We start from the raw sequence: 56436 nt of genomic DNA on the forward strand, positions 1-56436 counted from the left end.
CCTCGTCGGACTGGATACCGATCTTGTTGGCGGTCTTGACGTTCAGCTCATGCGCCTCGTGCGGGATCTTGCCGACCTCCTTGCGCGACACCGCAAAGACCTCGTCGGCGCTCTTCTTGTAGTCGTCCCACAGCTTGGACCACTCGGTGTAGAGCGCCCGCTCCTCCGGCGAGGTGATCATCGGCTCGTAGGTCTGGCGGGCCTTGGCCAGCGTCTCCATCGTGGTGACCGCGATCTTTTCCATCGCGAGCTTTTCTTCCAGCGTCTCGGCCAGCATGTGCTCCCGGACCACGCTGCGATAGGTGATGACGCTCGCCCGCAGCTCGCCCAGCACCCGCACGCTCGGCATCCAGCTCGTGGTGATGTCGACGGTGTTGACGTTCATCGACCGCATCTTCATGACGGCGAGCAGACCCATGCCGGCCATCGCGACCAGCAGGAACGCCACGACACTGATGATCTTGGCGCGAATGGAGATGGTGGCGAGCATAATCGGGTCTCTCTGTGCTGGAGCCGGCGTGCGTCCGGGAATTACGAATCAAACAAAGGGAGCAGCGCCGACATCCCACATCAGAGCACCTGAGCAGACGTTAACTACGACTCCGTACGAGTACGGAAGCCAGAAAGAAATGAACGGGGGGCTAAGAATGCCCTGCGCTCAGCGCATGAGGGCAAGCGCGTCCGAAAAGAACTCGGCTCCACCAAAGTTTCCGGACTTCAGGGCAAGCAACATGTCGCCCGCTCCGGCGCCGACTGCGCGCAGGACTGGCACGCCCGGAGCGATTTCTACTCCTACGAGAAAACCGGGAATCCGCAACCGATCGACGACGGCGCCCGACGTCTCGCCGCCGGCAACGATCAGGCGCCGCACGCCGGCCTGCACGAGGCCTGCGGCGATATCGGCCATGGCCTGCTCGATGGCGTGACCGGCGGCATCGCGGCCGTGACGCGCCTGAACGGCGGCAACGGCTTCCGGCGTCGCGCTCGAGGCGATCAGAACAGGACCGTCTGCCAGTCGCGGCTGCGCCCAGGCGAGCGCGCGCTGCGCTTCGCCCGGACCCGAAACGATCTGCTCGGGATCGAGATGCAACACCGGCATGACACGCTCGGCATTCGCGATCTGCTGAAGCGTCGCCTGCGAGCAGCTTCCGGCGAGACAGGCTGCCGCCCCGCCGACACCAGCGCTCGCTTCGCCGCCCGCCGTGCGCGACCGCACCTTGCCCGTCGACACCAGCGCGCGCGCCAGTCCAAGGCCGATACCGGAGGCGCCGACCGACAGCCGATGTTCGGCGGCGACGAGGCCGATGGTCTCGAGGTCGCGGTCGAAGACGGCGTCGATGATTGCAGCGCCGATGCCTTTGTCGGCAAGCTCGGCCAGCCGCGCCCGCACGTCATCTGCACCGCGCGTGACGGTGGCGAGGTCGACCAGGCCGATCTGCGTCCTGCTCTGGCGCGCCAGCACGCGCACCAGGTTGGAATCGTGCATCGGATTGAGCGGATGATCCTTCAGCGGACTTTCATTCAGCGGCACGGCGCCGACGAAGAGATTGCCCTGGTAGACGGTGCGGCCGGTCTCCGGGAAGGCCGGCGTCACCAGCACGATCGCTTCGCCGCAATCGGCGCGCAACGCGTCCATCACCGGGCCAATGTTGCCGGCATCGGTGGAATCGAAGGTCGAGCAGATCTTGAACAGCACGTGGCTGGCCCCGCGGCCGCTCAGCCATGCCTCGGCTGCACGCGAGCGTGACACGGCAAGGCCGGCCTCGATCGATCGGCTCTTCAGCGACACCACGACGGCATCGACCTCGGGCAGCGCGAGATCGTCCGCAGGCACGCCGATGGTCTGTACGGTGCGCAGGCCTGCGCGCGTCAGCGTATTGGCGAGATCGGAAGCACCGGTGTAGTCGTCGGCGATACAGCCCAACGCAAGTGTCACGGCTTCACTCCAGCATAAGGCTTGAACCAGGCGAGACCATCGGTGGTCTTGCCGCGCGGATTGTATTCGCAGCCGACGAAACCGGCATAGCCGAGGCGATCGAGCTCGGCGAACAGGAAGGGATAGTTCAGCTCCTCGCCATCGGGCTCGTTGCGCGAGGGGATGCTGGCGATCTGGATATGGCCGATGATCGGCATCATCTCGCGCAGGCGCATGGTGACGTCGCCATGGATGATCTGGCAGTGATAGATGTCGAACTGGAGCTTCAGGTTCGGAAGCCTCAGCTCCTGGACCAGATCGCGCGCGAAGCCGAAATCGTTGAGGAAGTAGCCGGGCACGTTGCGTGCATTGATTGGCTCGATCACGATATCGATGCCGTGCGGCGCGAAGAACTCCGCCGCCCACGCCACCGACTTGTAGAAGGCCTCGATCGCGACGCGCTCGCCGCGGTTGGCGATGCCGGCCATCAGGTGCAGACGCTTGACACCGGTCTCCTTGGCGTAAGGCAGCGCCGTCTCCAGGCTGGCCTTGAGATCGGAGAAGCGCGCCGGCAACGCGGCAAATCCCTTCTCGCCGGCATTCCAGTCGCCCGGCGGCAGGTTGAACAGCGCCTGGGTCAGGCCGTTGCGCTTGAGCCGCTCGCCGACGGCTTCCGCCGGATGCTCGTAGGGAAAGAGAAACTCGACGGCGGTGAAGCCGGCTTGCGCGGCGGCATCGAAGCGATCGAGGAACGGCACCTCGGTGAACATCATCGAGAGGTTGGCGGCGAAACGGGGCATCGGAATCCTCTCAGTTCACTTGTCGCCGGGCAGCTTGACGCCGGTGACCTGCGCATACATCCGCGCGACCGACGCGTCGTCATCGCGGCCCATGCCGGCAGCTGACGTCATCAGGAACATCTGGAGCGCGGCGGCCGAGACCGGCACCGGGAATCTGGCGCTGCGCGCCATGTCCTGGATGATGCCGAGGTCCTTGACGAAGATCTCCACCGCGCTGCGCGGCGTGTAGTCGCCGTCGAGCACGTGCGGCATGCGGTTCTCGAACATCCAGGAATTGCCGGCGGAGGCCGTGATCACCTCATAGACCTTGCGGATGTCGAGGCCCTGCTTGGCCGCGAACGCCATCGCTTCGCTGGCGGCCGCGATGTGCACGCCGGCGAGCAGCTGGTTGATCATCTTGAACGCCGCGCCCTGCCCCGCGGCGTCGCCGAGCTCGTAGAGTTTTGCGGCCATCGCATCGAGCGCGGGCCGGGCTTTGGCGAAGGCGGCGGCGCTGCCGGAGGCGAGGATCGTCAGCTCGCCCTGCGCGGCGCGCTGCGCACCGCCGGAGATCGGCGCATCCAGATAATGCCGACCGGTTGCCTCCAACTGTCTTGCGAGGCGGCGCGCCACATCCGGATCCATGGTGGCGGAAGACACGAACACGCTACCCTTCGGCATGGTCTCTGCGGTGCCGTCCTTGCCGAACAGGATCGCCTCGGTCTGCGCGGCGTTGACGACGACGCTGACGACGATATCGGCGTCCCTGGCCGCTTCGGCCGGGGTTTTGGCGCCTGCGCCGCCATCCTTCACGAAGCGCGCAACTGCGTCCGCCGAGACGTCGCAGCCGGTGACGGCGTGGCCCCTGCGCTTGAGCGAGGTCGCCATGCCAAACCCCATCGAGCCGAGCCCGATGACGGCAATGCGCTGATCTTGTGGTGTGGAGGCGGACATGCAACTGACCCTTGCGAACGTTTCCCGGACGGCCCGCCTTTGCGGCGGCTCGGCGAACCGATATCACGGCTTGGCCGCGCTGCCAAAGCGTGAGACAAGCAGGCATGACGGCCATGAGCAACGAGACGCGGCTGCGTGAGGATATCTGCCGGTTCGGGCGGTCCCTGTTCGAGCGCGGGCTGACGCCGGGCTCCTCCGGCAATATCAGCGTCAGGCTGGACGATGGCGGCTGGCTGGTGACGCCGACCAACGCTTCGCTCGGCTTCCTCGACCCGGCGCGGCTGTCGCGGCTGGACGGCCAGGGCCGGCTGGTTTCAGGCGATGCCCCGACCAAGGAAGTTCCGCTGCACACCGCGCTCTACGACACGCGCGGTGCTGCGCGCGCGATCGTGCACCTGCACTCCACCCATTCGGTCGCGCTCTCGATGCTGCCCGAGATCGACCCGCGCGCCGCGCTGCCGCCGATGACGGCCTATTACCTGATGAAATGCGGCGCCACCGCGCTCGTGCCCTATTACCGCCCCGGCGATCCCGCGGTCGCCGATGCGATCAAGGGACTGGCGGGGAAATATTCATCCGTGCTGCTCGCCAATCACGGCCCGGTGGTTGCCGGCGACACGCTGGAGGCCGCGGTGTTCGCGACCGAGGAACTGGAGGAGACGGCGAAGCTCTACCTGCTGCTGCGCGGGATGAACCCGCGGTACCTGTCGCCGGAGCAGGTCAAGGATCTGGTGAAGGTGTTCGGGGTTACACTGCCGGAACACGGGCACGAGCATTAGTGTCGGGCACCGCGTCATTGCGAGCGCAGCGAAGCAATCCAGGGTCTTTCCGCTGCGGCAGTACCGTAGGGTGGGCAAAGCGAAGCGTGCCCACCAACTATGCTTCCACGAGAGCGGTGGGCACGGCGCTTGCGCGCCTTTGCCCACCCTATCAAATTTCTCCGTGGCTACAGCCCGAGATACGCCTTCCTCACGTCCGGATTGCCCTTGATCTCCGCCGACGGGCCCTGCATCAGCACACGGCCGGTTTGCAGGATGTAGGCGCGGTCGGCGATCTCCAGGCATTCGGCCATGCGCTGCTCCACGATCAGCACGGTCATGCCGGCGTCGCGGATGCGCTTCACCGCCTGGAAGATCTCGTCGACCAGTTTCGGCATGATGCCCTGCGAGGGCTCGTCCAGCATCAACAGCCGCGGGCGCGTCATCAGCGCGCGGCCGATCGCGAGCATCTGCTGCTCGCCGCCGCTTAGCGTCTCGGCGCGCTGCTCGAGGCGCTCGGACAGGCGCGGAAACAGCTGGAAGACGAGATCGAGCGGTTCTTCGCGGTTCGCCTCGCCGCGATAGAGATAGCTGCCGAGGCGGAGATTGTCGCGCACGGACAGGCGCGGGAACAGGCGGCGGTTCTCCGGCACATAGGCGATGCCGGTCGCCGTGATGTGATGCTGCGCCATGCCGTCGAGGCGCTTGCCGTCGAACGTCACCGTGCCCGAGCGTGGGCGCTCCGCACCGGCAATGGATTTGAGCAGCGTCGACTTGCCCGCGCCGTTGGCGCCGGCGACGCAGACGATCTCGCCCTTCTGGACTTCGATCGAGACCGCGGAGATCGCGACCAGGCCCTGATAGGCGGTCGTGACTTCATGCACCGACAGCATGACGATCTCCCAGATATGCGCTGATCACCTTGGGATCGCGGACGACGTCCGCGGGCTTGCCCTCGACCAGCACCTTGCCGAGGTCGAGCACGATGGCGCGGTCGACCAGCGGCATCACGATCTCCATGACATGCTCGACCATCAGCACGGTGATGCCGGCATCGCGCACCTTGCGCACCAGCGCGACGCCGGTCTGTGCCTCGGTCGGCGTGAGACCGGTAAGGACTTCGTCGAGCAGAAGCAGTTTCGGCTCGGTCGCAAGCGCGCGGGCGACTTCGAGGCGGCGCTTCTCGGCCGGCACGAGGTCGCTCGCGAGCACGTCGGCGCGCGCGGCAAGGCCGGTGAACTCCAGCACCTGATGCGCCTTGCGGCGCGCCTCGCGCATCACCGTGTTGCGCACCAGCGCGCCGACGATGACGTTGTCGACCACCGTCATGGTCTCGAAGCTCTTGACCACCTGGAAGGTGCGCCCCACCCCGCGCTGGCAGCGCTCGGCCGCCGGCATATGGGTGACGTCCTCGCCGTCGAACCAGATCGATCCCTGTGTCGGCGGCAAGACGCCGGCGATGAGATTGAACAGCGTCGACTTGCCGGCGCCGTTGGGGCCGATCAGGCCGACGATCTCGCCGCGGCCGACCGAGATCGAGACATCGCTGTTGGCGACGAGGCCGCCAAAGCGCTGCCAGACGCCGCGGGTTTCAAGGAGCGCGGTCATCGCGTAACTCCTTTTGCTCTTGAGCGGGAGAACAGGCTGACGAGCCCCTGCGGCAAAGCCAGCGAGATCAGCACGATCAGCGTGCCATAGACGATGAGATCGACGCCGCGGCCGGAGCCGCCGATATAGGAGCGTGTCAGCTCCGTCATCGGGATCAGGATAGCAGCGCCGAGCACGGGCCCCCAGAGGGTGCCGATGCCGCCGAGCACGGCCGGCAGCGCCATCAGCAGCGAGAACTGGAAGCCCATCACGCTTTCAGGATCGATATAGGCGAGGAACTGCGCATAGAAGGCGCCGCCGATCGCGACGAGGAAGGCGGAAACGGCAGCGGCACCCATCTTGGAGTTGAACACGACGACGCCGAGGCTCTCGGCCGCCTCCGGATTGTCCTTCACGGCGCGCCACCAGAAACCCCATTTGGAATCTTCGAGCCACCAGGTGACGAACCAGGCGAGGCAGCACAGCGCCAGCGCGAAATAGAAGTATGGCAGCTTGGTGCGCAGGAACTGGAATTTCAGCCAGCTGTCGCCGCGGATCGGAATGGTGATGCCCATCGCAGCGCCCGCCCATTCCCAGTTCTGGAACAGGAGCAGCCCGATCTCGGCAATGACGATGGTCGCGATCACGAAGTAATGGCCGCGCAGGCGGAAGAAGGGATAGCCCAGTCCCATCGCGATCAAGGCCGCAATCACACCGCCGCCGAGCATGCCGAACCAGGGCAGCACGCCGAACTTGGTGAACAGGAGCTCGGTGGTGTAGGCGCCGATGCCGAAATAGAGCGCGTGTCCCAGCGAGATCTGTCCGCAATAGCCGGACAGGATGTTCCAACTCTGCGACAGCGCCGCGTACATCAGGGTCAGGATCAGGATGTTCTGGACGTAGACGTCCTTGATGAACAGCGGTGCCAGCGCCGCGAGGGCGGCCAGCACCGCGGCAATGATGAGGTCGCGGCGGCGCCGCGCGGCAAAATTCTTGTCCATCACATCGACCCGAACAGGCCGCGCGGCCGGATGAAGACGACCAGCAGGTAGACGGCGTAGATGCCGACCGACTTCAGCGACGGCGGCAGCACCAGGGCGGTGACCGCCTCGACGAGGCCGACGATGATGCCGCCGGCAAAGGCACCGAACACGCTGCCGAAGCCGCCGAGCGCCACCGTGACATAGGCGATCAGGGCGAAGGACGCGCCGACGTCGGGATAGATGTAGAAGAACACCGCCATGATCGCGCCGGCGAGACCGACCAGCGCGGCGCCAAGGCCCCAGCCCAGCGCGAACACGCGGTTCTTGTCGATGCCGACGAGGGCGACCGCGCCGGGATCTTCACGCGTCGCCTCCAGCGCGCGGCCGAAATCGGTGCGGTGGATGAAGAAGTAGAGGCCGGCGAAGGCGAGGATCGAGACCAGCGCGCCGATCAGCTGCGGCTCCGGCAGGAAGATGCCGGCGACCGAGATGGTCTTGCCGCCGAGCCAGGACTGCGGAATGCTGCGATAGTCCGGCGTGAAGAAGAACTGCGCGAGGCCGCGCATGACTATCGCCAGACCAAAGGTCGAGAAGATTTGCACCATGCCGGCATTGGCCTTGGCCCGCATGGCGAAGCGTACAATCAGCAGGTAGACCACCGCTCCGAACACGAACAGTGCCGCGGCGACCAGCGGCGCCGACAGCAGGGGGTCGATGGCGAAGAACGCGAACAGGAAGAAGCTCGCATACATCGCGATCATCAGGAACTCGCCATGGGCGAAGTTCACGACGTCCATCAGGCCGAAGATCAGCGCGAGGCCGACCGCAATCAATCCGTAGAGCAGGCCCATGAGAAGACCGCTCGCGAGACTCTGGATAATGGCTTGGGCTGTCACTGCATCGTCCCCCACACTCCGCCCTCATCCTGAGGAGCGCGCCGAAGCGCGCGTCTCGAAGGATGGCCCGCCCTCGTCCTTCGAGACGCGGGCTACGCCCGCTCCTCAGGATGAGGGCGGGAACTACTGTCTCAGTCCCGCTTTCAAATCACTTCATCGGCCAGATCGCCTCGGCGATCGCGGCCTGCGGCGGGAAGATGGTGACGAACTTGCCGCCGACATATTGCAGCAGCACCGGGTCGGCGTCGTTGTTCTGGCCCATCTCGTCGAACTTGACGCGCTTCCAGGGCATGATGGTCTGCTCGCCCGGGATATCGGTCGCCGCCAGCGCATCGCGGATCTTCTCGCCATCGGTCGACTTGGCGCGGCTGATCGCGTCGGCAAGGATGATCAGGCCCATGAACTGGCGCGAGGTGAGATCGTTGAAGTCCTTGCCCGAGCGCGCCTTGAACATGTCGTTGATCTTGCCGACCATCGGGCGCTTCTGCGCGAGGTCGAGCGAGAAGGTTCCGCGCGAGATCACGCCTTCGAGCTTGTCGCCGACGGCGTCGTACAGCGCCTTCTCGGAGAAGCCCGCATCCTGCGCCACGATCGCGTTCGGCTTGTAGCCGAGCTCGGCCATGGTCTTGACCAGCAGGATGCCGTCGGTGGTGTAGCTCGAGGGCATGAGCACATTGGCATTGGCGGTCTTGAGCTGCTGCACCTCGGCCGAGAGCGAGGGCGAGTTGGCGCGGTACTTGATGTCGGTGACGATCTTGTAGCCGCGTTCGCCGGCGATCTTGGCCTGGGCGTTGCCGGAATCGGTGCCGAAGATGGTGTCCTCGTGGAACAGCGACAGCGTCTCGATCTTGGTGCCCTTCTTCTTCATGGCATCGAAGAAGTCGAACATCGCGGCCGAGTACATCTCGTCATGCGGCGCGGCGCGGAAATAATACTTCAGGCCGCGGCGATGCAGGCTCGGCGAGGAGTTGTCGGCGGAGACGAACGGGATCTGGTAGCGTTCGCAGATCTGGCTGACGGTAACGGCCACCGCGCTCTGATAGGTGCCGATGATGGCCGCGACCTTCTCCTGCGTGATCAGGCGCTCCGCCTCGGCGCGGCCCTTCTGCGGATCGGCCTGGTGGTCGGCGAACACGAGGCGGACCTTGGCGCCGCCGAGGCCCGGCAGGCCCTCGCCCTTGGCCAGCGGCAGGTCGAAATCAGTATCCTTGTTGATGACCTCGAGCGCGGTCTCATAGGCCTTCTGCGCATCGACGCCCTGCTGCGCGCTGCCACCGGAGAACGGATAGATGACGCCGATCACGACTTCGGAGGTCTGTGCGCGCGCTGCCAGCGGCACCAGCGCAGCAGTGGCGGTGGCCCCCAACAACACGTCGCGGCGAGTGATCGTCATGGCAAAGTCCCCTGTTACTGAATTTCGGCTGATCGAATGAAGCGATTGATGGATGCAGTAAAGCCCGAACAAGCAGCAGACGCTGCCTCCTAAATCACGGCCATGGTCCTGTTCTTGAGATCCGTCACCAGCATCAGGCCGGGCGAATGCGTGATCGCGAACGGCAGCCTGGCGGCGTTGATCACCGATTGCGGCGTCACCCCGCATGCCCAGAACACCGGGATCTCGTCATCGGCGAACGGCACCGGATCGCCGTAGTCGGGCTTGGCAATGTCCTTGATGCCGATCAGATGCGGATGGCCGAGGTGCACGGGCGCGCCGTGCACGGCGGGAAAGCGCGAGGTGATCTGCACCGCGCGGATCGCATCCGCCGGCTTGAACGGACGCATCGACACCACCATGGGACCGGCGAACGGACCGGCCTCGCTGCAGGCGATGTTGGTGCGGTACATCGGCACGCGCACGCTCTGCTCGATGTGGCGGATCGGCATGCCCTCGTCGAGCAGCGCCTCTTCGAACGAGAAGGAACAGCCGAGCACGAAGGTGACGAGATCGTCGCGCCAATAGCTCTTCACGTCGGTCGGCTCATCCACGACTTCGCCGTCGCGCCAGACGCGATAGCGCGGCACGTCGGTGCGGATGTCGAGATCGGCGCCCAGCGAAGGGATGTGCGGGCTGCCGACGTCGGACATGCCGATGATCGGACACGGCTTCGGATTGAGCTGACAGAAGCGGTGAAAGGCGCTGGCATATTCCGCCGGCAGGATCGCCAGATTGCCCTGGACGAAGCCGGGGGCGACGCCGGCGGTGGAGGCGACCAGCCCCGCGCGGTAGGCGAGCCGGGCCTTGCGGCTCGGGAGGGTGTCGGGCGTTTCAGTTTGCTGCGCTGCCACCAAAACAGTCATGGGATCGACCTGCCTATAAACTCGACAAAGACAAGCCAACACCAAGCGTGCTATAAAGTCTAATCGTCGTTTCTAATCAATATCGATAAATTTGATTTATCGATTGGGAAAATCCTTCCAATGCTGGACTTCAGGTCGATTGAAACCTTCCTCTGGGTTGTGAAGCTCGGCAGCTTTCGCGGCGCCGCCCAACGGCTCAATACGACCCAGCCGGCGATCTCCCAGCGCATTGCGCAGCTCGAGCGCGAGATGGGCGTGAAGCTTCTCAACCGCGATCATCGTGTGGCCTCGCCGACGCCGAGCGGCCGGCAGATGATGGTCTATGCGGAGAAGCTGATCGGCCTGCGCGCCCAGATGATGGCGGAGATCGGCGACCGTTCGGCGATGCGCGGCGTGATGCGGCTCGGCGTTGCCGAAACCATCGTGCACACCTGGCTGCCGCGGCTGGTGAAGAGCGTGAACGAGGTCTATCCGAACCTGTCGCTGGAGATCGAGGTCGACATCACGCCTAACCTCACCGCACGCCTGCTCGCGCAGGAGATCGAGCTCGCGTTCGTGGTGGGGCCGCTGTCGGCCTCCGGCGTGCACAATCGTGTGCTTGCCGATTATCCAATCGGCTTTCTCGCGAGCCCCTCGCTCGGCCTCGGCAAGGGCCCGGTGACGCCGGCCGAGCTCGCGCGGTTTCCGATCATCACCTTCCCGCGCAAGACCAAGCCTTACGAGGTCGTGCGCGAAGTGTTCGACCGGCCGGAGCTGCCGCCGATCCGCCTGCATGCGTCCGCTTCGCTGGCGACCGTCATCCACATGGCGGTCGAGGGGCTCGGCATCGCCGTGATCCCCGACGCCATCGTCGAGAACGAGCTCGCCGACGGCCGGCTGCAACTGCTCGACACCGATCTCGCCATCGCGCCGCTGACCTTCACCGCGAGCTGGCTCGCCTCGCCCGATGTCGTCGCCGTGGAGCGCGTCGCCGAGCTTGCACGGCAGATTGCGCAGAGCAGCCTCGCGGTTGACGCGCCCGCGCTGGCGGGTCATTGAAAAAGGCGCCGGACAACCTTCAACGTCATTCCGGGGCGATGCGACAGCATCGAACCCGGAATGACAGCCAAGATGGACTGACCGCATGAGCCGAGCCGCCACCAACCTGCAAATCGATTCCGCCCGCCTCTGGGGCTCCATCCACGAGACCGCGCAGTTCGGCGCAACAGCCAAGGGCGGTGTGCGGCGGCTGACGCTGAGCGCGGAAGACAAGCAGGTGCGCGACTGGTTCCGCAAGGCGTGTGAGGAAGCCGGGCTCGAGGTGCACACTGATGCGCTCGGCTCACAATTCGGCCTGCGCAAGGGGCGCGACATGTCGAAGCCGCCCGTCGGCATCGGCTCGCATCTCGACACCCAGCCGACCGGCGGCAAGTATGACGGCATTCTCGGGACGCTCGGCGCACTCGAGGTGATCCGCACGTTGAACGATGCCGGCATCGAGACCGAGGCGCCGATCTGCGTCGTCAACTGGACCAACGAGGAAGGCTCGCGCTTCGCCCCGGCGATGATGGCGTCCGCGGCTTACGTCGGCGACTTCACCACCGACGACATTTTGTCGCGCAAGGACGCCGAGGGCACGACCGTCGGCCAGGCGCTCGACAGCATCGGCTATCGCGGCGACAAGCCGGTCGGCTTCCAGAAGCTCGGCTGCTTCGTCGAATTGCACATCGAGCAGGGCCCGATCCTGGAGGCCGAAGGCAAGACCATCGGCGTGGTCGATTCCGGCCAGGGCGTGCTGTGGTATGACGGCAAGATTTCCGGTTTCGAGAGCCATGCAGGCTCGACGCCGATGCCGCTGCGGCGCGACGCGCTGGCGACGCTGTCGGAGATCGTACTGGCGATGGAATCCATCGCGAAAAAGCTCGGGCCAAACGCGGTCGGCACCATCGGCGAAGCCGTGATCGCCAATCCCTCGCGCAACGTCATTCCCGGCGAGATCGCCTTCACCATGGATTGCCGCAGCGCGGATGGTGCCATCATGGATGCACTCGATCGCGACTTGCGCGCCGCGATTGCCGAGATCGCCGAGCGCCGCAAGGTCGACGTCAAGGTCGACCTGGTCTGGCGCAAGCCGCCGACGCATTTCGACCCGAAGCTGATCGCCGCGGTCGAAAACGCGGCGAAGACGCTCGGCTATTCCTCCCGCCGCATCACCTCCGGCGCCGGCCACGACGCCTGCAACCTCAACACGGTCATGCCGGCGGCGATGGTGTTCGTGCCCTGCAAGGACGGCATCAGCCACAACGAGCTGGAGGACGCGACGCAGCCCGACTGTGCCGCAGGCACCAACGTTCTCATGCATACCGTGCTGGCGATCGCCGGCGTCGCATCCTGATCGGAGAGAGCCATGCGCGGAGTTTTCGTCGACGCCAACGAAGCCTTGGCCGTGATCATGGAGCGGCTGGAGAAGCCCGGCGATCCCAAGGTGCGGATCCATCGCGATCCCGACATCAAGCCCGAGCAATATCCTGAGATCCTCGACGGCGCCGAGATCGCGATCGTCGACCACACCGCGCTGCCGACCGACGTGGCGAAGAAGTGCGCAGGGCTGAAGCACGTCGTGTTCCTCGGCACCGGCGCGCGCAGCTACATGAATCCGGAAGAGCTCGCGGAGCTCGGCATCTCCGTGCACCTGATCAAGGGCTATGGCGATACCGCGGTCGCGGAATCCGCGATTGCGCTGATGTGGGCCTCGGCCCGCGTCATCGCGATGATGGACCGCGAGATGCGCGGCGGCAACTGGCTGCGCGAGGACGGCATGCAGCTCACCGGCAAGACGCTCGGCCTGATCGGCTTCGGCGGCATCGCGGCCGAGGTCGCGCGCATCGCATCCGGCAGCGGCATGAAGGTGATCGCCTGGAATCGCTCGCCAAAGAGCCATCCGGGCGTCGCGTTCGCTGAACTCGACGACGTCCTGGCCAGAAGCGACGTGGTGTCGCTGCATCTGCTGCTCAACGACGAGACCCGTGGCATGATCACCCGCGAGAAGATCGCGAAGATGAAGCCCGGCGTCGTCTTCATCAACACCGCGCGCGCCGCGATCGTCGACGAAGCCGCGATGATCGACGCGCTGAAGTCCGGGCACATCCGCCATGCCGGCCTCGACGTCTTCAACATCGAGCCGCTACCCGGCGACCATCCGCTCACAAGACTGCCGAACGTGACGCTGTCGGCGCATTCCGCCTTCCGTACGCCCGAGGCGAGCGAAAACCTGATTGGCGCGGCGTGGGAGCACTGCCGCCGGATCGTGAAGGGATAAGAGCAACAACAATGGCCGAATACCGCACCATCAAGGCACAGAAGCTCACCGACGTCATCTACGCGATCGCCAAGGCCGGCGGCTCCACCGATCGCGAAGCCGAGCTGGTCTCAACCAATCTCGTCGAAGCGAATCTGAAAGGCCACGACTCGCACGGCGTCGGCATGATCCCACGCTATGCCGAGGCGGTCAGCGAAGGCGGCCTCGCGGTGAACCAGCACGTCAAGATCGTGATGGACACCGGCCCCCTGCTCACGCTCGACGGCCTCACCGGCTACGGCCAGGTGATGGGCCATGAGGCGATGGAGCTGGGCGCCGAGCGCGCCAAGCGCAACGGCGTCTGCGTGGTCGGTCTTTCCAACTCGCATCATATCGGCCGCATCGGCCACTGGGCCGAGCAGTGCATCGACCACGGGCTGGTGTCGATCCATTTCGTCAACGTGATCTCGCGCCCGATCGTGGCGCCCTGGGGCGGCAGCGACGCGCGCCACGGCACCAACCCGTTCTGCGTCGGCATCCCGCGCAAGGGCAAGGAGCCGATCGTGCTCGACTTCGCCACCAGCAAGATCGCGCAGGGCAAGACCCGCGTCGCGCACAACAAGGGCGTCGAGCTCGAACCCGGCACCATCATCGACAACGAGGGCAAGCCGACGACGAACCCGCGCTACACCGTGATCGCACCGCACGGTGCGATCCTGCCGTTCGGCGAGCACAAGGGCTCGGGTCTGGCGCTGGTGTGCGAGATCCTTGGCGGCGCGCTCTCCGGCGGCGAGGTCGTCAAGGGCCCGGCCGACGGCAAGCGGCGCGTCCTCAACGGCATGCTTTCGATCATCATCGACCCCAACAAGCTCGGCACCGGCGAGAACCTTGCGCGCGAGGTCGAGAGCTTCGTTGCCTGGCACACCGGCTCACCGCCCGCCCCCGGCGTCGACAAGGTGAAGATCGCCGGCGACCCCGAGCGCGAGACCAAGACGAAGCGTTTGGCCGAAGGCATTCCAATCGATCCGAACACCTGGCAGGAAATCCTGGATGCCGGCAAGCGGTTCGGGCTGGATCAGGCTGCGATCGAGAAGATCGTGAGCTGATCTGAAACGAGGCGCTTCTCCCGGAATAGTCCGGCCTCATGCACAATTGCGCATGGGGGCATGGACCACAGCGAAACGTCGCCGCGCCCTCTGGAAGGATTTGAACCGGCCCGCGTTTTCTAACGACAACGCGGTATCCCGGCGCGCATCCCCCGAGGTTCACATGCTCTCCCGTCTTGCAAAGCTCGTGTCCGGCTCCAGCAAGTCGTCACATCCAGCCGACCTCTACCAGCAACGGCTCGCCATCTACGAGCGCGAGCTTGGCGAGCCCGAGCACACATTCACGGACGGCACGGAGCGACGCATCGACATCCATGCCTTTGGTCGTGATTTCGTGCCGGAGTGCCAAGAGGGTTCTGACGAAGGCTATGTGCTTCTGACCAACGGCATGAGCGAGCAGCGGATGCCGGGGGCACATGGGGACGCGAAGCCGCGTGCGGAGCTGATGTGGTACGTCCGCGAGCCAACGCCGGAGATTTGCGCCAATCTGCGCTGGCTTGCCAATCTTCCGTTCATCGACACGACCTGGTTCGGCTTCGGTCACCGCGTCGCGTTGCCGATACCGCCGGTCGCCGGCACGGAATTCCAGACGTTTCTGTTTCTCACGCCGATCATCGAACCCGACAAGCGGATCGCCGAGGCACTGGAGATTGCGGACGATCCGGTGGAGATTCTAACCGTGCACCTGATCTCGCATCAGGAGCTCGCGCTGATCAAGTCCGAGAGTCTCGATCCGTTTCTCGATCTGCTCGACGAGAACGACTATCCGCCGATCTTCGATCCGGCGCGGAGGTCTTACGTGTAAGGCGCGCCTAAAACACGCTACCGTCCGGGTGTCCGGCCCTTCAATCAAACGAGGCGGGGTGCGAGATCCCGACGGTCGAGAAGACCTCCCATAAGTCTCGCAACGCCCGCCTCGACCCCACAATACGCGAGGCACCCAGACTTACGACCCATAACCACAGGACGTGGTTTGGCGAAGACTCGCGGTTGCCAGCTCGGGCAGCAACCTCTCCCTGGGGTTATGGGTCCCTGCTTTCGCAGGGACGACGAGAGAGTTTGTTGCGACGCTTGAGCTAACTCTCGCTAACGCTCTTCTTCAATCCACCATCTCCGCGACCGCCTTGCCGCAGGCCGTCGTATCGGCATTGCCGCCGAGGTCTTTCGTGCGCAGCGTGCGCTCGGCCAGCGTGCGCTCGATCGCGTCGACGATCGACTTGCCGGCTTCCTTCTCGCCGAGATGCTCGAACATCATGGCGCCCGACCAGATCATGCCGATCGGGTTGGCGATGCCCTGCCCCGCGATGTCGGGCGCCGAGCCGTGCACCGGCTCGAACACCGAAGGGAAATCACCCTCCGGATTGATGTTCCCCGACGGCGCGATGCCGATGGTGCCGGTGCAGGCCGGGCCGAGGTCGGAAAGGATGTCGCCGAACAGGTTCGAGCCCACCACGACGTCGAACCAATCCGGATGCAGCACGAAGTTCGCGGTCAGGATGTCGATGTGGTACTTGTCCCACTTCACGCCGGGAAACTTCTTCGCCATCGCCTCCACGCGCTCGTCCCAATAGGGCATGGTGATGGAGATGCCGTTGGACTTCGTCGCCGAGGTCAGGTGCTTCTTCGGCCGCGACTGGGCGAGCTCGAAGGCGAACTTCAGGATGCGGTCGACACCGGTGCGGGTCATCACCGTCTGCTGCGTGACGAACTCGCGGTCGGTGTCCGGGAACATGCGGCCGCCGACGGAGGAATATTCACCTTCCGTGTTCTCGCGCACCACCCAGAAATCGATGTCCCCGGGCTTGCGGTTCGCCAGCGGCGACGGCACGCCGGGCATCAGTCGCACCGGGCGCAGGTTCACGTACTGGTCGAACTCCCTGCGGAATTTGATCAGCGAGCCCCACAGCGAGACATGATCCGGAATTTTGGCCGGCCAGCCGACCGCACCGAAATAGATCGCATCGTGCTTGCCGATCTTCTCCTTCCAGTCGTCAGGCATCATCTGGCCGTGCTTCTCGTAATAATCCCAGGACGAGAAGTCGAAATGGTCGAAATGCAGGGACACCCCGTGCTTCTTCGCCGCCGTCTCCAGGACGCGCAGGCCCTCGGGCATCACTTCCTTGCCGATGCCGTCGCCGGGGATGACCGCGATCCGGTATTGCTTCTTGCTCATCGAGAACGTCCTTGGTTGGTCGGGCTGCCGCCGCCTTTTTTTGGTCGGACTGCAATGGACCAAACTCGGCGGCAGCGCAACGCTGCACTGCAATGTTGACCATGGCGCGGCCAAGCGCCTACTGATTTGATCCTGTTCCCATCCTGCGAGTAGCTTTCATGGATCTGCATCTGCGTGGCAAGCGCGTCCTGATCACGGGCGGCTCCAAGGGCATCGGCGCGGCCGCCGCCGAAGCATTTGCCGAGGAAGGCTGCCATCTCCTGCTCGCCGCGCGCAGCGGCGACCAGCTCAAGGCGCTGGCCGATCGCTTGCGCTCGGCGCACCAGGTCGATGCCGCGACGAGCGTGGTCGACCTGCGCAAGGCCGAGGATGTGGCGCGGCTCGCCAGGGAAGCCGCCGACATCGACGTGCTCGTCAACAATGCCGGCGACATTCCGGGCGGCTCGATCGACAAGATCGACGAGGCAACCTGGCGCCACGCCTGGGAATTGAAGGTGTTCGGCTACATCAACCTCACGCGGCAGATCTACGCGCAGATGAGGGCCAGAGGCGGCGGCGTGATCGTCAACGACATTGGGGCTGCCGGCGAGAAGTTCGACGCCAATTACATCTGCGGCAGCGCCGGGAATGCCGCGCTGATGGCCTTCACACGCGCGCTCGGCGGCAAGAGCCTCGCCGACAACATCCGTGTCGTCGGCATCAATCCCGGCCCCGTCGGCACCGATCGCCACGTCACCCTGCTCAAGACGCGGGCAAGGCACCAGTTCGGCGACGAGAGCCGCTACAAGGAGTTCCAGAAGAGCCTGCCGCTCGGCCGCCCTGCGCATGCGCGCGAGATCGGTGACCTCATGGCGTTCCTGGCGTCGGATCGCTCGGGCTATACGTCCGGCGTGATCTATACGGTCGACGGCGGCATCAGCGCGGGGTGGGGTTAGCCGACACGTGTCGCAGCCCCCACGCCGTCATTGCGAGCGCAGCGAAACAATCCAGACGGTCTCCACGGCGGGCATTTCTGGATTGCTTCGCTCCGCTCGCAATGACGGAGCCCAGAATAAGCATAGGAGTAAAACAATTGTCACAAGACCTGATCCGCGAAACCGCGTGTACCGTCGTCGACAAATTGCGGTCGGGCGATGTCTCGCCGCTCGAGCTTCTGGACGTGCTGGAAAAGCGCATCAATGAGGTCGACGGCAAGGTCAACGCGCTGCCGACGCTGTGTTTCGACCGCGCACGGGATAACGCCAAGGCCCTGATGCAGAAGCCGGCCGGCGCGCGCGGTCTGCTCGCGGGCCTGCCGGTGCCGATCAAGGACCTGACCGATGTTGCGGGCGTGCTGAACACCCAGGGCTCGCCGATCTACAAGGACAACATCCCGGCAAAGTCCGACCTCATGGTCGAGAACCTCGAGGCCAACGGCGCAGTCGTCTACGCCAAGTCCAACACGCCGGAATTCGGCGCCGGCGCCAACACCTTCAACGAAGTGTTCGGCGCCACGCTCAATCCCTGGGACACGTCCAAATCGGCCGCGGGCTCCTCGGGCGGCGCTGCCGTGGCGCTCGCCACCGGCATGGCCTGGCTCGCGCAGGGCTCCGACATGGGCGGCAGCCTGCGCAGCCCGGCAGCCTTCTGCGGCGTCGTCGGCATGCGTCCGAGCATCGGCCGCGTGGCGCACACGCCGAAAGCGGGCATCGACCGCAATCTCGGCGTCCTGGGCCCGATGGCGCGCAACGTCGAGGATCTCGCACTGCTGCTGGATGCCATGAGTGGCGACTATGCCGCTGATCCGCTGTCGCTGCCGGCGCCTCTGACCTCATTCCTGTCAGCCGCACAGTCCGGCAAGAAGCCGAGGCGCATCGCCTATTCGCCCGATCTCGGCATCACGCCGGTCGATCCTGAAGTCAAGGCGATCACGCGCAAGGCCGCTGAACGCTTTGCCGAGGCCGGTGCCAGCGTCGAGGAGGCGCATCCGGACTGGCGCGAGGCGCATGAGTGCTTCCACGTGCTGCGCGCTTTCGATTTCGCGATCAGCAAGGCGCAACTTCTCCGGAGCAAGCGTGAGCTGCTCAAGCCCGAGGTGATCTGGAACATCGAGGAAGGCCTCAAGCTCACCGTCGAGCAGCTCGAGCGCGCCGAGGCCCAGCGCGTCGGCATGACCGCGCGTGCGGTCGAGTTCTTCAGGACCTACGATCTGTTGCTGGTACCAACCACAATCGTACCGCCCTTCCCGATCGAGCATCGCTATGTCGCCGAATGCGCGGGCAAGCGATTTGACAATTACGTCGAATGGCTCGGCATCGTCTACGCCATCACGCTCGCCTGCTGCCCGTCGCTGTCGCTGCCCTGCGGCTTCACCGCGTCGGGCCTGCCGGTCGGCGTGCAGGTCGTCGGCGCACCGCGCAGCGATGCACAGGTGATCGCGGGGGCGAAGGTGCTGGAGGATATTCTCGGCCTGAGCGGGACAACGCCGATCGACCCGAAGGTGAAGGCATAAAGTGGAGCCGCCCCGGCGGGGACTTCACTCGTCCGCCGGTGCCGGCATCCTCGCCGTAGCCGTCCTTGCGCGGCCGGTCACCGGGGCTTCGGCACCCCGGGGCAGATCCTAATCATTCGCCTTCGGGCCGCCGTGGTACTGATGCGCATCGTATCCTGCGTCCTCCGCCATAGCCGCGTAGGCCATGGAGCCCGGATGGACCTGCGACATCCCGACGGCGGATTCCGAAGTCACATATGGATGGTGCACCACCTCGCGGGCAGCGGCGGCGGAGCAAAGCGCGACCAGAATGGCCGACGCGGCGAGGACAGATTTCATCATGACTCGACGAGCCTCTTGTTGAGTGCCACCAGCAAACTTGAGGTGGCTTTCGCAACATAGGATTCCCAGTCGGAGTCCCGGCTCGCGTTATAGGCACGGCATAAACGTCTCGTATTCCCCGGGTTACCTCGCGGCGGTGTGAGCCTCCAGACTCCGGCTATAGCGCGACATCGCGAAGCAGAAGGCGAAATAGATCGCGGCGACGAAGAGGTAGACCTCGACGGAGAACTGCTGCCAGGCCGGATCGATGATCGCCGTCTTCGCCGTCGTCAGCAGGTCGAAGATGCCGATGATCAGGACCAGGCTGGTGTCCTTGAAGAAGGCGATGAAGGTGTTGACCAGCGGCGGGATGACGTGCCGGATCGCCTGCGGCAGGATGATCAGGCGGTTCTTGCGCCAGTACGACAGCCCCAGCGCGTCGGCCGCCTCATATTGACCGCGCGGCACGGCCTGAAGGCCACCGCGGATGACTTCGGCAAGATAGGCGCCCGCGAACAGGATGATCGCGATCTGCGCACGCAGCAGCTTGTCGATGTTGAAGCCACTGGGCATGAACAGCGGAAACATCACGCTCGCCATGAACAGCAGGCTGACCAGCGGCACGCCGCGGATCAGCTCGACATAGAGCACGCTGAGCGAGCGGATCGCCGGCAGCTTCGAGCGCCGGCCGAGCGCGACGAGGATGCCCAGCGGGAAGCCGAAGGCGAGACCAAACGTTGCCAGGATCAGCGTCACCGGCAAGCCGCCCCAACGATCCTGCGAGACGAAGGACAGCCCCAGCACCCCACCCCACATCAGCGCGCTGATCAGCGCGAGCGCACCGATCCAGAGATAGACCAACTCACGTCGCCATAGAGCGCGGCGGGTCGAGAGATAGAACAGCGCGATGAACAACAGCACCGACAGCGCCGGCCGCCACTGCTCATCGAACGGATAGGTGCCGAACAGGATGAAGCGGTACTTTTCGGGAATGATCGCCCAGCAGGCACCGAGGCCACGCACGGCGCGGCAGGCGCTGGAATCGTTTGCGGGCGTGAGCCAGACCGCATTGGCAATGCCCCACTGCACGAAGCTGAAAATGCCCTTGGCGAGCACCGCCAGCAGCACGACCGTGAGAATGCCATTCGGGATGGAAGAGAACAGATTGGTCCGCAGCCAGCGCACTATCGGGTTGCCCATCTGCGGGCGGCGGGCAGCGCGCGGCGCGTCAGGAATATCGGTAATCGCCGTCATCCTCAGCGCTCCACCAGCGCGATGCGCGCATTGTACCAGTTCATGAACAAGCTGATGCCGAGGCTGATGGTCAGGAACACCGCCATGATCAGCGCGATCGCCTCGATCGCCTGCCCGGTCTGGTTCAACGTGGTGTTGGCGACCGAGACCACGTCCTGGTAGCCGATCGCGACCGCGAGCGAGGAGTTCTTGGTCAGGTTCAAATATTGGCTCGTCATTGGCGGCACGATCACCCGCAGCGCCTGCGGCAGGATGATCTGCCGCAGCATGAAGCTGCGACGCAGGCCGAGTGCATTGGCGGCGTCCCACTGGCCGCGCGGCACCGACTGGATGCCGCTGCGCACGATCTCGGCAATGAACGCCGAGGTGTAGGTGACGAGCGCGATCAGCAGCGCGAAATATTCCGGCGCCAGCGTCAGCCCGCCGACGAAGTTGAAGCCGCGCAGCTCGGGCCATTCGATGGTCCAGGACACGCCGAGCAGCACCGACACCAGCGCCGGCAGCGCAATCACAAGCGCAACCGCAAACGGCCACGCCGGCCGCGGCTTGCCGTCGCGCATCTGCTGCGCGACCAGCCACCGCCGGACGACATAGAACGCGGCGCAGCCCAGCGCTGCCGTACCGAGCACCCAGAGCTGCGGCGAGCCCACCGGGATCGCCGGCAGGATCAGGCCGCGATTGGAGAGGAACACCCCCTCGACCGGCCGCCACGCGGCGCGCGCGGCCGGCAGAGCCTGCATCAGCACGTACCAGAACAGGAGCTGGAGCAGCAGCGGGACGTCGCGAAGCGTTTCGACATAGACGGCGGCGAGCCGCGACAGCAGCCAGTTGGCCGACAGCCGCGAGATGCCGATCACCGTGCCCAAAATCGTCGCGAGCACGATGCCGATCACGGCGACGCGCAAGGTGTTGGCGACGCCGACCACGAAGGCCCAGAAATAGGTGTCTCTCGGACTATAGGCGAGCAGGCTGTCGGCGATGGGCATGCCGGCCTCGCGGCCGAGGAAGGCAAAGCCGGTCGTGATGCGGCGGGCCGAGAGGTTGGTGACGGTGTTGGACCAGAGGAAGGCAACGACAGCAACCGCGATGCCGACCACCAGGACCTGCCACAACAAGCCGTTCAGCTCGCGGCGTCCCCATGCGCCGAAGAGGCGGCGGCGCGGCGGCGGTCTCGGAGTATCTGAGGTCACAGCACAAAAATCCTTCTCGACAGGCAGCGATTTCCGGCGGCGCACGTCAACTGTTGCACCGATATCAATTTCATGCAACAAATGTTTCATGGTCGAGCCCGCGAAATCCTCGCCGCTGAGCGAACTGCGCATTGCATTGCCATCGCTCCCGATGCGGTTGCAGGAGGTCGGGCGCTTCGTCGCCGCCAATGACTACGACGCCACCACCCGTTCGATGCGCGATCTCGCGGCGGAGGCCGGCGCCGATCCAGCCGCGTTCACGCGGCTAGCAAAGGCGATCGGCTATTCCGGCTGGGAGGAATTGCGCGCGGCGCTGACCGAGGCGCGGCGGCCGTCGCAGACCGCGCCCTTCTCCGGCCGCGCAAAATGCCGTCGCCACGGACCGAACGCCGATGTCGCGCTCATCACCGACAAGCTCGAGGCCGAGGCTGCCGGGCTCCCGCGGATCCCGGCGCAACCGATTGCGGAAGCCGCCCGCGCGCTGCACGACGCCAAGCGGATCTGGATCGCAGGCTATCGAAGCTGCCGCAGCGTCGCGGAACTGCTGAACTACGAGCTGCGGCTGTTCCGCCCCGAACAGGTGCAGATCGTCGGCGCGTCCGGTCCCGACGACCTCGATCTCGGCGCATTCCGGCCCGGGGAAGCCGTCATCGTCATCGGCTTCCTGCCCTACACGCATGCCAGCGTCCGCGTCGCGCAGGCCGCCTATCATGCCGGCGCGACGCTGATCGCCATCGCCGATAGCGTCACGGCGCCAATGGCGGAGGGCGCCGACCACGTGCTGCTGTTCGAAGCAGCCTCCTCCCCCGGTTTCTTCCCGAGTCTCACCGGCGCCATCGCGATCGCGCAGTCGCTCGCGGCGGTGACGTTCGCGCTCGGCGGCACGGCCGCGAAGAAGCGGCTGGAGAATACCGAGGCGCGACTGGCTGCGGTCTCCACCTATGTCTCAGAGAAAGGTTGACCCATGAGCACCCGCACCAGCCGCGTGCTGCATCGTTCGTTGCGCGAGACGCCGTCCAGGGCGATCGGCGGCGAAGGCGTCTATCTCTTCGCCGAGGACGGGCGGCGTATCATCGATGCCTCCGGCGGCGCGGCGGTCTCCTGCCTCGGCCACCAGCACCCGCGCGTGATCGCTGCGATGACAAAGCAGGCCGCGACGCTCGCCTACGCGCACACCGCGTTCTTCTCCTCCGAGCCGGCCGAGGCGCTGGCCGAAACGCTGGTCGGGCACGAGCCCGGCGGTCTCGCCTACGCCTATTTCGTCAGCGGCGGATCCGAGGCCATCGAGGCCAGCATCAAGCTCGCCCGGCAATATTTCATCGAGCGCGGCGAACCGCGGCGGCAACATTTCATCGCGCGGCGGCAAAGCTATCACGGCAATACGCTCGGCGCGCTGGCCGCCGGCGGCAATGCCTGGCGTCGCGCGCCCTATGCGCCGCTGCTCTCCGCGGCGTTCAGCCACGTGACGCCGGCCTTCGCCTATCACGAGAAGCGCGAGGGCGAATCGGACGCACAGTTCGTCGCCCGCCTCGCCGCCGAACTCGAAGCCGAGTTCCAGCGGCTTGGCCCCGACACCGTCGCGGCGTTCCTCGCCGAGCCCGTCGTCGGCGCCACCGCCGGCGCCGTGACCGCGCCGGACGGCTACTTCCGGGCGGTCCGCGAGATCTGCGACCGGCACGGGGCGCTGCTGATCCTCGACGAGGTCATGTCTGGCATGGGCCGCACCGGCACCACGCATGCCTGGGAGCAGGAAGGCATCGCCCCCGACATCCAGGCGATCGCGAAGGGTCTCGGTGGCGGCTATCAGCCGATCGGCGCGATGCTGGCGAGCGGCAGGATCATCGACACCATCCGCTCAGGCTCGGGCGCCTTCCAGCACGGCCACACTTATCTGGCGCATCCCCTCGCCTGCGCGGCCGCGCTCGCGGTGCAGAACGTGATCCGCGAGGATGGCCTGCTTGAGCAGGTCAGGGAGCGCGGGCGGCAACTCGAACAACGGCTGACCGAACGCTTCGGCAATCACCGCCATGTCGGCGATATCAGGGGCCGCGGCCTGTTCTGGGCCATCGAGTTCGTCGCCGATCGCGCCAGCCGCACCTCGTTCGATCCCGCGCTCAAGCTGAACCAGAAGATCAAGGCGGAGGCGTTCGCCAACGGGCTCGGCTGCTATCCCGGCGGCGGCACCGTGGATGGCGGGCGCGGCGACCATGTGCTGCTGGCGCCGCCCTATATCGCGTCCGCGGACGAGATCGACCTGATCGTCGACAAGCTCGGCACGGCCGTCGACAACGTGTTGCGTAGTGTCAATCACTGAGGGGAGAGTAGCATGATGAGGAAAGTGGTTATCGCGGCGGGCGTGCTCGCGGCATCGACGGCGGTCGTGTCGGCGGCGACGCTCGACACGGTCAAGAGCCGCGGCACGCTGGTGTGCGGCGTCAGCGCCGGCTTTGCCGGCTTCTCGGCGCCGGACTCGCAAGGCAATTACAAGGGCCTCGACGTCGACTATTGCCGCGCGCTCGCGGCCGGCGTGCTTGGTGATCCCAACAAGGTGCGTTACGTCTCGCTGACCGCGCAGAACCGCTTCACCGCGCTGCAATCGGGCGAGATCGACGTGCTCTACCGCAACTCGACGCAGACATACTTGCGCGGCGTGACGCTGGGCCTCCGCCAGGGGCCGATCAACTTCTACGACGGCCAGGGTTTTGTCGTGAAGAAGGACCTCGGCGTGAAGGAGCTCAAGGATTTGAAGGGCGCCACCGTCTGCGTGGCGCAGGGCACCACGCACGAGGTCACGCTCGGCGACTACGGCCGTGCCAATGGCATCGACTGGAAGCCGCTGGTGTTCGACCGCGTCGACACCATGTACCAGACCTTCTTCGGCGGCCGCTGCGATGCCATGACCCAGGACGCCTCCGCGCTCGCCGGTGCGGTAACGACTGCCGCGCCGAACCCGGCCGATTACGTCGTGCTGCCGCAGACCATCAGCAAGGAACCGCTCGGCCCCTTCACCCGCAATGGCGATGAGGTCTGGAGCGACATCATCACCTGGCTGCATTACGGCCTGATCGAGGCCGAGGAGCTCGGCGTCACCCAAGCCAATGTCGACGAGATGACGAAGTCGCAGACGCCCGCGATCCAGCGGCTGCTGGGTGCCTCCGGCGATCTCGGCTCGCGGCTCGGGCTCGACAACAAATGGCTGGTCACGGCGATCAAGGCCACCGGCAATTACGGCGAGATCTATGAGCGCAATGTCGGCAAGGCGAGCCCGCTCAAGCTCGATCGTGGCCTCAACGGCCTCTGGAGCAAGGGCGGCTTGATGTACGCCATTCCGTTCAAGTAAGAGTTCACCTCTCCCCGCTCGCGGGGAGAGGCCGGATTGCGCAGCGATCCGGGCGAGGGGGATTCTCCGCGCGTCCAACTCTCACCTCTTACGCAGATAGAGCCCCTCACCCCATCCCTCTCCCCGTAAGAACGGGGAGAGGAGAAAAAGACGATCTCCCATGCGCATCGCCCTGATCCACGCCCTCAAGCATTCCATCGCGCCGATCGAGGCCGCGTTCGCAACGACGTGGCCGGAGGCGCGGCTGATGAACCTGCTCGACGACAGCCTGTCGGCAGATTTGGCGCGCGACGGCGCGCTCACCGATGCCATGACCGAGCGGTTCCTCGCACTGGGCGATTACGCCGCAGCAACGGGGGCGGACGGGATCCTGTTCACCTGTTCGGCTTTCGGCCCCTGCATCGAAGCCGTCGCGCAGGCGCATGCGCCGATGCCGGTGCTCAAGCCGAACGAAGCCATGATCGAACGTGCGGTGACAATGGGCAGGCGCATCGGCCTGCTCTCGACCTTCCCGCCGACCCTGGCCTCGATGCCGGCGGAGTTTCCGGCGTCCGTCCAAATCGTGCCGAAGCTCGCCGAAGGTGCACTGGCGGCACTCGACCGCGGCGACCGCGCCACGCACGACCGGCTGATTGCGGAAGCTTCGCGCGATCTGCGCGATTGCGACGTCATCGCACTCGCACAATTCAGCATCGCCGCGACTGCGCCGTTGGTTGCGGAAGCCACCGGCCGCCCAGTCGTGACCACACCGGACAGCGCGGTCGACAAGCTGATGAGGTTGTTGAAGGCGAAGGCTTAGGCGCCGTTCTTTTCTCGACGCCGGGCATCCTTGATCGCGGCGGCCAGAGCGGCCTTGGTTTCGCCCACGAAATCCTCGACCAGCTCCTCGCGCGTGGCATGCGCCGCCTCGCCGGTGAACAGGCCCTGCTCGGCCAGCATCACCACGCCATGCACCGCCGCCCAGATCTTGAGCGCTTGCCGCTCGCGCAAATAGCCGACCGCCGGAGCCTCCAGGGCCTCGATCACCAGCGAAAAGGTCTCGCGCGTGGCCTCGTGCAGCTCGCTGCCTTTGGCTGCGCAGGACACGGTGCGCGAGGCGAACATCAGCCGGTAGACACCGTTGCGACGCAGACCGAAGTCGAGCGTGGCCAGCGCGAGCCGCGACAGCTTCGATTGCTTCGACGGCCTTGCCATCGCCGCCCGCAGAATTGCGCTGAGCTGCCGGAACGCCTCCGCCGTCACCGCCGCCAGCAAGGCCTCGCGGTCGGCAAAATGCCGGTATGGCGCCGGCTGCGAGACGCCGAGCTGCTTTGCCAAACCCTTGATGCTGATCGCCTCGGCGCCGCCCCGCTCCGCTTCGCGCAGCGCGGCCTTGATCAGGGCGTCGCGGAGATCGCCGTGGTGGTAGGTCTTCTCGGGCTTGCGAGCGAGTTGTGAACGCATCTTGAAGCCAAGCCTATAAGTTTGCGCTTGACAGGGGAAGCCTGCCGCGAATGTAATAGGATATAACTTAGACAAATCCCAGATGAGGAAACGCGCCGTCTTCGGCGGCTGCGCACACGACCGAGGAAGCCGCAATGGCAGAGCGCCTGAAGGTTCACGTCGATCCCGACAAATGCCAGGGCCACGCCCGCTGCAAGGCGCTCGCGCCGGAGCTGTTCGAGCTCGACGAATACGGCAACGCCCATGAAGCCGGAGACGGCACCGTCCCGCCGGGTCTGGAAGACAAGGCCTGGCTTGCCAAGTCCAATTGTCCGGAAATCGCAATCGATGTGACCGAGGAGTAGCGCGCTTTTCCCGCGCGTTGTGCGTGCTTTCAGCGAACACGAGCCCCGAGGGATTTTCCGAGATGTCTGACGTCAGCCAGCCCGCCGCTCATCCGCCCGTGACCGACTGGGTCCATGATTTCGACCACACCGATCCGCAATGGACGGACGATCCCTTCCCGATCTGGGACGAGCTGCGCGCGGCGAGCCCGGTCGTGCATACCAAGCGCTTTCTCGGCTGCTACCTGCCGACAACCTATGAGGCGGTGCGCGAGATCGCCAACGATACCGAGCATTTCTCCTCACGCCGCATCATCGTCCGCGACGTGCGTCCCGAGGTCGCCAGGAATGCAGCCCCGCCGATCACCTCCGATCCGCCCGTGCACAAGCCGGCCAAGCAGTTGCTGCTGCCGCCGTTCACGCCGGACGCGATGAAGAAGCTCGAGCCGCGGGTCCGCGCCATCTGCAACGAGCTGATCGACGGCTTCATCGCCGAAAAGAGCGTGGACGCTGCGGCGCGCTACACCAAGCACATTCCAGTGCGCGCGATCGCGCACATGCTCGGCATTCCCGAAGGCGACAGCGACCTCTTCGTCAACTGGATCCACATGATCCTGGAGCTCGGCATCAAGGACGAGAGCAAGCTGCTCCAGGCCGCCCAGGAGATGAGCGCCTATTTCAGCGCTCATATCGAGGCCCGCAAGACGAAGCCGACCAATGACCTGATCTCCTATCTGATGAATGCCAGGGACAAGGAGGGCAATCCGCTCGAGGACTCCCACGTGCTGGGCTCGCTGCGTCTGCTCCTGATCGCCGGCATCGACACCACCTGGAGCGCGATCGGCTCCTCGCTTTGGCATCTTGCGAAAACGCCGGCCGATCGCGAGCGGCTGATCGCCGAGCCCGGGCTGATCCCGACTGCGGTGGAAGAGCTGCTGCGCGCCTATTCGCCAGTGACGATGGCCCGCGAAGTGGTCAAGGAAACGACGATCTCGGGCTGCCCGGTGAAGGCGGGCAACATGGTGTTATTGTCCTTCCCGGCCGCGAACCGCGACCCCAGGATGTTTCCGGACGCTGACAAAGTCGTGATCGACCGGCGCGAAAATCGCCACGCCGCCTTCGGCCTCGGTATTCACCGCTGCGTCGGTTCCAACCTTGCACGCATGGAGATGCAGGTTGCGCTGGAGGAATGGCTGAAGCGGATTCCGGATTTCGCCCTCGATCCGGCCGGCACGGTGACGTGGTCACAAGGCACGGTGAGAGGTCCCCGCCAGTTGCCATTTCTGTTGGGAAAGGCGATGTAGGCCCCTCCAAACAGCAATACGGAGAGGCCGGACGTGACTGAGCAAGCAATCCGAACGGCCTCCGACCGCATCGACATCGCCGACGCCGAGCGGCGGATCAAGGCGATCTTCATCGGCTCAATCGGCAATCTCGTCGAGTGGTACGACTTCTACGCCTACACGGCGTTCGCGCTCTATTTCGCTCCCGCCTTCTTCCCCGGCGACGACCCCGTCGTGCAGCAACTGAATGTCGCCGTCGTATTCGCGGCGACCTTCCTGATGCGCCCCTTGGGCGGCTGGTTCTTCGGCTATCTCGCCGACCATTTCGGCCGCCGCATCTCGTTGACCCTGTCCGTCGTCTTCATGTGCTTCGGCTCGCTGATCATCGCGCTGACGCCGACCTATGCCACGATCGGCTTCGCCGCGCCGGTGATCCTGGCGCTCGCCCGCGTCATCGAAGGCCTGAGCCTCGGCGGCGAATATGGCGCCAGCGCCACCTATCTCAGCGAAGTCGCGGATCCCAAGCACCGCGGCTTCTACTCCAGCTTCCAATACGTGACGCTGATCGGCGGCCAGCTCACCGCGATCATCGTGCTGCTGCTCCTGCAAAAGGTCTTCCTCTCGCCGGACGAGTTGAAGGCCTGGGGCTGGCGCATCCCCTTCGCGATCGGCGCGGCGCTCGCGATCTTCGCCGCGGTGATGCGGCGCGGCCTGCACGAGACCGAGGCGTTCGAGGAGGCCAAGAAGGTGGTGAAGCCGACCGGATCGATCACCAACCTCTTGCGCTACCCGCGCGAGCTGTTGCTGGTGGTCGGCCTCACCGCCGGCGGCACTGCGGCGTTCTACACCTTCACCACCTACATGCAGACCTTCGTGAAACTCTCGGTCGGGCTGACCGAGGACCAGACCACTTTCGTGATCTTCGGCACGTTGATCTTCGCGACCATCCTCCAGCCGATCTATGGCGCGATCTCCGACAGGATCGGCCGCAAGCCGCTCCTGATCTTCTTCGGTGTCGCCGGCACGCTCGCGACCGTGCCGCTGTTGATGACGCTGAAGGAGACCAAATCGCCCTTCATGGCATTCATCTTGATCTGTGCCGCCTGGCTGTTTGTGGCCGGCTACACCTCGATCAACGCGGTGGTCAAGGCCGAGCTGTTCCCGACCAATGTCCGCGCCCTCGGCGTCGGCCTGCCCTACGCCATCACGGTCTCGATCTTCGGCGGCACGGCGCCGGCGATCGCGCTCTATTTCAAGAGCATCGGGCACGAGGAGTGGTTCTACTTCTATCTTGCGGGCATCATCTGCCTGTCGCTGCTCATCTATGCTACCATGCGCGACACCAAGCACGCCTCCGCAATGCATCGGCACGAGTAGACCATGGCCGACGAGACGCCATCCGACAGCAAGTTGACGCGCACCAAGGAAAAATGGGCGCGCGAGGGCCGCTTCCTCACCGGCAAGGTCACACGCCCGGAGGACCAGCGGCTGCCGCCCGGCCAGCACCTCACCAAGGACTGGCCTGTGCTCGATCTCGGCGTCGTGCCGCCGGTTTCGCGCGAGCGCTGGCGGCTCGATGTCTATGGCGCGGTCGAAACGCCCGTGTTCTGGACCTTTGCCGAATTCACGGCGCAGAGGCAGGCGCAGTTCACATCCGATATCCACTGCGTGACGACCTGGTCCCGCTACGACAACGAGTGGGAAGGGCTTGCGACGCGCGAGCTGCTCGCGGCCTGCCAGCCGCGCGAGGACGCGCGCTTCGTGGTGCTGCATTCCTATGACGGCTACACCACCAACCTCGCGCTGGAAGACTTTGCCGCCGAAGACGCCCTGCTCGCCCATAGCTGGTCGGGCAAGCCGCTGACCGAGGAACATGGCGGTCCCGTGCGTCTCGTCGTGCCGCATCTGTATTTCTGGAAGAGCGCCAAATGGCTCCAGGCCATCGAATTCCTGACCGAGGATGCGCCAGGCTTCTGGGAAGTCCGCGGCTACCACAACCGCGGCGATCCCTGGGCCGAGCAGCGCTATTCGAGCGACTAGGTTCAACCAAGAACGGGGGAAGCCCATGCCGACGGAACGCTTTCAATTCACCGGCGAAGGCGGCCATCAGCTTTCAGCCGCGCTCGAACTGCCGGACGGCGAGCCCGCGGCTTTCGCGCTGTTCGCGCACTGCTTCACCTGCGGCAAGGACACGCTGGCGGCCAAGCGCATCTCGGTTGCGCTCGCCGCCAAGGGCATTGCGGTGCTGCGCTTTGACTTCACCGGGCTCGGCTCCAGCGAAGGCGACTTCGCCAATTCGACGTTTTCCTCCAACGTCGCCGATCTCGTGCGCGCCGCCGATCATCTGCGCAAAGTCCGCAGGGCGCCGTCGATCCTGATCGGCCACAGCCTCGGCGGCGCGGCGATCCTGGCCGCAGCGGGACAAATCCCCGAAGCCAAGGCCGTCGTGACCATCGCGGCGCCGTCCGATCCGGCCCACGTCACCGGCCTCTTCAAGGAGCATATCGACAACATCCGCGCGCAGGGCGAGGTCGAAGTCTCGCTCGCGGGACGGCCGTTCCGGATCAAACGCGAGTTCCTCGACGACATCGTCGAGCACGAGCTGATGAAAGACGTCACCGGCCTGCACAAGGCGCTGCTGGTGATGCATTCGCCGGTCGACGACACCGTCGGCATCGACAATGCGACCAGGATCTTCGTTGCGGCGAGGCACCCCAAGAGCTTCGTTTCGCTCGACCACGCCGATCATCTCCTGAGCAAGCCCGCCGATGCGCTCTACGCGGCCGACGTGATCGTCGCCTGGACGAGCCGCTACATCGAGGTTGCGAAGCCCGCGAAAGCCATGGATCTTCCTGAGGAGCCACGCAAGGTGGTGGTGCAGGAGACCCGCACGAGCAAGTTCAACCAGATCATCACGGTCGGCCCGCATCATCTCGTGGCGGACGAGCCGGTGGCTGCCGGCGGCGAGGATGCCGGCCCAGGGCCCTATGATTTCCTGCTCGCCGGCCTCGGGGCCTGCACCTCCATGACCATGCGCCTCTATGCCGACCGCAAGTCCCTTCCGCTCGACCGCGTCACCGTCACGCTGAAACATTCCAAGATTTATGCCAAGGATTGCGCCGAGTGCGAGACACGCGAGGGCATGCTCGACCAGATCGAGCGCGACATCGCGATGGACGGCGTGCTCGATGCCGAGCAGCGCAAGAAGCTGATGGAGATCGCCGACAAATGCCCGGTGCACCGGACGCTGACCTCCGAGATCCGCATCGTGACGAAGGCCGTGAAGTAGCGCCCTTGCACTAGAAGCAGGTTGCCATCGTCCGCACCGCCGCACTGATCTCGCTCTCGCGCCAGGCTGCAAAGCCGAGCAGCAGTCCGTGGTCGCGCGGCCGCCCGAGCGACAGGCTGGACAAGGCCCGCGTCTCGACGCCCGTCGCGACCAACCGTTTGACCATCGCTTGATCGGCACGACTGCGCGTCAGGCGGGCGACGAGCTGGATGCCGCCCGAAGGCACCTCCACCGAGAGCATCCCGCCCAGATGCCGCTCCAGTTCTTCGGCGAGGGGATCGCGACGCGCGTGATAGAGCCGCCGCATCCTGCGCAGATGGGCCAGGAAATGCCCGTCGGCGATGAATTCGGCCAGCCCGTCCTGGACGTGGCTGGCGGCGATCAAGCCCATGTGTCGCTGCGCGATCTCCAGGGTGCTGGCCAGCGCAAGCGGCGCGACGAGATAGCCGAGCCGGATATCCGACGTCATCGCCTTCGAGAAGGTGCCGACATAGAACACGCGGCCGTGTGCATCGATCCCCTGCAAGGCCGGTACCGGCCGGCTGTCATAGTGGAATTCACCGTCGTAATCGTCCTCGACGATCCAGGTCTTGCCGGGCCGGCTCAGCCCGAGAAACTCGGTGCGCCGGGCCAGCGACATCAACCGCCCGGTTGGATGCTGATGCGACGGAGTCATGAAGATGAGCGTCGGAGCCGCGAGGCCCGGCATCCGCTGCATGCCCTGCTCGTCGAGAATCATTCCCGTCACGCGCGCGCCGGACGCGCGGAAGGCGGCCGCGGCGCCGGGATAGCCGGGATCCTCGACCCAGACCTCGTCGCCGGGTGCGACAACGGTCGCTGCAATCAAGGTCAACGCCGCCTGCGCACTCGGCAGGATCATGATCTGGTCTGCCGTGGCGCGGACGCCCCGGCTGGTCGCCAGATAATGCACCAGCACCTCGCGCAGCCGCGCCCGATTGACGACACCGAGCTCGCGCTTGCCCGCCCGCACGGCACTGCGGCGCAGGCATCGGGCCCAGATTTCGTTCGGAAACTCCCGCGCATCGCCGTGCCCCGGGCGCAACGGTTTCAATGGCGCCTGATACGACATTGGCCAGTCGGCCTGCTTGAGACTCGAAGCCCAGGGTGAGAGGCGCAGCTTGCCGGAGCGCGCGCCGGACGCGACGGCGCCTTTGATGCGTTCGCCGCCGTCGACCGTCACCACCGGCCGGCGGCCGTGCGACGCCGCGAGATATCCTTCGGCTGCGAGCTGCTCGAACGCATAAGTGACGGTGTTGCGCGAAACGCCGAGATCGCTCGCAAGCCGTCGGCTCGATGGCAGCGTGCGGCCCTTGCCGAGGCGGCCGGTCGCGATCAGGCTTCGGAGCTGGCTCGTCAGCTGCGCCACCAGCCCCTGCTCGTCGGCTCGTTTCAGGTCTATCAGCGCGGAAATCATGCTTTCCGAAACTGGCACCTTCTTCCTTTCCGATCTGGCACTTTTTCTAGTGCCAGCCCGGATGCTATCCGCCGCACTGGACGGCTTCAAGGACCTCCGAGATGAACTCACTGTCACCCCGCGCGGCCATCGGCCTGTTCCTCATCGTCGTGCTGGCCTGGGGCGTGAACTGGTCGGTGACGAAGCAGCTCGTGCAGTTCCTTTCGCCACTGTGGACTTCGGCAATCCGAAGCTGGATCGCGCTGGCTGGATTGTTCGTGATCCTCGGGCTTAGCAACAATCTGGTGATTCCGGAGCGGCGCGACATCCCGGTGGTCCTGAGCGTGGCGCTGCTGCACATGACGGTGTTTTCGGTCCTGGTTGCGGCCGGTGTGCGCTTCCTGCCCGCGAGCAAGGCCATCGTGCTCGGCTACACCACGCCGCTCTGGGTCGCACTCGCCGCCCCTCTGCTCGGAAAGGACACGCTGACCGCGCCAAAGCTCGCAGGTGCTCTGCTTGGATTGATCGGCCTTGCCGTTATCCTGAATCCGGCCTCGATCAACTGGACCAATGCCAACGCCCTGCTCGGCGCCGGCATGGTCATCCTGGCCGCGATCTCCTGGGCCGCGAACATCATCTGCATCCGCGCACATCGGTGGATCGCATCCCCGCTCCAACTGCTGATCTGGCAGGTGCTCGTGGCAACGATCGTGCTCTCGGTGGGAGCGACAATCGCGGACGGCCTCCCGCACGCGGAGTGGTCGTGGCGACTCGTATTGCTGTTCCTTTATTCGGGGCTGGTCGGAACGGCGCTGGCCTATTGGGCGATGTCGATGGTCAACAAGAGCATCTCGGCCCTGACCACCTCCCTCGGCACCACCGGGACACCGCTCGTCGGCATCGCCAGTGCTGCGATCCTGCTGGGCGAGCCCATCGACATGAGTCTTGCGATTGCGGCCGCACTCATCGTCACCGGCATCGGCCTTGCGACGCTGGGCGACCGGCTGCTGCGCGGTCAGGCCACCGCGAGGGGCTGAACGCGCAAGCTTCCGCGCAGGCCTGCCGTCGTGCCGATCAGGATGCCGGCGACCGCGACGAACGAGCCCAGCGCCAGCGTCGACACGCCGGTGAGGCCCTGCCCGATCGAGCAGCCGAACGCCATCACGCCGCCGATCCCCATCAGCGCCGCGCCGGTGCCCGAGCGCAGCATGTGGCGCGGCGAGGAATAGCTTTCAAGCTTGAAGCGGCGCGTTGCAATTGCCGTCACCAGGCTGCCGGCGAAAACGCCGGCAACCGTCGCGCTGCCGAAGTTGGGCGTCAGGCCGGTCGAGAGCATGGCGTATTGCAGCGCGTCCGCGATCGGCGCGACGAAGGTGAGCGAGGTCACCGGCACCGGATTGAAGTCGTCGGCGCCGAGATAGCCGGTGACGAACCAGCCGCCGGCCACGAGAAGACCGACGAGAACGCCGGCGGCGATCTGGCCCGGCGAGCGGCGGAACGCCGGATGCGCGAACGCGAACAGGATCAGGGCGACGACGATCGCGGCGGCAGCAAGCGCACGCGAAACCGATTCCGCGGCACCGAACGTTGCCAGCAGCGACGGCAGCGAATTCGCGTTGACGGTCGTTTGCGACGCCTGGACCAGCGCAATGCGGGCCGGCGCGACCAGGCCCTTGAGCGTCATCTGCGCAGCAATCGCGAGCACGATCACGACGACGAAGGAGCGGAGATTGCCGCGGCCGAGCAGCACCAGCGCCCGCGAGCCGCAGCCGTTCGACAGCACCATGCCGTAGCCGAACAGCAGGCCGCCCAGGAACAGCACCGGCACCGAAAAGGTCTGTTGCAGATAAATGGACTTGCCCAGATCGACCGTGCCGCTTCCCGCCAGGAATTGGCTGACGGCGATCGCAACCGCCATCGCCAACGCATAGGTCCGCACCAGCCGCCCGTCCCCCTGTGCGAGCCAGCCGCGCATGCTGCTCATCAGGCAAAAGCCGCTGAGCAGGCCGACGGCGCCGTAGATCAGGCCAATGACGAGGCCGGCAAGGATGACGAGCTGGGTCGATTCCATCGGTTGTCTCAGGTCTTTCGCCAATCTCCGTCATTGCGAGCGCAGCGAAGCAATCCAGGCTGCCCGCCGCGGATACATTCTGGATTGCTTCGCTGCGCTCGCAATGACGGCGCGTTACGGCTTCAGAATCACTCTATCGCGAGACGAGCCGGCGACGGCGACATACGCCTCCTTCGCGCGCTCGAGCGGATAGATCGCACTTGCCTTGATCGGAAACGGTTTCAGGAGCCCACTGGCAAAGCCGGGACCAAGGTCGCGCAGCACCGCGCCTGTTGCGGCCGAGGACAGGCCGAGCGTGTCGATGCCGACATAGGTGTGCTGGCCGCGGTAGAATTCCAGAATGTTGAACTGCACGATGCGATCGATCGCGGCGATCAGGATCTGGCGACCGCGCAACGCAAGCGACTTGTGCGCCGCCTGAAAATAGGGATCGCCGACCGTGTTGAAGACGATGTCGGCGCCCTTGCCACCGGTCAATTCGCGCACGCGCGTCGCGACGTCGATCGCGGAGGCGTCGATCACCGCGATCGGTCCGCTGGCATGCCCCTCATAGGCTTCCGCCTTGCGCACGACGCCGATCACGCGCGCGCCCTGCCAGGTCGCGATCTGCACGGCGGCCTGACCGACCTTGCCGTTGACGCCGAACACCAACACGGTCTCGCCGCTCTTCGGCACGCCGGCACGGCGAAAGCCTTCCATGGCGGTGACGAAGGGAACGCCAATGCCGGCGGCCTCTTCCCACGACACAGTCCCGGGTTTCTCCACGACCGCATCGACCTCGACGACGAGATGGCTCGCATGGGTCCCGTCGCGGCGGATGCCGAGATCGCCGGAAGAGCCGAACACCTCGTGGCCGACCGTGCCGGCCGGCCCGTCGATCACCACGCCCGCATAGTCGCGGCCGGGGGTGCGCGGGAACACGGCATAGGGCATCAGCCCCGTCGCGGCCTTGACGTCGGACGGATTGACGGCGGCGGCCTTCACCTCGACCAACAGATCGTTCGGACCGCGCGTGAGGCTATGATGCTCGACGATCGGCGCAAGCGCGGCGGCATTTTCGGCCTTGGCGTTGAGGCGCACGCAACGCGCCTCGACGGTTCTGGTATCGGCTGGCGACATCAAAAGACCCACGATTTCTCGCGGGCCTTGTCGCCTTTGGGGCCGGTCAAGTCAATCCTTCGGCCGCTTGTCGTAGAGACGCTTGGCCTTGCCCAGCGAGCGTTCCAGCGTGGCGGGCGCGACCACTTGGACCTTGGAGCTGATGCCGATCGTGTTCTTGATGTGGGTCGAGATCCGGTCGGCATGATCGACGAGCCCCCTTCCGTCCCAGCTCTCGGGCCGTGCCTCGGCGATGATGGTCAGCTCGTCCATGCGGCCTTCGCGGGTCAGCTCCAGGATGAAGTGCCCCCCGCACCAGTCGGTGGCGAGCAGCACCTCCTCGATCTGGGTCGGGAACAAATTGACCCCGCGCAGGATGATCATGTCGTCGGAGCGGCCCGTCACCTTCTCCATGCGCCGCATGCCCGGCCGCGCCGTGCCCGGCAGCAGTCGCGTCAGGTCGCGGGTGCGATAGCGGATCACCGGGAACGCTTCCTTGGTGAGCGAGGTGAAGACCAGCTCACCCTTCTCGCCGTCGGGCAGCGCCACGCCGGTCTCGGGATCGATCACTTCCGGATAGAAGTGATCCTCCCAGATGTGCAGGCCGTCCTTGGTCTCGATGCATTCCTGCGCGACGCCGGGGCCGATCACCTCCGAGAGGCCATAGATGTCGGTCGCATCCATGTCGAAGGCATCCTCGATCTCGCCGCGCATCGCGTTGGTCCAGGGCTCGGCGCCGAAGATGCCGACCTTGAGCGAGCACTGGCGCGGATCGAGCCTCTGGCGCTTGAACTCGTCGAGGATCGCCAGCATGTAGCTCGGCGTCACCGTGATGATGTCGGGCCGGAAATCGTTGATGAGTTGCACCTGCCGTTCGGTCATGCCGCCGGAGATCGGCACCACCGTGCAGCCGAGCTTTTCTGCGCCATAGTGCACGCCCAAACCACCGGTAAACAGGCCGTAGCCGTAGGCATTGTGGATGATCATGCCGGTGCGGCCGCCGGCCGCGCGGATCGAGCGCGCCATCACGTCGGACCACGTGTCGATGTCGCGCTGGGTATACCCCACCACGATCGGCTTGCCCGTCGTCCCGGAGGACGCATGCACGCGCACCAGTTTTTCGCGCGGCACGGCGAACATGTTGAAGGGATAGTTGTCGCGCAGGTCCGTCTTCACGGTGAACGGAAATTTCGCGAGATCGGAGAGCTCGCGAAAATCGGACGGATGCACGCCGGCTTTGTCGAAGGCCTTGCGATAGTGCGCGACGTTGTCGTAGGCGTGCTTCAGCGACCAGCCCAGACGTTGCTTTTGCAGCGCCATGATCTCGTCGCGCGACGCGCGCTCCTGCGCGTCCATGTCAGCACTATAAGCGCTGCCACCTTCCTTGCGTCTCGTCAGAGCCATCCTCGATTCCCCACATCATTGGTCTGTTCTTTTTATTGCTGCGTTTATTGATCTTGTGCCGGCAGCCACGTGCCGGGAATGACACGCGAATGCCCGCGGAATTCCGCGATAACGATGTCACCGGCCGTCACGCTCACGTCGTAGATGCCGGAGCGGCCGTTGCGGGTCACTTCGCGCGCCTTCGCAACCAGGAGGTCGCCGAGTTTGCCCGGCTTGATGAAGGTGATCTGGCCCTGCGCCGCGACGACACGCTCGTTGTGCGAGTTGCAGGCGAAAGCGAACGCGGAATCGGCGAGCGTAAAGATGAAGCCGCCATGGGCAATGCGCTGACCGTTGACCATGTCCGGCCGCACCGTCATCGCAAGCGTCGCAAAGCCCGGACCGATCTCGACGATCTCCATGCCGAGACCTTTTGAGGCATCGTCTTCCGCCCACATCGCGTCGGCACAGGCGCGGGCGATATCCTCGGGCGACAGGGCGGCCTTGACGTTCACGCGCTTCTCCCGGCCAGCTGTTTGCTCATGATGTTCTGCTGCTTGGCTCACACTGTCAAATAATGCGACGCATTTGCATTGCCGGGTTCTGATCCGCCCGTTCAGACATGGTCGTAATCGACCACGACCCGCTCCGACGACGGCTTCGCCTGGCAGGTCAGGACGAAGCCGGCCTTCAGCTCCCAGGGTTCCAGCGAATAGTTGATGTCCATCGGCGCCTCGCCCTCGACCAGCTTGGCGCGGCAGGTCGAGCACATGCCGCCCTTGCAGGCGAAGGGCAGATCGACGCCGGCACGCAGTGCCGCATCGAGGATCGCTTCATCCGCGGCGACCGGCACCTCGCGCCGCTTGCCGTCGATGATCAGCGACGCGATCGCCTTCGGTGGCGCATCGGGCGCAACAGCCTTCTTCGGCCGCGGCTTGCCGCCGAATTCGGAGACGAAGCGCTCCACGTGAATGCGCTCCTCCGCGATGCCGAGATCGCGGCAAGTCACCTCGATCTCCTCGCTCATGCCTGATGGACCACAGATGAAGACGTGATCGACGCTTCCCGCCGGCACCAGCGAGCGCAACAGCACCCTCACCTTGTCGCCGTCGAGCCGGCCATGCAGGATCGGGATGTCCTGCTCCTCGCCGGAGATGACGTGGAAGATCGAGAGGCGATCGATGAAGCGATCCTTGAGCTCCTCGAGCGCCTCGAGGAACATGATGTTGTCGGTCGCACGGTTGCCGTAAAACAGGAAGAAGCGGCTGTCCGGCTCACGTGCGAGCACGCCCTTCACGATCGACAGGATCGGCGTGATGCCGGAGCCGGCGGCAAAGCCGACATGGACGCGCCCGCAATCGGCCGGCGGCACCACGCCAAAGCGCCCGGTCGGCGTCATCACGTCGAGCTCGTCGCCGCATTTCAGCTCGTCCGCCGCCCAATTCGAAAACGCGCCGCCGTCCACCTTTTTCACCGCGATGCGGATCTCGCCGTCGTTGGGCCCGGAGCAGATCGAATAGGAGCGTCGCACCTCCTCACCATCCAGCGTGGTGCGGAGCGTCAGGTACTGGCCGGGGGTGAAGGCATAGTCGCCGGCGAGTTCGCCCGGGATGGTGAAGGTCATCGAGACGGCGTCGGACGCCTCGCGACGGAGGTCGCTGACGGCCAGGCGATGGAAGCGAGGTGCGGCTGCGGACATTACGGGCACCCTGAATTTGAACCACAGCTGTCATTGCGAGGAGCTCGCGACAAAATTGCGAAGCAATTTTGCGCAGATGCGACCAAGCAATCCAGACTGCCCCTGCGGAGACAGCCTGGATTGCTTCGCTGCGCTCGCAATGACGACGGGGTTGGCATCGTGCTCATCTCAATGACACTTGAAGTAGTCAAACGGTTCGCGGCAGGCCTTGCAGCGCCACAGCGCCTTGCAGGAGGTCGAGCCGAATTCGGACAACAGCTCGGTCTTGTCAGAGCCGCATTGCGGGCAAGCGACGGCCTGCCCGCCGAACAGCGCGCGGCGCGAGCTTGCGGCTTGCGGCGGCACGATGCCGTAGGCGCGCAGCTTCTGGCGGCCCTCCTCGCTCATCCAGTCGGTGGTCCAGGCCGGCGACAGCACCGTGCGCACCTTCGGACGATGGAATCCAGCGCGCTCCAGGGCGACCTCGATTTCGAGCGCGATCATGTTCATGGCGGGACAGCCCGAATAAGTCGGGGTGATCGCGACCTCGACATGATCGCCGTCGAATACGACGTCGCGCAGCACGCCGAGATCGGCGATGGTCAGCACCGGAATTTCGGGGTCGACCACGCTGGCCGCGGCATCCCACGCGCGTTGGCGCAACTCGCTATCGTGCTCGAGCACCGTCACCATGTCAGCCCCGGGAAGGTACGCTGCATCGACTGCAACTCGGACAGGAGATGGCCGAGATGCTCGCTGTGGCGGCCGGCGCGGCCGCCCTGCTGCATCCAGTCGTTCTGCGGCAGCTCGAGCGTTGCTTCGCTGATGACATCGGAGAGCGTCGTCAGCCAGCGGCCGCGCAAGGTCCCGGGATCGATGGCGATACCGGCATGAATCAGGGCGCACTCGCCGTCGTCGACGGCGAACATCTCGCCGGTGAAGGCCCAGAGGTGGTCGATCGCAGTCTGCGCCCGCACGTGGCTCTCGTCCGTGCCGTCGCCGAGCCGGATGATCCATTCCGAGGCATGGCGCAGATGATAGGCGCTCTCCTTCTCGGACTTGGCGGCAATCGCCGCGAGCGTCGCGTCGCGCGAGGTCATCATCGCGCGCCAATAGAGGTCGGCGAAGGCGGAATAGAAGAACTGGCGAACGAGCGTTTGGGCGAAATCGCCATTCGGCTGCTCGACCAGCAGCAGATTGCGGTACTGCCTGACGTCGCGCAGGTAGGCGAGCTTGTCCTCGTCATTATCCTTGCCCTCGACCGCGGCGGCGTAGGTGTAGAGCTCCCGCGCCTGGCCGATGAGATCGAGCGCGATATTGGACAGCGCCATATCCTCTTCCAGCATCGGCGCATGCCCGCACCATTCCGACAGCCTGTGACCGAGGATTAGGGCATCGTCGGCGCGGCGCAGCGTGTAGAGCACCATCGGCGTTTCGGAGACCTGGATGTTGGCGACGGGCATCGGTCCTATCCATCTATCCACTTGTTCCGACCTCATCCTGAGGAGGCGCGAAGCGCCGTCTCGAAGGATGGGCCATGAGTCACGGGCCTTCATGGTTCGAGACGCCGCTTCGCGGCTCCTCACCATGAGGAGAGAGAGCGCTACATGTGCCCTACTTCTTCCGGCACCTCGTAAAACGTCGGGTGCCGATAGATCTTCGATTCCGCCGGTTCGAACATCATACCCTTATCTGCGGGATCGCTTGCAGTGATCGCGGTGGACGGCACGACCCAGATCGACAGGCCCTCGCCGCGGCGGGTATAGATGTCACGGGCGGCCTGCAGCGCCATGGTGGCGTCGCTCGCGTGCAGCGAACCGACATGCTTGTGCGCGAGCCCGTTGCGGCTGCGAATGAAGACTTCCCACAGCGGCGTGTTCGGCGTGGCCATCGTGATCTCCTATTCGGCGGCTTGCGCCGTCTGGCGATGCGCGCGCTTTGCGGCATAGGCGGCAGCCGCCTCGCGCACCCAGGTCCCCTCCTCGTGCGCCTTGCGGCGCGCGGCCATGCGGTCGCGATTGCACGGGCCGTTCCCGGCGAGCACCTGCTTGAATTCGGTCCAGTCGATCTCGCTGTAGCGCCAATGCCCGTCGGCATCCTGCGTCATGCCGGGATCGGGAATCGTCAGCCCGAGATATTGCGCCTGCGGCACGGTGGCATCGACGAACTTCTGGCGCAGCTCGTCATTGGAGAAACGCTTGATCTTCCACTTCGTCGAGGTGTCGCTGTGCTGGCTCGTCGCGTCCGGCGGGCCGAACATCATCAGCACCGGCCACCACCAGCGGTTCAGCGCGTCCTGCGCCATCGCCTTCTGCTCGTCGGAGCCGCGACACAGCGTCAGCATGATTTCGTAGCCCTGGCGCTGGTGGAACGACTCCTCCTTGCAGACGCGGATCATCGCGCGCGCATAGGGGCCATAGGAGCAGCGGCACAGCGGGATCTGGTTCATGATCGCGGCGCCGTCGACCAGCCAGCCGATGGTGCCGATGTCGGCCCAGGTCAGCGTCGGGTAGTTGAAGATCGAGGAATACTTGGCCTTGCCCGCGAGCATCGCGTCGACCAGTTCTTCACGCGATGTGCCGAGCGTCTCGGCCGCGGCGTAGAGATAGAGCCCGTGGCCGCACTCGTCCTGCACCTTGGCAAGCAGCGCCGCCTTGCGGCGCAAGGTCGGCGCGCGCGTGATCCAGTTGCCCTCGGGCAACATGCCGACGATCTCGGAATGGGCGTGCTGGGAGATCTGCCGGGTGAGCGTCTTGCGATAGGCCGCCGGCATCCAGTCGTTCGGCTCGATCCGCTCCTCGGCGTCGATGCGGGCCTGGAACTGCGCAGCCCTGGCCGCATCCTCGAGACCGCGGTCGTCGGCCTCGGCCGTGTTCAGCGCCTGGGTATACATGCGCGTCCTCCCGTTTTATTGGGAGGCAATATATAACAGAAATTACTTCATGCAAGATATTTCTGTAACATATAAATCAGGTGCCAAACCGCCGCTCGAGGAGCTTCCGCGCCGGCGGCAGCGGCCCCTTCTCGTTGGTTCCATGGCCGTCAAGCCATTGTTCCGACGGAGCCAGCAGGGAGCGATAGATCTCGCCGCAGAGCTCACGTGCGGCCCTGCCCGGCCAATCCGCCGGCAGCAGGCTCTCGGGCAGCAGCGGATCGCGCAGTACCACGCGGCGGTAGTGGTGGATCAGCAGGATGCGTGCGGTGAAGGCATCGGCCTCGGACAAATCCGAGCCACGCGCAATCGCTGCGCGAAGCGGCTCGAACGTCTTCATGAATTTCAGATAGGCGTCCGCGGTGCGGTGCAGCGGCCAGCTTGCACTGAGCAGACGGCGACCGCTGTCATCCTCGGCCGAGACTTCGAGACGGATCGCGCCTGAGGCTTCGTCTGGCACCGGCACGCCTGATGGTGCGACCCAGACGCCCGGCAACGGACTGCCGAAGCCGGCATTGCGAAGCGCTTCGCGCGAGACGTCGCGATCCTCGCCATTGCCGATCAGCAGCAGCTCGAAGCGCCCGGTCCAGTCGGATGGCGGCGGATCGTAGATGTGACGTGTCGCAGCCTCAAAGGTCTGGCGGCCCTTGTCGGCCAGGCGATAGAAGCTGTTGCGGCCCACCTTTTCGCGCGTCAGCCAGCCGTCTGCGGCGAGCCGCGACATTGCGGTGCGCACGACACCGCTGTCGATGTCGAGGCTTTCGAAGAACTCCAGCAGCGTGCCGAGCCACACCACACCGCCGCGCGGCACGATGGCGTCGCCGAACACGGTGATGACGATGGAGCCGGTGCGCGACGGCTCGCGCTTGAGCTGGTCGATGATGCGGGACAACGGATGCGCCATGCGCGAGGCATAGCGCGTTTGGTGTGGCTGCGACAATGGACGGGAACGACGTGAAGCGGACACGCTCGCACTTCTCCCTCTCCCCGTTCTTACGGGGAGAGGGTCGGGGTGAGGGGCCGCTTCAGCAATGGCGGTAACAGAAGGACTTGCGGAGAATCCCCCTGACCCGCCACGCCCCGGACGATGCTTCGCATCGCTCGGCGCGTGTCGGCCTTTCCCCGCAGGCGGGGAGAGGGAAGAAAGAGATCACCGATGCGGATCGGGATACACCACGCTGCGCCAGCCGCTGCGGTCGAACGGCCGCCACTGGCCTTCCTTCTGCGCGAGGCGGTCGGCCACCGCATAGACGACGGCGGGGTGATGACCCATGCCGCAATGGCTGCTTTCGACCTCGATGCTTTCGGTCTGCGCGCCCACCTTCTCCATGCAGCCCTGCCAGGCGCAGACGCCGTCGGTGCGGCTGAAGACGGCAGTGGTCGGCACCGGCGGCGGCACGGCGAGCTCGCCGCCGAAGCGTGGATCGACCTCGTCGGCCTTGCGGCCGCTCGCCCATTCATAGACGCGCCAGGCATTGGTCGAACGCGGATCGCCGGCAAAGGGGCTGCCGAGCGTAATCACCTGGCGCACGCGATCCGGCATCATCTTGGCGAGCTGACGTGCGTAGAGACCGCCGAGACTCCAACCGACCAGGCTGATCTTGCGGCCATGCGTGTCGTTCAGCTCCTGAACCAGATCGACCATTCCATCCTGTACGCCTGGACGCAGGCCATAGTTGCGGCCCTGGCGCCAGCCGCTCACCGCATAACCTTTGCCGGTCAGAAACGCGCGCAGCGCGCGTGTGGACGCGTCCGAGGCCACAAGGCCGGGCAGCACCAGCACCGGATGCCCGTCGCCGCGCGGCGCGAGGCTCAGCAGCGGCAGCGCGCCGAGGAATGCGCCGAACTCGTGGATCGCGCGCCCTTCCAGAAACATCAGAGTACGGGACGGCGGACGCAGCGTCTGGGCAGTAGCGGTCATCAATGTTTTCCCTGGGAAGTGCCGGCACGCGGCCGGCAGATGGGCATGAATTCCAATACGCCGGCTTCTCGAACGTTCCGCAGCGCAACATGAATCAGCTAAGCGGCCGGTTCCCGACATTCAAGCGGGACAGACGCGAGGTCACAATAGGCCCGCGCGTTAATGCTAACGGCCGTGACGCAAAAGTCACAGCAACCGGAGCACGAACTCTACGGAGTAGAGCACTAGTCCAGCGAGACCGCCGATCAGCGAGCCGTTGAAGCGGATGTATTGCAGGTCGCGCCCTATGTTGATTTCGATCAGCGAAATCAGCTGCGCCATATCCCAGGCCTTGACCTGGTCGGAGATGAAGGTGGAGACGCCGCTCTTCTGATCGGCGACGAAGCTGCGCAGCACCGTCACCAGGCCCTTGTTGATCTCACCGCGCAGCTCGACATCGCCCGCGAGCGCCTCGCCCGCGGCGACGAACATGCCGGCGAGATGATGTTGGAGCACCTGCGTTTCGCCGCTTGCGCTGCGCTCGATGAAGGAGCGCGTGTTGGCGCAGACCGTGCGGGCGAGATCGGCGAGCTCGGGCCGGGCCAGGAGATCGCGCTTCAGCCCGTCGATGCGGTCGATATAAGCCTGGTCGGTGCCGAGCCGATCGACGAAGCTCAGCACCATGCGGTCGAACTCGCCGCGGAACGGATGCTTGGGATCGCTGCGCACCTCGTTGAAGAAAGCGGTGGCGGACGCGACAATCTTGTTCACCAGAAACTTGTCGGCGCGATAGAGCCTGAGCAAGGTGGGCAATTCCGCGCGCACCTTCTCGCGGATCATCGCCATCGTCTCCTGCTGGTTCAACGTCTCGTGCATCACGCGCAGGAGATCGTCGAACAGGATCTGATGCCGTCCCTCCGCGACGAAGCCGCGCAGCGTGCCGGCGGCGAGCGGCGCAAGATCGATCGCCTGGAGCTGCGAGGACATACGGCGGATGATGAAGGTCATCAGGCCCGAGCTTTCCGTCGCCGAGAACGCCTCAGGCAACAGGCGCAGCGCGAAGCGGGCAAGATCATCGCTTCGCTTGCGGTCGCGCAGCCAGTCGGCGACGAAGGAGCCGAAATCGATCTCCTTCAGCTTGGCCTCCACGGGACCCGCCTCGAGGAAATGAACCTGGATGAACTCGCCGAGTTTGTCGGCGATGCGGGCCTGATTGCTCTGGATGATCGCGGTGTGCGGGATCGGCAGGCCGAGCGGCCGCTTGAACAGGGCAACGACGGCATACCAGTCGGCGAGCCCGCCGATGGTCGCGGCTTCCGCAAAGGCCGCGATGAAGCCGAACGCGGGATGCACAGGGAGAAGCCATTTCGCGACGACGAACAGAGCAAGCGTCGAGGCGAGCACCAGCGTCGCAAGCGCTTTGACGCGACGCAGCTCGGCTGCGCGTTCGGCATCGCCCGGGGTGTCGAAGGAAAAGGTGGACTGAGAGCGCATTGTGAATTGGAGACTACGTCATTCCGGGGCGATGCGAAGCATCGAACCCGGAATCTCGAGATTCCGGGTTCGCCCTTCGGGCGCCCCGGAATGACGAACTGTGATGACACCAGCGGCGCAAAAACAAAGGCCCGCCGAAGCGGGCCCCAAATTTCAGTTTATCTACTCAGGGCGCCTAGATCAGGCGGTCTTGGTGTAGACCTTGGCGAAATTGTCCTGAGCGGACTTCGCACCGTTGGCGGCGAGCTTGCCGAAATAGTCGGCGGTCGCCTTGGCGCGCGAGACGAACACTTCGCCACGCGAACGGAGCAGGCTCGACTGGATCTCGACGGCCTCGCTGATCGACTTGGCGGACGCGAGCTTGTCGATGCCCGAGAAGAACGCCTCGGCGTCCTCGTAGATCGCCTGCTGGATGTTGCGGCTGATCTTGCCGGCCTCGGTGACGGACTCGGTCACCGCGTTCTCGACGGCGGCGGTCACGCGCTCGGAGCCAGCGAACACCTCGGCAGCACGGTCCTTGGCAGTGTTGGCAGTCTTCTTGACGAACTCGCGGGCGGCCTCGGGAACTTCCAGGTTCTGGATGTTCTTGAAAGCGTCCTTGAAGCCCTCGAAAGCGGTGTTCGTTTCAGTGGTCATGGGGTTCTCTCCATCCTCATTGGGTTGAGCTATGGGCTCACCCCGTCCGCATTGGCCCGGGGCACGGCCTATGTCGCATAGTTAATTGTGCGATGCAACAATCATATTGCACTGCGATATCACGAAATCGTGAAAAGCCCTAACGGCAGGCACCGTGCTGCCTCCGTAGCCCCGGGACGAATTAGGTTCGCATCGGGCGGACTTCGCCTCAGTGCTGGACGGCCCCCGGCAGGCCGTAGGCCTCCATTTGGGCCTGGACCTGCGCGATATTGTGCCCGAGCACGACGATATCGTGGGTCTTGCCGTCGATATCCCGGACGTGATCGCGCAGCAGCGCCTCTGCCTTGAAGCCGAGGCCTTCGAACAGGGCGATCGCCGCCTGCTGGTCGACCGTCATCTGGACCGAGAGCTTTTCCAGGCCAGCGCCGAGCGCCAGCGCAAAGGTCTCCTGCGACAGTGCCCGCCCCACGCCCTTCCCGCGGACGTCGGACGAGACCACCATGCGGATCTCGCCGACATGGGGCGACCAGGAATGCGGGTCGCGCACCAGGGTGCCGCAGCCGACGACCTTGCCGTTGCTGACCGCGAGCAAGCTCGTGATCGCGCCGCGCTCGATCTCCTTGACCCAGGCGGAGAGCACCTTCGGCTCGCTGATGTTGCGCGGCAGGAACAACAGGTCGTGGGTCGGAAGGCCCTTGCCGAAGGCGAGCACCGCGGCCTCGTCCGCGGGCGACATCAGGCGGATCTCGATATCGCCGGCGTCCGTCTTGACGTGACGCGGATAGGAACGCTGCTCGCTCATGTCGATCTCTTTCCCAGCCAGGAGTCCAGTTTCGGCCACAGCCGCTTCACCGCGTTGGCACCGGCGACGAGGGAGACGTGACCGCCCTTCAGCATCACCTCTTCCTTGTCCTCGGATCCGATCTTCGCGATCAGGTGCTTGGCGGCGTCATAAGGCACGATGTGATCATGCTCGGCGACCGCATGCAGGATCGGTACCTTGATATTCTCCAGCTTCGCCGCGCGGCCGCCGACCGACATGGTGTCGTTGAACAGCTTGTTGTCCCACATCAGGTCCTTGGTGATGGCGCGGAAATACTCGCCTGCGAGCGGCAGCGTGTCGGTCGCCCAACGATCGAACATGCGATAGGATTTGACGAACTCGTCGTTCCAGATGTTCTCCCAGAGCTGGATCTGGCTCACCGTGCGCGAGGCCGGGCGCAGCATCTCGAACGAGGACAGGATCATCTCCGGCGGCACGTTGCCGACACTGTCGACGAGGCGGTCGACGTCGAAATAGCGGCGGTCGGAGAAATTCGAGAACAGCTTCATCTCGCGGAAGTCGATCGGCGTGGTGAAGCAGATCAGATTCTTCATCGGCCCGTCCTTGTGGATCGAGCCGTAGAGCAGCGACAGCACGCCGCCGAAACAATAGCCGATGACGGACACGTCCTGCTCGCCGGAATCGGCTTGCACGCGGCGGACGCAGTCCGGGATGAAATCGAGGACGTAGTCCTCCATCCGCAGGCTCTTCTCCTCCGGCCGCGGTGCAGTCCAGTCCAGCATGTAGACGTCGTAGCCGCGCCTCAGCAGGAACTCGATGAAGCTCTGGCCGGGCACGAGGTCGAGGATGTAGCCGCGATTGGTGGTTGCCATCACGATCAAGATCGGCACGCGGTAGATCTCGTCCGACATCGGACGGTAGTGATAGAGGCTCATGGTGCCGCGCGAATGCAGCACGTCTTTCGGCGTCGAGCCAAGCGTGGGACCGGAGGTCGAGAAATATTCGACCCCCTTGATGCCGCGCATGATGGCGCGCTGCACCTCGGACTGGATGCGCTCGGGGATGGATACGAAATCGAGTCCCGTCGGCGCATTCATGTCCGCTCTCCGCCTTCGGAGGGCGGACGCTTCGTCCGCGGCGGCCGCGGCGTCGTGTCGAAGCCTTGCGATGTTCCAGAACCCGCCGCCATCTGGCTCAACATCGACTTGATCTCGTGGACCTGGGCTTCGATCGACTGGAGCCGTTCCGCAAGGCCCGTGACCTGCTCCCGGCTCGGCAGGTTCATCGCGACGAGATATTTCTCCATGACCTCGCCGAGCTGCTTCTGAGCACCTGCAGCAACTCCGCCAGCACGGTTCATCGCCTGTGAAAACTCGGGCGACGACATGGCCTGGTTGGCGAAGGAGTTGAACCCCTTCTCCATCTCGCCCATCATCTGCTGCCACATGGCGACGGGGTCGTGGGTCTTGTCGGTCATCGGCGTCCTCCGGATGTCGAGAGCTGCGATGCCCTTCTTTTTCCGTCATACCACACCGTTGCGAGGAGCCGGTCAACCGGCAAGCGGCCCGGTGCCGCGCACCCGGCTTCTTTGCCGCGGGAAACCGTGCAATACAGCATTGGTCAGCAGCAAGGGATCGCAACCGTGACCACCCATCAGCCGCCCCAGACCGTTCGCGCCAACGGCATCGACATCTGCTACGAGATCTTCGGCAACGACAACGCCGAGCCGCTGCTGCTGATCATGGGGCTCGGAGCGCAGATGATCCATTGGGACGATGCGTTCTGCGAGCAGCTCGCCGCTCGCGGCTTTCGCGTGATCCGCTTCGACAATCGCGACATCGGCAAGTCGAGCCACCTCACCGGCGGCAAGCGCCTGACGCCGCTCGAACTGTTGAAGCTGCGCTTCCTCAAAATTCCGGTGGCCGCAACCTACAAGCTGATCGACATGGCCAAGGACACGGTCGGCCTGATGGATGCGCTCGGCATCAAGTCGGCGCACCTGGTCGGGGCCTCCATGGGCGGCATGATCGCGCAGGAGGTGACGCTGTCGTTTCCCGAGCGCGTGCGTTCGCTGACCTCGATCATGTCGACCACGGGCAACCCGCGCGTGCCGCCGCCGACACGCGAGGCCGCCGCGATGCTGATGGCGCCGCCGCCGCGCAGCAAGGAGGAGTTCATCGTCCGCTACGGCCAGACCTGGAAGCTCTTGCGCGCCGGGTCCTTTCCGGAAGAGGAAGCGCTCGATCCCGGCCGCGCCGAACGCGTCTTCGCGCGCGGGCTCAATCCGGCCGGTGTCGGCCGGCAGCTCCGCGCCGTGCTCGCCTCCGGCAGCCGCAAGGAGCGGTTGCAAGGCGTGAAGACGCCGACGCTGGTGATCCACGGCACGGTCGATCCCCTGGTGCGCCCCGAAGGCGGCAAGGACACGGCAGTATCAATTCCAGGCGCCAAGCTGCTGATGATCGAGGGCATGGGGCATGCGCTGCCGATGCGCTTCTGGCCGGAGATCATCAGCGCCATTGACAAGCACGCACATGGCGCAGCGGCGCAGGCGGCGTAGACCGACGCAGATAGTCTCCTCTCGGTGACCATGTGAGCTGCCGGTTACTCTCTTAACGCGAACCGGCGCGAGAGCTATACAAGCCTGCCTCAATCGCAAGAAAAGGCTACGGCCTCCTGGAGCTCACATGCATCTCATCATCCGATCGGCCGCAATGGTCGTCGCTTCAGCTCTCATGCTGTCCCTCGCAAGCGGCACCGCGATTGCCGCCAGCGCGCAAGAAGAAGCCAATCGCAAGACCGTGCTGGCCTTCTACGAGAAAGGGCTCAACCAGAAGGACGCCGATGCTGCGCTCGCCTATGTCGGCGACCGCTACGTCCAGCACAATCCAAATGCTGCCGATGGTCCAGACGGTTTCCGGAAGTTCATCGGATTCCTCCGCGAAAAATTTCCGAACTCGCACAGCGAGATCAAGCGCAGCTTCGTGGACGGCGACTTCGTCATACTGCACGTCCACTCCGTTCACGAGCCCGGCAACAAGGGGCGCGCGATCGTCGATATCTTCAAGCTGGAAAACGGCAAGATCGTCGAACATTGGGACGTCGTTCAGGACATCCCCGAGAATCCTGCGAACAGCAACACGATGTTCTAGCTCGGATGGTGGGCACGGCGCGCGCTCTTCGCGCGCCGTACCCACCATCCATCCGCATCGACGATGGAAATGGTGGGCACGCTTCGCTTTGCCCACCCTACGATTCCGTCCCGGATTGCGCTGCGCTCCATCCGGGCTACGAGGGCTCGACGGCTTAGCTCTTCTTCGCCATCCAGATCACATGGCGTGCGCCGCCGCCTCTGCCGGTGGCGCGGACGTTGATCTCGTTGACGTCGAAGCCGGCGCTGCCAAGGCGCTTGGTGAATGCGGGATTGGGTCCCGACGACCAGACGGCGAGCACGCCGCCCGGCCGGAGCACCGTCTTCGCCGCTTTCAGCCCACTTGCATTGTAGAGCGCGTCATTGCCCTTCCGGGTCAGCCCTTCCGGCCCGTTGTCGACATCGAGGAGGACAGCGTCGAAGGCCGATCGTTGCGCCCGGATGATTTTGGCGACGTCGGTTTCCCGGATGCTCACACGGGGATCGTCGAGACTGTCGCGAAAGACCTCAGCCATTGGGCCTCGCGCCCAGGCCACCACGGCAGGGACCAGCTCGGCCACCACGATCTCCGCCTTGCTTCCGAGCACGGCGAGCGCCGCGCGCAGCGTAAAACCCATGCCCAGCCCGCCGATGAGGACGACGGGCTTTGCGACCGTCTCGATCTGCTTCGCCGCAAGCGTCGCCAGCGCGGCTTCGGAACCCGACAGGCGGCTGTTCATCAGCTCGTTGGTGCCGAGCATGATGGAGAACTCCTTGCCGCGGCGCATCAGGCGGAGCTCCTCGTGGGAGCCGGGGATTTTGGCGGTATCGATCTTTTCCCAGGGAATCATGGGAGAGCTTTAGCACGATTACTTCGTAGCCCGGATGGAGCGAAGCGTAATCCGGGGCTGTTTCTCCGCTGAGAGACCGCCCCGGATTTCGCTGCGCTCCATCCGGGCTACAAGCACCTACCCACCCGCCCAGACGTCGAGCACATATCGATTCTTCGTACCCATCTCCTCGATCCAGCGTGCAGCCGCGGCGGCATCGCTGCCGCTCTTCTCGCGGTGGATGGCGACCAGCGCGGCCTTCACATCCGGCTCCATCTTGCTGCCATCGCCGCAGACATAGATGATGGCGCCCTGCTCGATCAGCGGCCAGACCTTGTCTTTCTGCGCGGCGATCACGTGCTGCACATAGGTCTTCGGCCCATCCGCGCGCGAGAACGCGGTGAAGAGCTCGGCGATGCCGCTTGCCGCCAACGTTTTTAGTTCATCGGCATAGAGAAAATCCTGATCGGGATGGCGGCAGCCGAAGAACAGCATCGCCGGCCCGAGCGCGGCCCCCTTCGCCTTGCGTTCGGCGCGCTCCTGGAGGAAGCCGCGGAACGGCGCCAATCCCGTGCCCGGCCCGATCATGATGATCGGCGCGGATGTATCATCCGGCAGCCGGAAGCCGGCCTTGGTCTCGCGCACGGTGGCATAGATCGTATCGCCCGAACGCCGATTGGCGAGGTAGTTCGAGCAGATGCCCTTGTAGGTGCCGCGCCCCGAGGCCGCCGGCCCCTCGACCACACCGACCGTGACGCTGCAACGCGCCTGGTCGACCGACGGCGAGGACGAGATCGAATAATAACGTGGTGCCAGCAGCGAGAGCATTTCCAGATAGGCATGGAACGGCAGCTCGCAGGCCGGATGTTCGAGCAGCAGGTCGAACACCGATTTGCGCCTCGCCAGGATCTCAGTGCGGTAACGCTCCAACTGCTCGGCTTCCTCGCCAACGAAGGCCTGCAGCTTCGGCTTGGTGACGGGGCAGCGGGTGTGCTCCGCCATGATCTGGATCTGCTTGCGCGTCGCCACCTGCTGCAACTCGACGAATTCGCTGAGCAGGCGGCCGACCGACACGGCCTCGCCGACCGGCAATTGCGCGCGGCGGCCCTCGGCGACCTGAAGCCTGATCTGGTCCGCCGGCAGGAAGCCGAAGCGGCGGGCCACCGAATCCACCAGCGTCGGATCGTTGCGCGGGACGACGCTCAAATGATCGCCGACGCGGTAGGTGATGTTGGACGGCAGCTGCACCTCGATATGGCGCGTCGAGCGCTCCGACGGATTGGACCCGGTCTTGTTCTGAAGCTCGTCGTTGATCAGCACCTTCATCGCCACCGCACCGCCCTGCGCAACGATGGTGTTGACGGCAGTCACCGCCACCGGCTCGATCGCGTAGAGCGGATCGTCCTCCGCGGTGCGGGTGAAATTCCAGTCGATGCCGAACTCCTTGGTCGCAACCTGGGCGGCGGCGGGGAACCATTTCTGGAACTGGCCGTCGAGATCGCTGCGCGCATCGCCTTCGCCGCGCGGATAGACCGCACGCGCACCATGCTTGGACAATTGCTCGTCGATGAAGCGCGGCACCGATTGATAGGTCGCCGCCCAGTCGCTGTTGCCACAGCCGAACACGGCGTAGCGCACATTGGCAAAGGCATCCTTCGGCAGGTCCTCGCCAAGCCATTTGACGAACTGCGTGGCGTTGTCCGGCGGTGCGCCGTTGTAGGAGGCGCAGATGATGAGCACGCCGCCCTCCTGCGGCAGCTTGCCGACGTAATCGTCGAGCGGTCCGAGATGCACGGCAAAGCCGTTGATCTCGGCGAGATCGGCCATGCGCGTCGCGAGCTCCTCGGCGGTGCCAAGATTGGAGCCGTACAGCACCAGCATCGGCGTGTTGTGGCCGGGCCGCGTGGTCGGCTGGCGCGGCGCTTTCGGCGCCGAAACCGTCGCCGCGACGGGACCGCCATAGGCGCCGCGCTCGCGGTCGGCGCGCGGACGCACCTTGATCTTGAAGCCTTCCGGCTTCATCGTCAGGGTTTCCTTCAGGTGCATCTGATAGCGCTGGTGGTCGATCAGCTTGAAGCGCTGCAGGATCATACCGAGCGCGAGGGCGGCCTCGTGCATGGCGAAGCCGCGTCCGATGCAGGCACGCTGGCCGTTGCCGAACGGCTTCCAGGCGTTGATCGGCCGCTTGGCCTCCGCCTCGCGGCTGAAATTCTCGGGATCGAACGCGTCCGGGTTCGGGCCCCAGACCGAGGGATCGCGATGCAGCGCGGTCACGAGGATCGTGACGAACGTGCCCTTCCTGAGCTTGTACTTGCCGCCGCCGATGGTCTCGTCATTGAGCGGCGAGATGCCATAGGCCGGCGCCGGCGGCCACAGCCGCAGCGCCTCTTTCAGGATCTGCGTGATGTAGGTGAGCTGCGTCACCTGCTGGTAGGTCGGCTTGGCATTGACATCGGGCCCGAAGACGCGGTCCACCTCATCATAGGCCTTCTTGAGGACATCCGGATGCTTGAGCAGAGCATAGAGCGTGTAGGACAACAGGCCGCTGGTGGTCTCGTGGCCCGCAATCAGGAACGTGTTGATCTGGTAGCGGATGTTGATGTCGTCGAGCTGCTCGCCGGTGGAACGGTCGACGCCGGTCATCATCGCGGCGAGCATGTCCTTCTTGTCGTCGATCCCTTCCGCGCTCTTGCGGCGCTCGGCGATGATCTCGTCGACCATCTTGTTCATGAAGGCGACGTCTTCGGCCAGGGTCTTGCGGCGCTTCTGCATCCAGAGCTGCTCGAACGGCAGGCCGCGCGTCATCATGATGGTTTCGAGCGAGCGCACCAGCGACTCCACGAAGGGATGGTAGTCGCGGCGGTAGAACGAATTGAAGCGGTAGTCGAAGCCGCACAGGCCGATCGTGTCCAGCGTCAGCGCGGTCATGTCGTGGACGACGTCGATCTCGTCGTCGGCGTTGAGCCGCTCCCATTTTTGGACGAGTTGCTCGGCGATATCGACCATGCTCGAATGATAGGATTGCATGGCGCGGTTGCCGAAGGGCTGGAGCAGGATGTTGTGCGCCTTGCTCCAGTTCGGCTCCCTGGTGTCGGCCGTGAACAGACCGTCGCCGCCGACTGCGCGCACGCGCCGCAGCGCGCCGCGCACCGTCTTGTCGAACCGCTTCTCGTCAGAGAGCTCATCGACGAGATCGTGGCCGGAGACGACGACGATTGGCGAGCCCATCATGTCGAGCCAGAAGATCGGACCGAGCTCCTTGGCGAGCCGCGTCAGGTGCTGAACGGGGGCGGCCGAGTCCAGCGACAACATGTTGCCGACCACCGGCTTGGTCGGCGGATGCGGAATCGGGTCCAGACGGTTCTTGGATGACATTAAATGCGCTTCCCCCTGATCGCGTCATTCCGGGGCGATGCGCAGCATCGAACCCGGAATCTCGAGATTCCGGGTTCGCCCTTCGGGCGCCCCGGAATGACGTCTCATTTACATCGACGACTGCGTCGTCACCCAAACCGCCTTCTACGCCATTCGATCAGCTTGGCGCTGACCTCTTCCGGCTTCTCCTGCTGCGTCCAATGGCCGCTGTCCTTCACCAGATACTTCTCGAGGTCGGCGATCAGCTTCTCCATGCCGTCCGCCGCCGACGGCGGCAGCACGGCGTCGTTCTCGGCCATGATCATCAGCGAGGGCACGTGCACGTGATGGTCCAGTCCCTCGGAGCGTTGCCAATTGCGGGTGAAATTCCGGTACCAGTTGATGCCGCCCGTGAAGCCGGTCGTGGTGAAGGTGTCGACGAAGACCTTCTTCTCCTCCGCCGACAGAATCGGCGTGCGCGGATCATGCCTGGCGTCGTAGTTCGCAATCATCTGCGGAAAGGCCAGGTTGATCCGCGGTGAAGCGCCGATGCCGGCAATCGGTTCTTCCGCAGGCGTCCCCTCGGGGCGAGCCACCGGCTTGCGCATGAAGGCGTCAAAGGTCTCTTCGACGCGGCTGCCGAAAATCCTGTCAGGCTCGCGCGCCGGATCCTGGAACTGGACGATATACATGTGATCGCCGAACCGCTTGCGGAACAGCTCGATCGGATCGGCCGGCGCACGGTCCCAATGCGGCGTATTGACCCCGACGACACCGGCGACGCGCGAAGGATGGCGCAACGGCATCTGCCAGACGACGAAGCCGCCCCAGTCGTGGCCGACGAAGATCGCCTTGTCGATCCCGAGATGATCGAGCAGGCCGACGAGATCGCCGGTCAGGTGCTCGAGGTCGTAGTCCTCCATGCGCTCGGGCCGGTCGGTCGCGCCATAGCCGCGCTGGTCCGGCGCGATCACCCGGATGCCGGCCTCGCCCAACGCCTTGATCTGGTGGCGCCAGGAGAAGGCCAGCTCCGGCCAGCCGTGGCACAGGACCATCGGAGGCTGGTCGGTGGTCGGGCCTGCTTCGTAATAGCCCATGCGGATTCCGTTCGTCTGCACGAACTTCAGCGGCGGCATCTCGATCATTGCAAACGTCCTATTCAGCAGCGCCCTTGATATCGGCCGCGGGCGGGTTGTAGGCCGCCTCCAGCGCGGCAAACTCCTCCGGCAGCATGTCGCACATCACCTGCACATGCGGAATGATGTTGGCGCCGACGATGAAGCCGAAATCGAGCTGGTCGCGATAGCTCTGCACGGTGATGTTCAGCGCCTGCCCGTGCGTCGAGATCGACACCGGGAAGATGTGCAGAAGCTCAGCGCCGGCGGCGTAGAGCGTCTGCCGCGGCCCCGGCACGTTGGACACGGTGATGTTGGCGGCCGGCGGCAACACGTCCGACAGGTTCGAGCGGCTGTAGAGCAAGGCCAGGATCTGCACCATGATCGGCGCACCCAGCATCGAGATGTTGGAGACCTGCGGCATCAGCGCGCGCAGCGGATGCGACATCTCCTTGGACTTGGTCGATTGGGCGATGATGGCTTCCAGCCGCGCCTTGGGATCGTCGACATTGGTCGCGATCGCGCAGATCATGCCGAACACCTGGTTGTTGGCTTCGGTGTTGCCTTCCTCGCGCAGCGAGATCGGCACCGCCGCCGTCAACGATTTCGCCGGCAGCGTGCCATATTGCTGGAGATAGCGGCGGACCACGCCGGAGGCGAGTGCCAGCACCACATCATTGAGCTTGCCGCCGGCCTGCTTGGCCAGCGCCTTGGCCCGCGACAGCGGGATCGACACGCCGGCGAAGCTCCGCTCCGACGAGATCGTCTTGTTGAGCATGGTCGGCGGCGACACCATGCTGGCCAGACTCTCGCGCGACTTGGGATCGGCGACCTTGCCGAGCACGTCGGACACGCTCTTGAGCACGGTCGGGATGTTGCCGGCGAAACGCACTGCGCTCTCGATCTGATACATCGCATTGTCGAACAGGATCGAGCCGATGTCGCTCTTGCCGGTGCGCGGCAGCTGCAAATTCTTCGCGG

56 protein-coding genes (2 of these 56 cut by a window edge) are annotated in these 56436 nt (G+C 65.0%); 20 read left to right on the forward strand and 36 right to left on the reverse strand.

Going from position 1 to position 56436, the window contains the following annotated elements; translation table 11 throughout:
• From GPL20_RS07970 to ltnD, 4 genes are all read right to left on the reverse strand, one after another.
• Positions 1-490 carry the beginning of a methyl-accepting chemotaxis protein gene (locus GPL20_RS07970; RefSeq protein ID WP_157329045.1) on the reverse strand. Its footprint begins 1202 nt before the window's first position, so the window shows 490 of its 1692 coding nt (coding positions 1-490); it begins with the start codon at positions 488-490; its stop codon lies off the left edge, out of view.
• A 168-nt stretch (positions 491-658) separates the two neighbouring features.
• Complete coding sequence (gene otnK / locus GPL20_RS07975) at positions 659-1936, reverse strand: 3-oxo-tetronate kinase (RefSeq protein ID WP_254125882.1); 1278 nt, start codon at positions 1934-1936, stop codon at positions 659-661.
• Positions 1933-2715, reverse strand: a complete 783-nt coding sequence (gene otnI, locus GPL20_RS07980) for a 2-oxo-tetronate isomerase (protein WP_157329046.1) — start codon at positions 2713-2715, stop codon at positions 1933-1935. Before otnI ends, otnK begins: the two co-directional genes overlap by 4 nt.
• Before the next feature lie 15 nt (positions 2716-2730).
• Positions 2731-3648 (reverse strand): L-threonate dehydrogenase, encoded by a 918-nt coding sequence (gene ltnD / locus GPL20_RS07985; RefSeq protein ID WP_157329047.1) that lies wholly within the window; start codon positions 3646-3648, stop codon positions 2731-2733.
• Positions 3649-3752: 104 nt separating this feature from the next.
• Between ltnD and otnC the strand changes: the two genes are divergently transcribed.
• Entirely contained in the window at positions 3753-4427 is a 675-nt protein-coding gene (gene otnC / locus GPL20_RS07990; protein ID WP_157329048.1) for a 3-oxo-tetronate 4-phosphate decarboxylase, read from the forward strand.
• Positions 4428-4594: 167 nt separating this feature from the next.
• Here otnC and GPL20_RS07995 read toward each other — a convergent pair whose 3' ends face one another.
• The 6 genes from GPL20_RS07995 to GPL20_RS08020 all read right to left on the reverse strand — a co-directional run bounded on the left by GPL20_RS07995 (position 4595) and on the right by GPL20_RS08020 (position 10170).
• Complete coding sequence (locus GPL20_RS07995) at positions 4595-5299, reverse strand: ABC transporter ATP-binding protein (RefSeq protein WP_157329049.1); 705 nt, start codon at positions 5297-5299, stop codon at positions 4595-4597.
• Positions 5283-6014, reverse strand: coding sequence for an ABC transporter ATP-binding protein (locus GPL20_RS08000; protein WP_157329050.1), 732 nt, complete (start codon positions 6012-6014; stop codon positions 5283-5285). Before GPL20_RS08000 ends, GPL20_RS07995 begins: the two co-directional genes overlap by 17 nt.
• Positions 6011-6994 (reverse strand): branched-chain amino acid ABC transporter permease, encoded by a 984-nt coding sequence (locus GPL20_RS08005; protein ID WP_157329051.1) that lies wholly within the window; start codon positions 6992-6994, stop codon positions 6011-6013. The genes GPL20_RS08000 and GPL20_RS08005 overlap by 4 nt, the downstream gene beginning before the upstream one ends.
• Positions 6994-7827 (reverse strand): branched-chain amino acid ABC transporter permease, encoded by an 834-nt coding sequence (locus GPL20_RS08010; protein WP_157329139.1) that lies wholly within the window; start codon positions 7825-7827, stop codon positions 6994-6996. The genes GPL20_RS08005 and GPL20_RS08010 overlap by 1 nt, the downstream gene beginning before the upstream one ends.
• Positions 7828-8020: 193 nt before the next feature.
• Positions 8021-9265 carry an ABC transporter substrate-binding protein gene (locus GPL20_RS08015; protein WP_157329052.1) on the reverse strand — a complete coding sequence of 415 codons (1245 nt, stop codon included), beginning with the start codon at positions 9263-9265 and terminating at the stop codon, positions 8021-8023.
• An 89-nt stretch (positions 9266-9354) separates the two neighbouring features.
• Entirely contained in the window at positions 9355-10170 is an 816-nt protein-coding gene (locus GPL20_RS08020) for a putative hydro-lyase (protein ID WP_157329053.1), read from the reverse strand.
• Positions 10171-10290: 120 nt separating this feature from the next.
• Here GPL20_RS08020 and GPL20_RS08025 point away from each other — a divergent pair, with 120 nt between their 5' ends.
• From GPL20_RS08025 to GPL20_RS08045, 5 genes are all read left to right on the forward strand, one after another.
• Positions 10291-11208 carry a LysR family transcriptional regulator gene (locus GPL20_RS08025; RefSeq protein ID WP_157329054.1) on the forward strand — a complete coding sequence of 306 codons (918 nt, stop codon included), beginning with the start codon at positions 10291-10293 and terminating at the stop codon, positions 11206-11208.
• An 85-nt stretch (positions 11209-11293) separates the two neighbouring features.
• Entirely contained in the window at positions 11294-12544 is a 1251-nt protein-coding gene (locus tag GPL20_RS08030) for a Zn-dependent hydrolase (protein ID WP_157329055.1), read from the forward strand.
• A 12-nt stretch (positions 12545-12556) separates the two neighbouring features.
• Entirely contained in the window at positions 12557-13468 is a 912-nt protein-coding gene (locus GPL20_RS08035; protein ID WP_157329056.1) for an NAD(P)-dependent oxidoreductase, read from the forward strand.
• Positions 13469-13479: 11 nt separating this feature from the next.
• Entirely contained in the window at positions 13480-14553 is a 1074-nt protein-coding gene (locus GPL20_RS08040; RefSeq protein WP_157329057.1) for a malate/lactate/ureidoglycolate dehydrogenase, read from the forward strand.
• A 163-nt stretch (positions 14554-14716) separates the two neighbouring features.
• On the forward strand, positions 14717-15358 hold the full coding sequence (locus GPL20_RS08045) for a suppressor of fused domain protein (protein ID WP_157329058.1): 642 nt from the start codon (positions 14717-14719) through the stop codon (positions 15356-15358).
• A gap of 294 nt (positions 15359-15652) precedes the next feature.
• Here GPL20_RS08045 and GPL20_RS08050 read toward each other — a convergent pair whose 3' ends face one another.
• The gene (locus GPL20_RS08050) at positions 15653-16726 is read right to left on the reverse strand and encodes a tartrate dehydrogenase (RefSeq protein ID WP_157329059.1); all 1074 of its coding nucleotides are present in this window, start codon (positions 16724-16726) and stop codon (positions 15653-15655) included.
• Between the two features lie 158 nt (positions 16727-16884).
• On the opposite strand from GPL20_RS08050, the gene GPL20_RS08055 reads away from it, so the two are divergent.
• Both GPL20_RS08055 and GPL20_RS08060 read left to right on the forward strand, forming a co-directional pair.
• Entirely contained in the window at positions 16885-17661 is a 777-nt protein-coding gene (locus GPL20_RS08055) for an SDR family oxidoreductase (RefSeq protein ID WP_157329060.1), read from the forward strand.
• 137 nt (positions 17662-17798) lie between these two features.
• The gene (locus GPL20_RS08060; protein ID WP_157329061.1) at positions 17799-19217 is read left to right on the forward strand and encodes an amidase; all 1419 of its coding nucleotides are present in this window, start codon (positions 17799-17801) and stop codon (positions 19215-19217) included.
• Between the two features lie 108 nt (positions 19218-19325).
• Here GPL20_RS08060 and GPL20_RS08065 read toward each other — a convergent pair whose 3' ends face one another.
• The 3 genes from GPL20_RS08065 to GPL20_RS08075 all read right to left on the reverse strand — a co-directional run bounded on the left by GPL20_RS08065 (position 19326) and on the right by GPL20_RS08075 (position 21961).
• Positions 19326-19538 carry a hypothetical protein gene (locus tag GPL20_RS08065; protein ID WP_157329062.1) on the reverse strand — a complete coding sequence of 71 codons (213 nt, stop codon included), beginning with the start codon at positions 19536-19538 and terminating at the stop codon, positions 19326-19328.
• A gap of 123 nt (positions 19539-19661) precedes the next feature.
• Positions 19662-20771 (reverse strand): amino acid ABC transporter permease, encoded by a 1110-nt coding sequence (locus GPL20_RS08070; RefSeq protein WP_157329063.1) that lies wholly within the window; start codon positions 20769-20771, stop codon positions 19662-19664.
• Between the two features lie 2 nt (positions 20772-20773).
• Complete coding sequence (locus GPL20_RS08075; RefSeq protein ID WP_254125880.1) at positions 20774-21961, reverse strand: amino acid ABC transporter permease; 1188 nt, start codon at positions 21959-21961, stop codon at positions 20774-20776.
• Positions 21962-22049: 88 nt separating this feature from the next.
• On the opposite strand from GPL20_RS08075, the gene GPL20_RS08080 reads away from it, so the two are divergent.
• From GPL20_RS08080 to GPL20_RS08095, 4 genes are all read left to right on the forward strand, one after another.
• A complete protein-coding gene (locus GPL20_RS08080) occupies positions 22050-22922 on the forward strand; it encodes a MurR/RpiR family transcriptional regulator (RefSeq protein ID WP_157329064.1) in 873 nt (290 codons plus the stop codon).
• A gap of 3 nt (positions 22923-22925) precedes the next feature.
• Positions 22926-24275 carry an aspartate aminotransferase family protein gene (locus tag GPL20_RS08085; RefSeq protein WP_157329065.1) on the forward strand — a complete coding sequence of 450 codons (1350 nt, stop codon included), beginning with the start codon at positions 22926-22928 and terminating at the stop codon, positions 24273-24275.
• Positions 24276-24287: 12 nt separating this feature from the next.
• Positions 24288-25301 carry an amino acid ABC transporter substrate-binding protein gene (locus GPL20_RS08090; RefSeq protein ID WP_157329066.1) on the forward strand — a complete coding sequence of 338 codons (1014 nt, stop codon included), beginning with the start codon at positions 24288-24290 and terminating at the stop codon, positions 25299-25301.
• A gap of 160 nt (positions 25302-25461) precedes the next feature.
• A complete protein-coding gene (locus tag GPL20_RS08095) occupies positions 25462-26100 on the forward strand; it encodes an aspartate/glutamate racemase family protein (RefSeq protein ID WP_157329067.1) in 639 nt (212 codons plus the stop codon).
• Here GPL20_RS08095 and GPL20_RS08100 read toward each other — a convergent pair.
• The gene (locus tag GPL20_RS08100; RefSeq protein WP_157329068.1) at positions 26097-26744 is read right to left on the reverse strand and encodes a TetR/AcrR family transcriptional regulator; all 648 of its coding nucleotides are present in this window, start codon (positions 26742-26744) and stop codon (positions 26097-26099) included. The two genes, GPL20_RS08095 and GPL20_RS08100, sit on opposite strands and share 4 nt — an antisense overlap.
• A gap of 134 nt (positions 26745-26878) precedes the next feature.
• On the opposite strand from GPL20_RS08100, the gene GPL20_RS08105 reads away from it, so the two are divergent.
• The 5 genes from GPL20_RS08105 to GPL20_RS08125 all read left to right on the forward strand — a co-directional run bounded on the left by GPL20_RS08105 (position 26879) and on the right by GPL20_RS08125 (position 31639).
• Complete coding sequence (locus GPL20_RS08105; protein WP_157329069.1) at positions 26879-27088, forward strand: ferredoxin; 210 nt, start codon at positions 26879-26881, stop codon at positions 27086-27088.
• A 62-nt stretch (positions 27089-27150) separates the two neighbouring features.
• Complete coding sequence (locus tag GPL20_RS08110; RefSeq protein WP_157329070.1) at positions 27151-28371, forward strand: cytochrome P450; 1221 nt, start codon at positions 27151-27153, stop codon at positions 28369-28371.
• A gap of 33 nt (positions 28372-28404) precedes the next feature.
• Positions 28405-29727, forward strand: a complete 1323-nt coding sequence (locus tag GPL20_RS08115) for an MFS transporter (RefSeq protein ID WP_254125878.1) — start codon at positions 28405-28407, stop codon at positions 29725-29727.
• 3 nt (positions 29728-29730) lie between these two features.
• Positions 29731-30390, forward strand: coding sequence for a sulfite oxidase-like oxidoreductase (locus GPL20_RS08120; protein ID WP_157329071.1), 660 nt, complete (start codon positions 29731-29733; stop codon positions 30388-30390).
• Between the two features lie 25 nt (positions 30391-30415).
• On the forward strand, positions 30416-31639 hold the full coding sequence (locus GPL20_RS08125) for a bifunctional alpha/beta hydrolase/OsmC family protein (protein ID WP_157329072.1): 1224 nt from the start codon (positions 30416-30418) through the stop codon (positions 31637-31639).
• Between the two features lie 10 nt (positions 31640-31649).
• Here GPL20_RS08125 and pdxR read toward each other — a convergent pair whose 3' ends face one another.
• Positions 31650-33074 carry a MocR-like pyridoxine biosynthesis transcription factor PdxR gene (pdxR, locus tag GPL20_RS08130; protein ID WP_167532943.1) on the reverse strand — a complete coding sequence of 475 codons (1425 nt, stop codon included), beginning with the start codon at positions 33072-33074 and terminating at the stop codon, positions 31650-31652.
• A gap of 101 nt (positions 33075-33175) precedes the next feature.
• Between pdxR and GPL20_RS08135 the strand changes: the two genes are divergently transcribed.
• Positions 33176-34090, forward strand: coding sequence for a DMT family transporter (locus GPL20_RS08135; protein ID WP_157329074.1), 915 nt, complete (start codon positions 33176-33178; stop codon positions 34088-34090).
• Here GPL20_RS08135 and GPL20_RS08140 read toward each other — a convergent pair.
• The 16 genes from GPL20_RS08140 to GPL20_RS08215 all read right to left on the reverse strand — a co-directional run bounded on the left by GPL20_RS08140 (position 34069) and on the right by GPL20_RS08215 (position 48506).
• Entirely contained in the window at positions 34069-35124 is a 1056-nt protein-coding gene (locus GPL20_RS08140; RefSeq protein ID WP_157329075.1) for a YeeE/YedE family protein, read from the reverse strand. The genes GPL20_RS08135 and GPL20_RS08140 overlap by 22 nt on opposite strands.
• Positions 35125-35238: 114 nt before the next feature.
• Positions 35239-36243, reverse strand: coding sequence for a quinone oxidoreductase family protein (locus GPL20_RS08145; protein ID WP_157329076.1), 1005 nt, complete (start codon positions 36241-36243; stop codon positions 35239-35241).
• A gap of 51 nt (positions 36244-36294) precedes the next feature.
• Positions 36295-37626, reverse strand: a complete 1332-nt coding sequence (paaK, locus tag GPL20_RS08150) for a phenylacetate--CoA ligase PaaK (protein ID WP_157329077.1) — start codon at positions 37624-37626, stop codon at positions 36295-36297.
• Between the two features lie 44 nt (positions 37627-37670).
• Positions 37671-38120 (reverse strand): hydroxyphenylacetyl-CoA thioesterase PaaI, encoded by a 450-nt coding sequence (gene paaI / locus GPL20_RS08155; RefSeq protein WP_254125876.1) that lies wholly within the window; start codon positions 38118-38120, stop codon positions 37671-37673.
• 101 nt (positions 38121-38221) lie between these two features.
• Positions 38222-39304 (reverse strand): 1,2-phenylacetyl-CoA epoxidase subunit PaaE, encoded by a 1083-nt coding sequence (gene paaE / locus GPL20_RS08160; RefSeq protein WP_157329078.1) that lies wholly within the window; start codon positions 39302-39304, stop codon positions 38222-38224.
• A 168-nt stretch (positions 39305-39472) separates the two neighbouring features.
• Positions 39473-39976, reverse strand: coding sequence for a 1,2-phenylacetyl-CoA epoxidase subunit PaaD (paaD, locus tag GPL20_RS08165; protein WP_157329079.1), 504 nt, complete (start codon positions 39974-39976; stop codon positions 39473-39475).
• Positions 39970-40746 (reverse strand): 1,2-phenylacetyl-CoA epoxidase subunit PaaC, encoded by a 777-nt coding sequence (paaC, locus tag GPL20_RS08170; protein ID WP_157329080.1) that lies wholly within the window; start codon positions 40744-40746, stop codon positions 39970-39972. Before paaC ends, paaD begins: the two co-directional genes overlap by 7 nt.
• A 140-nt stretch (positions 40747-40886) precedes the next feature.
• A complete protein-coding gene (gene paaB, locus GPL20_RS08175; protein WP_106942621.1) occupies positions 40887-41174 on the reverse strand; it encodes a 1,2-phenylacetyl-CoA epoxidase subunit PaaB in 288 nt (95 codons plus the stop codon).
• A gap of 9 nt (positions 41175-41183) precedes the next feature.
• On the reverse strand, positions 41184-42176 hold the full coding sequence (gene paaA / locus GPL20_RS08180; RefSeq protein ID WP_157329081.1) for a 1,2-phenylacetyl-CoA epoxidase subunit PaaA: 993 nt from the start codon (positions 42174-42176) through the stop codon (positions 41184-41186).
• A 76-nt stretch (positions 42177-42252) separates the two neighbouring features.
• Positions 42253-43119 (reverse strand): phenylacetic acid degradation operon negative regulatory protein PaaX, encoded by an 867-nt coding sequence (paaX, locus tag GPL20_RS08185; protein ID WP_157329082.1) that lies wholly within the window; start codon positions 43117-43119, stop codon positions 42253-42255.
• Positions 43120-43365: 246 nt separating this feature from the next.
• Positions 43366-44136 carry an esterase/lipase family protein gene (locus tag GPL20_RS08190; RefSeq protein ID WP_157329083.1) on the reverse strand — a complete coding sequence of 257 codons (771 nt, stop codon included), beginning with the start codon at positions 44134-44136 and terminating at the stop codon, positions 43366-43368.
• Between the two features lie 186 nt (positions 44137-44322).
• Positions 44323-45609 (reverse strand): DUF445 domain-containing protein, encoded by a 1287-nt coding sequence (locus GPL20_RS08195; protein WP_157329084.1) that lies wholly within the window; start codon positions 45607-45609, stop codon positions 44323-44325.
• A gap of 180 nt (positions 45610-45789) precedes the next feature.
• Positions 45790-46245, reverse strand: a complete 456-nt coding sequence (locus GPL20_RS08200) for a phasin (protein WP_157329085.1) — start codon at positions 46243-46245, stop codon at positions 45790-45792.
• 208 nt (positions 46246-46453) lie between these two features.
• Positions 46454-47047, reverse strand: a complete 594-nt coding sequence (locus tag GPL20_RS08205; protein ID WP_157329086.1) for a GNAT family N-acetyltransferase — start codon at positions 47045-47047, stop codon at positions 46454-46456.
• Positions 47044-48126, reverse strand: a complete 1083-nt coding sequence (locus GPL20_RS08210) for a PHA/PHB synthase family protein (RefSeq protein ID WP_157329087.1) — start codon at positions 48124-48126, stop codon at positions 47044-47046. Before GPL20_RS08210 ends, GPL20_RS08205 begins: the two co-directional genes overlap by 4 nt.
• On the reverse strand, positions 48123-48506 hold the full coding sequence (locus GPL20_RS08215) for a hypothetical protein (protein WP_157329088.1): 384 nt from the start codon (positions 48504-48506) through the stop codon (positions 48123-48125). Before GPL20_RS08215 ends, GPL20_RS08210 begins: the two co-directional genes overlap by 4 nt.
• Before the next feature lie 165 nt (positions 48507-48671).
• Between GPL20_RS08215 and GPL20_RS08220 the strand changes: the two genes are divergently transcribed.
• Both GPL20_RS08220 and GPL20_RS08225 read left to right on the forward strand, forming a co-directional pair.
• The gene (locus GPL20_RS08220; protein WP_254125874.1) at positions 48672-49586 is read left to right on the forward strand and encodes an alpha/beta fold hydrolase; all 915 of its coding nucleotides are present in this window, start codon (positions 48672-48674) and stop codon (positions 49584-49586) included.
• 127 nt (positions 49587-49713) lie between these two features.
• Positions 49714-50178, forward strand: a complete 465-nt coding sequence (locus GPL20_RS08225; protein ID WP_157329090.1) for a nuclear transport factor 2 family protein — start codon at positions 49714-49716, stop codon at positions 50176-50178.
• A gap of 154 nt (positions 50179-50332) precedes the next feature.
• Here GPL20_RS08225 and GPL20_RS08230 read toward each other — a convergent pair whose 3' ends face one another.
• From GPL20_RS08230 to GPL20_RS08245, 4 genes are all read right to left on the reverse strand, one after another.
• On the reverse strand, positions 50333-51007 hold the full coding sequence (locus tag GPL20_RS08230) for a spermidine synthase (protein WP_157329091.1): 675 nt from the start codon (positions 51005-51007) through the stop codon (positions 50333-50335).
• A gap of 117 nt (positions 51008-51124) precedes the next feature.
• A complete protein-coding gene (locus GPL20_RS08235) occupies positions 51125-54361 on the reverse strand; it encodes a bifunctional cytochrome P450/NADPH--P450 reductase (RefSeq protein WP_157329092.1) in 3237 nt (1078 codons plus the stop codon).
• A gap of 128 nt (positions 54362-54489) precedes the next feature.
• Positions 54490-55485 carry an alpha/beta fold hydrolase gene (locus GPL20_RS08240; RefSeq protein WP_157329093.1) on the reverse strand — a complete coding sequence of 332 codons (996 nt, stop codon included), beginning with the start codon at positions 55483-55485 and terminating at the stop codon, positions 54490-54492.
• A 10-nt stretch (positions 55486-55495) separates the two neighbouring features.
• On the reverse strand, positions 55496-56436 hold the 3' portion of the coding sequence (locus GPL20_RS08245) for a WS/DGAT/MGAT family O-acyltransferase (RefSeq protein WP_157329094.1). The gene runs 610 nt beyond the window's last position; only the last 941 of its 1551 coding nucleotides appear in the window; the start codon falls outside the window, past its right edge; the stop codon is at positions 55496-55498.

It is taken from the genome of Bradyrhizobium cajani, assembly GCF_009759665.1.
Taxonomy (GTDB): Bacteria; Pseudomonadota; Alphaproteobacteria; order Rhizobiales; family Xanthobacteraceae; genus Bradyrhizobium; species Bradyrhizobium cajani.

Bases quoted from the DNA above. Each gene is read 5' to 3' on its own strand.
- GPL20_RS08090 (WP_157329066.1), top strand. From the start codon at position 24,288: ATGATGAGGAAAGTGGTTATCGCGGCGGGCGTGCTCGCGGCATCGACG.
- otnC (WP_157329048.1), top strand. From the start codon at position 3,753: ATGACGGCCATGAGCAACGAGACGCGGCTGCGTGAGGATATCTGCCGG.
- paaD (WP_157329079.1), bottom strand. From the start codon at position 39,976: ATGGTGACGGTGCTCGAGCACGATAGCGAGTTGCGCCAACGCGCGTGG.
- GPL20_RS08025 (WP_157329054.1), top strand. From the start codon at position 10,291: ATGCTGGACTTCAGGTCGATTGAAACCTTCCTCTGGGTTGTGAAGCTC.
- GPL20_RS08215 (WP_157329088.1), bottom strand. From the start codon at position 48,506: ATGACCGACAAGACCCACGACCCCGTCGCCATGTGGCAGCAGATGATG.
- GPL20_RS08100 (WP_157329068.1), bottom strand. From the start codon at position 26,744: ATGCGTTCACAACTCGCTCGCAAGCCCGAGAAGACCTACCACCACGGC.
- GPL20_RS08240 (WP_157329093.1), bottom strand. From the start codon at position 55,485: ATGATCGAGATGCCGCCGCTGAAGTTCGTGCAGACGAACGGAATCCGC.
- GPL20_RS08230 (WP_157329091.1), bottom strand. From the start codon at position 51,007: ATGATTCCCTGGGAAAAGATCGATACCGCCAAAATCCCCGGCTCCCAC.
- GPL20_RS08210 (WP_157329087.1), bottom strand. From the start codon at position 48,126: ATGAATGCGCCGACGGGACTCGATTTCGTATCCATCCCCGAGCGCATC.
- GPL20_RS08110 (WP_157329070.1), top strand. From the start codon at position 27,151: ATGTCTGACGTCAGCCAGCCCGCCGCTCATCCGCCCGTGACCGACTGG.
- GPL20_RS08085 (WP_157329065.1), top strand. From the start codon at position 22,926: ATGAGCACCCGCACCAGCCGCGTGCTGCATCGTTCGTTGCGCGAGACG.
- GPL20_RS08005 (WP_157329051.1), bottom strand. From the start codon at position 6,994: ATGGACAAGAATTTTGCCGCGCGGCGCCGCCGCGACCTCATCATTGCC.
- paaE (WP_157329078.1), bottom strand. From the start codon at position 39,304: ATGTCCGCAGCCGCACCTCGCTTCCATCGCCTGGCCGTCAGCGACCTC.
- GPL20_RS08080 (WP_157329064.1), top strand. From the start codon at position 22,050: ATGGTCGAGCCCGCGAAATCCTCGCCGCTGAGCGAACTGCGCATTGCA.
- GPL20_RS08125 (WP_157329072.1), top strand. From the start codon at position 30,416: ATGCCGACGGAACGCTTTCAATTCACCGGCGAAGGCGGCCATCAGCTT.
- pdxR (WP_167532943.1), bottom strand. From the start codon at position 33,074: ATGATTTCCGCGCTGATAGACCTGAAACGAGCCGACGAGCAGGGGCTG.
- GPL20_RS08200 (WP_157329085.1), bottom strand. From the start codon at position 46,245: ATGACCACTGAAACGAACACCGCTTTCGAGGGCTTCAAGGACGCTTTC.
- GPL20_RS08030 (WP_157329055.1), top strand. From the start codon at position 11,294: ATGAGCCGAGCCGCCACCAACCTGCAAATCGATTCCGCCCGCCTCTGG.
- paaC (WP_157329080.1), bottom strand. From the start codon at position 40,746: ATGCCCGTCGCCAACATCCAGGTCTCCGAAACGCCGATGGTGCTCTAC.
- GPL20_RS08040 (WP_157329057.1), top strand. From the start codon at position 13,480: ATGGCCGAATACCGCACCATCAAGGCACAGAAGCTCACCGACGTCATC.
- GPL20_RS08000 (WP_157329050.1), bottom strand. From the start codon at position 6,014: ATGACCGCGCTCCTTGAAACCCGCGGCGTCTGGCAGCGCTTTGGCGGC.
- GPL20_RS08190 (WP_157329083.1), bottom strand. From the start codon at position 44,136: ATGACCGCTACTGCCCAGACGCTGCGTCCGCCGTCCCGTACTCTGATG.
- GPL20_RS08195 (WP_157329084.1), bottom strand. From the start codon at position 45,609: ATGCGCTCTCAGTCCACCTTTTCCTTCGACACCCCGGGCGATGCCGAA.
- GPL20_RS08055 (WP_157329060.1), top strand. From the start codon at position 16,885: ATGGATCTGCATCTGCGTGGCAAGCGCGTCCTGATCACGGGCGGCTCC.
- GPL20_RS08050 (WP_157329059.1), bottom strand. From the start codon at position 16,726: ATGAGCAAGAAGCAATACCGGATCGCGGTCATCCCCGGCGACGGCATC.
- paaK (WP_157329077.1), bottom strand. From the start codon at position 37,626: ATGGCTCTGACGAGACGCAAGGAAGGTGGCAGCGCTTATAGTGCTGAC.
- paaA (WP_157329081.1), bottom strand. From the start codon at position 42,176: ATGTATACCCAGGCGCTGAACACGGCCGAGGCCGACGACCGCGGTCTC.
- GPL20_RS08010 (WP_157329139.1), bottom strand. From the start codon at position 7,827: ATGGGCCTGCTCTACGGATTGATTGCGGTCGGCCTCGCGCTGATCTTC.
- GPL20_RS08015 (WP_157329052.1), bottom strand. From the start codon at position 9,265: ATGACGATCACTCGCCGCGACGTGTTGTTGGGGGCCACCGCCACTGCT.
- paaX (WP_157329082.1), bottom strand. From the start codon at position 43,119: ATGGCGCATCCGTTGTCCCGCATCATCGACCAGCTCAAGCGCGAGCCG.
- GPL20_RS08095 (WP_157329067.1), top strand. From the start codon at position 25,462: ATGCGCATCGCCCTGATCCACGCCCTCAAGCATTCCATCGCGCCGATC.
- GPL20_RS08020 (WP_157329053.1), bottom strand. From the start codon at position 10,170: ATGACTGTTTTGGTGGCAGCGCAGCAAACTGAAACGCCCGACACCCTC.
- GPL20_RS08235 (WP_157329092.1), bottom strand. From the start codon at position 54,361: ATGTCATCCAAGAACCGTCTGGACCCGATTCCGCATCCGCCGACCAAG.
- GPL20_RS08105 (WP_157329069.1), top strand. From the start codon at position 26,879: ATGGCAGAGCGCCTGAAGGTTCACGTCGATCCCGACAAATGCCAGGGC.
- GPL20_RS08120 (WP_157329071.1), top strand. From the start codon at position 29,731: ATGGCCGACGAGACGCCATCCGACAGCAAGTTGACGCGCACCAAGGAA.
- GPL20_RS08065 (WP_157329062.1), bottom strand. From the start codon at position 19,538: ATGATGAAATCTGTCCTCGCCGCGTCGGCCATTCTGGTCGCGCTTTGC.
- otnI (WP_157329046.1), bottom strand. From the start codon at position 2,715: ATGCCCCGTTTCGCCGCCAACCTCTCGATGATGTTCACCGAGGTGCCG.
- GPL20_RS08035 (WP_157329056.1), top strand. From the start codon at position 12,557: ATGCGCGGAGTTTTCGTCGACGCCAACGAAGCCTTGGCCGTGATCATG.
- GPL20_RS08045 (WP_157329058.1), top strand. From the start codon at position 14,717: ATGCTCTCCCGTCTTGCAAAGCTCGTGTCCGGCTCCAGCAAGTCGTCA.
- GPL20_RS08140 (WP_157329075.1), bottom strand. From the start codon at position 35,124: ATGGAATCGACCCAGCTCGTCATCCTTGCCGGCCTCGTCATTGGCCTG.
- GPL20_RS08225 (WP_157329090.1), top strand. From the start codon at position 49,714: ATGCATCTCATCATCCGATCGGCCGCAATGGTCGTCGCTTCAGCTCTC.
- ltnD (WP_157329047.1), bottom strand. From the start codon at position 3,648: ATGTCCGCCTCCACACCACAAGATCAGCGCATTGCCGTCATCGGGCTC.
- GPL20_RS08205 (WP_157329086.1), bottom strand. From the start codon at position 47,047: ATGAGCGAGCAGCGTTCCTATCCGCGTCACGTCAAGACGGACGCCGGC.
- GPL20_RS08145 (WP_157329076.1), bottom strand. From the start codon at position 36,243: ATGTCGCCAGCCGATACCAGAACCGTCGAGGCGCGTTGCGTGCGCCTC.
- paaB (WP_106942621.1), bottom strand. From the start codon at position 41,174: ATGGCCACGCCGAACACGCCGCTGTGGGAAGTCTTCATTCGCAGCCGC.
- GPL20_RS08135 (WP_157329074.1), top strand. From the start codon at position 33,176: ATGAACTCACTGTCACCCCGCGCGGCCATCGGCCTGTTCCTCATCGTC.
- GPL20_RS07995 (WP_157329049.1), bottom strand. From the start codon at position 5,299: ATGCTGTCGGTGCATGAAGTCACGACCGCCTATCAGGGCCTGGTCGCG.
- GPL20_RS08070 (WP_157329063.1), bottom strand. From the start codon at position 20,771: ATGACGGCGATTACCGATATTCCTGACGCGCCGCGCGCTGCCCGCCGC.